Annotated in this window: 56 protein-coding genes and 3 pseudogenes (1 of these 59 running past the window's edge); 26 read left to right on the top strand and 33 right to left on the bottom strand. The window is 52.8% G+C overall.

Annotated features, from left to right (window positions below):
• From ADH66_RS11300 to lysS, 7 genes are all read left to right on the top strand, one after another.
• Positions 1 to 2,375: the 3' portion of a hypothetical protein gene (locus ADH66_RS11300; RefSeq protein ID WP_066540793.1), read on the top strand. It extends 214 nt beyond the left edge of the window; only the last 2,375 of its 2,589 coding nucleotides appear in the window; the start codon falls outside the window, past its left edge; its stop codon occupies positions 2,373 to 2,375.
• Positions 2,376 to 2,387: 12 nt separating this feature from the next.
• A complete protein-coding gene (locus ADH66_RS11295; protein ID WP_066540796.1) occupies positions 2,388 to 2,915 on the top strand; it encodes a hypothetical protein in 528 nt (175 codons plus the stop codon).
• 119 nt (positions 2,916 to 3,034) lie between these two features.
• Positions 3,035 to 5,290: a glycoside hydrolase family 3 C-terminal domain-containing protein gene (locus ADH66_RS11290; RefSeq protein WP_066540799.1), complete on the top strand. Its 2,256-nt coding sequence runs from the start codon at positions 3,035 to 3,037 to the stop codon at positions 5,288 to 5,290.
• A gap of 26 nt (positions 5,291 to 5,316) precedes the next feature.
• Positions 5,317 to 5,778, top strand: a complete 462-nt coding sequence (locus ADH66_RS11285) for an S-ribosylhomocysteine lyase (protein WP_066540802.1) — start codon at positions 5,317 to 5,319, stop codon at positions 5,776 to 5,778.
• 175 nt (positions 5,779 to 5,953) lie between these two features.
• A complete protein-coding gene (locus ADH66_RS11280; protein WP_066540809.1) occupies positions 5,954 to 6,652 on the top strand; it encodes a cell wall hydrolase in 699 nt (232 codons plus the stop codon).
• Positions 6,653 to 6,775: 123 nt separating this feature from the next.
• Entirely contained in the window at positions 6,776 to 7,258 is a 483-nt protein-coding gene (gene greA / locus ADH66_RS11275; protein ID WP_066540812.1) for a transcription elongation factor GreA, read from the top strand.
• Between the two features lie 43 nt (positions 7,259 to 7,301).
• Entirely contained in the window at positions 7,302 to 9,239 is a 1,938-nt protein-coding gene (lysS, locus tag ADH66_RS11270; RefSeq protein WP_066540814.1) for a lysine--tRNA ligase, read from the top strand.
• 275 nt (positions 9,240 to 9,514) lie between these two features.
• Here lysS and ADH66_RS11265 read toward each other — a convergent pair.
• Positions 9,515 to 10,111 (bottom strand): annotated as a pseudogene (locus ADH66_RS11265) (ParB/RepB/Spo0J family partition protein); the annotation flags it as partial.
• Here ADH66_RS11265 and ADH66_RS11260 point away from each other — a divergent pair.
• From ADH66_RS11260 to ADH66_RS11250, 4 genes are all read left to right on the top strand, one after another.
• Positions 10,023 to 11,183, top strand: a complete 1,161-nt coding sequence (locus tag ADH66_RS11260) for a recombinase family protein (protein ID WP_330397536.1) — start codon at positions 10,023 to 10,025, stop codon at positions 11,181 to 11,183. The pseudogene ADH66_RS11265 and the gene ADH66_RS11260 overlap by 89 nt on opposite strands.
• Entirely contained in the window at positions 11,158 to 11,319 is a 162-nt protein-coding gene (locus tag ADH66_RS20440; RefSeq protein ID WP_169714847.1) for a hypothetical protein, read from the top strand. Before ADH66_RS11260 ends, ADH66_RS20440 begins: the two co-directional genes overlap by 26 nt.
• 13 nt (positions 11,320 to 11,332) lie before the next feature.
• Entirely contained in the window at positions 11,333 to 11,704 is a 372-nt protein-coding gene (locus tag ADH66_RS11255) for a TnpV protein (RefSeq protein WP_066540816.1), read from the top strand.
• A gap of 251 nt (positions 11,705 to 11,955) precedes the next feature.
• Positions 11,956 to 12,771 (top strand): integrase DNA-binding domain-containing protein, encoded by an 816-nt coding sequence (locus tag ADH66_RS11250; RefSeq protein WP_066540818.1) that lies wholly within the window; start codon positions 11,956 to 11,958, stop codon positions 12,769 to 12,771.
• Here the strand turns inward: ADH66_RS11250 and ADH66_RS11245 are convergent.
• Complete coding sequence (locus tag ADH66_RS11245) at positions 12,672 to 13,601, bottom strand: ParB/RepB/Spo0J family partition protein (protein WP_066540820.1); 930 nt, start codon at positions 13,599 to 13,601, stop codon at positions 12,672 to 12,674. The genes ADH66_RS11250 and ADH66_RS11245 overlap by 100 nt on opposite strands.
• Before the next feature lie 68 nt (positions 13,602 to 13,669).
• Here ADH66_RS11245 and ADH66_RS21330 point away from each other — a divergent pair, with 68 nt between their 5' ends.
• Complete coding sequence (locus tag ADH66_RS21330; RefSeq protein ID WP_257789513.1) at positions 13,670 to 13,804, top strand: hypothetical protein; 135 nt, start codon at positions 13,670 to 13,672, stop codon at positions 13,802 to 13,804.
• Between the two features lie 153 nt (positions 13,805 to 13,957).
• Here the strand turns inward: ADH66_RS21330 and ADH66_RS11240 are convergent, their stop codons facing one another.
• From ADH66_RS11240 to ADH66_RS11210, 7 genes are all read right to left on the bottom strand, one after another.
• Positions 13,958 to 14,419, bottom strand: a complete 462-nt coding sequence (locus ADH66_RS11240) for an RNA polymerase sigma factor (RefSeq protein ID WP_066540823.1) — start codon at positions 14,417 to 14,419, stop codon at positions 13,958 to 13,960.
• Positions 14,420 to 14,721: 302 nt separating this feature from the next.
• Entirely contained in the window at positions 14,722 to 14,841 is a 120-nt protein-coding gene (locus tag ADH66_RS21795; RefSeq protein ID WP_084384525.1) for a cyclic lactone autoinducer peptide, read from the bottom strand.
• Entirely contained in the window at positions 14,834 to 15,424 is a 591-nt protein-coding gene (locus tag ADH66_RS21790) for an accessory gene regulator B family protein (RefSeq protein ID WP_066540825.1), read from the bottom strand. Before ADH66_RS21790 ends, ADH66_RS21795 begins: the two co-directional genes overlap by 8 nt.
• Positions 15,425 to 15,507: 83 nt before the next feature.
• Complete coding sequence (locus ADH66_RS11225; RefSeq protein WP_066540827.1) at positions 15,508 to 15,870, bottom strand: GHKL domain-containing protein; 363 nt, start codon at positions 15,868 to 15,870, stop codon at positions 15,508 to 15,510.
• Between the two features lie 141 nt (positions 15,871 to 16,011).
• The gene (locus ADH66_RS20665; RefSeq protein WP_207652983.1) at positions 16,012 to 16,227 is read right to left on the bottom strand and encodes a hypothetical protein; all 216 of its coding nucleotides are present in this window, start codon (positions 16,225 to 16,227) and stop codon (positions 16,012 to 16,014) included.
• A 620-nt stretch (positions 16,228 to 16,847) separates the two neighbouring features.
• Positions 16,848 to 17,567, bottom strand: a complete 720-nt coding sequence (locus tag ADH66_RS11215) for a LytR/AlgR family response regulator transcription factor (protein WP_066540832.1) — start codon at positions 17,565 to 17,567, stop codon at positions 16,848 to 16,850.
• Entirely contained in the window at positions 17,555 to 18,076 is a 522-nt protein-coding gene (locus ADH66_RS11210; RefSeq protein WP_066540834.1) for a hypothetical protein, read from the bottom strand. The genes ADH66_RS11215 and ADH66_RS11210 overlap by 13 nt, the downstream gene beginning before the upstream one ends.
• Before the next feature lie 136 nt (positions 18,077 to 18,212).
• On the opposite strand from ADH66_RS11210, the gene ADH66_RS11205 reads away from it, so the two are divergent.
• The 4 genes from ADH66_RS11205 to ADH66_RS21495 all read left to right on the top strand — a co-directional run bounded on the left by ADH66_RS11205 (position 18,213) and on the right by ADH66_RS21495 (position 21,875).
• On the top strand, positions 18,213 to 18,557 hold the full coding sequence (locus ADH66_RS11205; RefSeq protein ID WP_066540836.1) for a helix-turn-helix domain-containing protein: 345 nt from the start codon (positions 18,213 to 18,215) through the stop codon (positions 18,555 to 18,557).
• A gap of 409 nt (positions 18,558 to 18,966) precedes the next feature.
• A complete protein-coding gene (locus ADH66_RS11200) occupies positions 18,967 to 19,425 on the top strand; it encodes a hypothetical protein (RefSeq protein ID WP_066540838.1) in 459 nt (152 codons plus the stop codon).
• 275 nt (positions 19,426 to 19,700) lie between these two features.
• Complete coding sequence (locus ADH66_RS11195) at positions 19,701 to 20,702, top strand: FtsX-like permease family protein (RefSeq protein WP_207652982.1); 1,002 nt, start codon at positions 19,701 to 19,703, stop codon at positions 20,700 to 20,702.
• Positions 20,703 to 20,783: 81 nt separating this feature from the next.
• On the top strand, positions 20,784 to 21,875 hold the full coding sequence (locus ADH66_RS21495; RefSeq protein ID WP_330397534.1) for a hypothetical protein: 1,092 nt from the start codon (positions 20,784 to 20,786) through the stop codon (positions 21,873 to 21,875).
• 34 nt (positions 21,876 to 21,909) lie between these two features.
• Here ADH66_RS21495 and ADH66_RS11185 read toward each other — a convergent pair whose 3' ends face one another.
• Together ADH66_RS11185 and ADH66_RS11180 are read right to left on the bottom strand one after the other, a co-directional pair.
• Complete coding sequence (locus tag ADH66_RS11185; protein ID WP_066540844.1) at positions 21,910 to 22,287, bottom strand: type II toxin-antitoxin system HicB family antitoxin; 378 nt, start codon at positions 22,285 to 22,287, stop codon at positions 21,910 to 21,912.
• A gap of 26 nt (positions 22,288 to 22,313) precedes the next feature.
• Positions 22,314 to 22,490, bottom strand: coding sequence for a type II toxin-antitoxin system HicA family toxin (locus ADH66_RS11180; protein WP_066540846.1), 177 nt, complete (start codon positions 22,488 to 22,490; stop codon positions 22,314 to 22,316).
• A gap of 80 nt (positions 22,491 to 22,570) precedes the next feature.
• On the opposite strand from ADH66_RS11180, the gene ADH66_RS11175 reads away from it, so the two are divergent.
• Positions 22,571 to 23,824: a phage portal protein gene (locus tag ADH66_RS11175; protein ID WP_066540850.1), complete on the top strand. Its 1,254-nt coding sequence runs from the start codon at positions 22,571 to 22,573 to the stop codon at positions 23,822 to 23,824.
• Positions 23,825 to 24,149: 325 nt separating this feature from the next.
• Here the strand turns inward: ADH66_RS11175 and ADH66_RS11170 are convergent, their stop codons facing one another.
• The gene (locus tag ADH66_RS11170) at positions 24,150 to 25,280 is read right to left on the bottom strand and encodes a hypothetical protein (protein WP_066540852.1); all 1,131 of its coding nucleotides are present in this window, start codon (positions 25,278 to 25,280) and stop codon (positions 24,150 to 24,152) included.
• A gap of 278 nt (positions 25,281 to 25,558) precedes the next feature.
• On the opposite strand from ADH66_RS11170, the gene tnpB reads away from it, so the two are divergent.
• The 3 genes and pseudogenes from tnpB to ADH66_RS21780 all read left to right on the top strand — a co-directional run.
• Entirely contained in the window at positions 25,559 to 26,593 is a 1,035-nt protein-coding gene (gene tnpB, locus ADH66_RS11165) for an IS66 family insertion sequence element accessory protein TnpB (protein ID WP_084384527.1), read from the top strand.
• Positions 26,594 to 26,752: 159 nt separating this feature from the next.
• Positions 26,753 to 28,007 (top strand): annotated as a pseudogene (gene tnpC, locus ADH66_RS21785) (IS66 family transposase).
• Positions 28,008 to 28,025: 18 nt separating this feature from the next.
• Positions 28,026 to 28,241 (top strand): annotated as a pseudogene (locus ADH66_RS21780) (transposase domain-containing protein); the annotation flags it as partial.
• Positions 28,242 to 28,675: 434 nt separating this feature from the next.
• On the opposite strand, the gene ADH66_RS11145 reads toward ADH66_RS21780, so the two are convergent.
• The 6 genes from ADH66_RS11145 to ADH66_RS11120 form a co-directional block, all read right to left on the bottom strand.
• The gene (locus ADH66_RS11145; protein WP_084384528.1) at positions 28,676 to 28,939 is read right to left on the bottom strand and encodes a HepT-like ribonuclease domain-containing protein; all 264 of its coding nucleotides are present in this window, start codon (positions 28,937 to 28,939) and stop codon (positions 28,676 to 28,678) included.
• Positions 28,940 to 29,021: 82 nt separating this feature from the next.
• Positions 29,022 to 29,399 (bottom strand): nucleotidyltransferase family protein, encoded by a 378-nt coding sequence (locus ADH66_RS11140; protein WP_157130709.1) that lies wholly within the window; start codon positions 29,397 to 29,399, stop codon positions 29,022 to 29,024.
• 12 nt (positions 29,400 to 29,411) lie between these two features.
• A complete protein-coding gene (locus tag ADH66_RS11135) occupies positions 29,412 to 31,967 on the bottom strand; it encodes an ABC transporter permease (RefSeq protein ID WP_066540859.1) in 2,556 nt (851 codons plus the stop codon).
• A complete protein-coding gene (locus ADH66_RS11130; protein ID WP_066540861.1) occupies positions 31,964 to 32,650 on the bottom strand; it encodes an ABC transporter ATP-binding protein in 687 nt (228 codons plus the stop codon). Before ADH66_RS11130 ends, ADH66_RS11135 begins: the two co-directional genes overlap by 4 nt.
• Positions 32,651 to 32,734: 84 nt before the next feature.
• Positions 32,735 to 33,688 carry a sensor histidine kinase gene (locus ADH66_RS11125; protein WP_066540863.1) on the bottom strand — a complete coding sequence of 318 codons (954 nt, stop codon included), beginning with the start codon at positions 33,686 to 33,688 and terminating at the stop codon, positions 32,735 to 32,737.
• Positions 33,685 to 34,347, bottom strand: coding sequence for a response regulator transcription factor (locus tag ADH66_RS11120; RefSeq protein ID WP_066540865.1), 663 nt, complete (start codon positions 34,345 to 34,347; stop codon positions 33,685 to 33,687). Before ADH66_RS11120 ends, ADH66_RS11125 begins: the two co-directional genes overlap by 4 nt.
• Positions 34,348 to 34,995: 648 nt before the next feature.
• On the opposite strand from ADH66_RS11120, the gene ADH66_RS11110 reads away from it, so the two are divergent.
• The gene (locus tag ADH66_RS11110; RefSeq protein WP_066540867.1) at positions 34,996 to 35,550 is read left to right on the top strand and encodes a tyrosine-type recombinase/integrase; all 555 of its coding nucleotides are present in this window, start codon (positions 34,996 to 34,998) and stop codon (positions 35,548 to 35,550) included.
• Between the two features lie 44 nt (positions 35,551 to 35,594).
• Entirely contained in the window at positions 35,595 to 35,882 is a 288-nt protein-coding gene (locus ADH66_RS11105) for a tyrosine-type recombinase/integrase (RefSeq protein ID WP_066540869.1), read from the top strand.
• 408 nt (positions 35,883 to 36,290) lie between these two features.
• Here the strand turns inward: ADH66_RS11105 and ADH66_RS11100 are convergent, their stop codons facing one another.
• Both ADH66_RS11100 and ADH66_RS11095 read right to left on the bottom strand, forming a co-directional pair.
• Positions 36,291 to 38,609, bottom strand: a complete 2,319-nt coding sequence (locus ADH66_RS11100) for a M56 family metallopeptidase (RefSeq protein WP_066540871.1) — start codon at positions 38,607 to 38,609, stop codon at positions 36,291 to 36,293.
• Positions 38,606 to 38,971, bottom strand: a complete 366-nt coding sequence (locus ADH66_RS11095) for a BlaI/MecI/CopY family transcriptional regulator (RefSeq protein WP_066540874.1) — start codon at positions 38,969 to 38,971, stop codon at positions 38,606 to 38,608. The genes ADH66_RS11100 and ADH66_RS11095 overlap by 4 nt, the downstream gene beginning before the upstream one ends.
• Positions 38,972 to 39,294: 323 nt before the next feature.
• On the opposite strand from ADH66_RS11095, the gene ADH66_RS20040 reads away from it, so the two are divergent.
• Both ADH66_RS20040 and ADH66_RS11090 read left to right on the top strand, forming a co-directional pair.
• Positions 39,295 to 39,465 (top strand): hypothetical protein, encoded by a 171-nt coding sequence (locus ADH66_RS20040; protein WP_157130710.1) that lies wholly within the window; start codon positions 39,295 to 39,297, stop codon positions 39,463 to 39,465.
• A gap of 108 nt (positions 39,466 to 39,573) precedes the next feature.
• A complete protein-coding gene (locus ADH66_RS11090; protein ID WP_066540875.1) occupies positions 39,574 to 40,791 on the top strand; it encodes a tyrosine-type recombinase/integrase in 1,218 nt (405 codons plus the stop codon).
• A gap of 450 nt (positions 40,792 to 41,241) precedes the next feature.
• On the opposite strand, the gene ADH66_RS11080 is transcribed toward ADH66_RS11090, so the two are convergent.
• The 8 genes from ADH66_RS11080 to ADH66_RS11050 all read right to left on the bottom strand — a co-directional run bounded on the left by ADH66_RS11080 (position 41,242) and on the right by ADH66_RS11050 (position 48,224).
• Entirely contained in the window at positions 41,242 to 41,568 is a 327-nt protein-coding gene (locus tag ADH66_RS11080) for a HEPN domain-containing protein (protein ID WP_250644848.1), read from the bottom strand.
• Positions 41,510 to 41,650 carry a HEPN domain-containing protein gene (locus ADH66_RS21290; protein WP_250644847.1) on the bottom strand — a complete coding sequence of 47 codons (141 nt, stop codon included), beginning with the start codon at positions 41,648 to 41,650 and terminating at the stop codon, positions 41,510 to 41,512. Before ADH66_RS21290 ends, ADH66_RS11080 begins: the two co-directional genes overlap by 59 nt.
• Positions 41,643 to 41,984 carry a nucleotidyltransferase domain-containing protein gene (locus ADH66_RS11075; protein WP_066540879.1) on the bottom strand — a complete coding sequence of 114 codons (342 nt, stop codon included), beginning with the start codon at positions 41,982 to 41,984 and terminating at the stop codon, positions 41,643 to 41,645. Before ADH66_RS11075 ends, ADH66_RS21290 begins: the two co-directional genes overlap by 8 nt.
• Before the next feature lie 59 nt (positions 41,985 to 42,043).
• Positions 42,044 to 43,801: an ABC transporter ATP-binding protein gene (locus tag ADH66_RS11070; RefSeq protein ID WP_066540882.1), complete on the bottom strand. Its 1,758-nt coding sequence runs from the start codon at positions 43,799 to 43,801 to the stop codon at positions 42,044 to 42,046.
• Positions 43,798 to 45,528, bottom strand: a complete 1,731-nt coding sequence (locus tag ADH66_RS11065; RefSeq protein WP_066540885.1) for an ABC transporter ATP-binding protein — start codon at positions 45,526 to 45,528, stop codon at positions 43,798 to 43,800. The genes ADH66_RS11070 and ADH66_RS11065 overlap by 4 nt, the downstream gene beginning before the upstream one ends.
• Positions 45,529 to 45,530: 2 nt before the next feature.
• A complete protein-coding gene (locus tag ADH66_RS11060) occupies positions 45,531 to 46,409 on the bottom strand; it encodes a glycosyltransferase (protein ID WP_066540888.1) in 879 nt (292 codons plus the stop codon).
• A 136-nt stretch (positions 46,410 to 46,545) separates the two neighbouring features.
• Positions 46,546 to 47,499, bottom strand: a complete 954-nt coding sequence (locus tag ADH66_RS11055) for a sensor histidine kinase (RefSeq protein WP_066540889.1) — start codon at positions 47,497 to 47,499, stop codon at positions 46,546 to 46,548.
• Entirely contained in the window at positions 47,499 to 48,224 is a 726-nt protein-coding gene (locus ADH66_RS11050) for a LytR/AlgR family response regulator transcription factor (RefSeq protein ID WP_066540890.1), read from the bottom strand. Before ADH66_RS11050 ends, ADH66_RS11055 begins: the two co-directional genes overlap by 1 nt.
• A 725-nt stretch (positions 48,225 to 48,949) precedes the next feature.
• Here ADH66_RS11050 and ADH66_RS11045 point away from each other — a divergent pair.
• Complete coding sequence (locus tag ADH66_RS11045; protein WP_066540891.1) at positions 48,950 to 49,837, top strand: tyrosine-type recombinase/integrase; 888 nt, start codon at positions 48,950 to 48,952, stop codon at positions 49,835 to 49,837.
• A 576-nt stretch (positions 49,838 to 50,413) separates the two neighbouring features.
• Here the strand turns inward: ADH66_RS11045 and ADH66_RS11040 are convergent.
• The 5 genes from ADH66_RS11040 to ADH66_RS11020 form a co-directional block, all read right to left on the bottom strand.
• On the bottom strand, positions 50,414 to 51,007 hold the full coding sequence (locus tag ADH66_RS11040; RefSeq protein ID WP_066540893.1) for a GNAT family N-acetyltransferase: 594 nt from the start codon (positions 51,005 to 51,007) through the stop codon (positions 50,414 to 50,416).
• Positions 51,008 to 51,012: 5 nt separating this feature from the next.
• Positions 51,013 to 52,365 carry a sensor histidine kinase gene (locus ADH66_RS11035; RefSeq protein ID WP_084384531.1) on the bottom strand — a complete coding sequence of 451 codons (1,353 nt, stop codon included), beginning with the start codon at positions 52,363 to 52,365 and terminating at the stop codon, positions 51,013 to 51,015.
• Complete coding sequence (locus ADH66_RS11030; protein ID WP_066540895.1) at positions 52,349 to 53,080, bottom strand: response regulator transcription factor; 732 nt, start codon at positions 53,078 to 53,080, stop codon at positions 52,349 to 52,351. Before ADH66_RS11030 ends, ADH66_RS11035 begins: the two co-directional genes overlap by 17 nt.
• A gap of 237 nt (positions 53,081 to 53,317) precedes the next feature.
• A complete protein-coding gene (locus ADH66_RS11025) occupies positions 53,318 to 53,779 on the bottom strand; it encodes a hypothetical protein (protein ID WP_066540897.1) in 462 nt (153 codons plus the stop codon).
• A gap of 186 nt (positions 53,780 to 53,965) precedes the next feature.
• Positions 53,966 to 54,472, bottom strand: a complete 507-nt coding sequence (locus tag ADH66_RS11020) for a hypothetical protein (RefSeq protein WP_066540903.1) — start codon at positions 54,470 to 54,472, stop codon at positions 53,966 to 53,968.
• 799 nt (positions 54,473 to 55,271) lie between these two features.
• On the opposite strand from ADH66_RS11020, the gene ADH66_RS11015 reads away from it, so the two are divergent.
• Positions 55,272 to 56,489 (top strand): tyrosine-type recombinase/integrase, encoded by a 1,218-nt coding sequence (locus ADH66_RS11015; RefSeq protein ID WP_066540913.1) that lies wholly within the window; start codon positions 55,272 to 55,274, stop codon positions 56,487 to 56,489.
• Positions 56,490 to 56,668: the final 179 nt, after the last annotated feature.

Here is a 56,668-nt window from a genome sequence, read left to right as displayed (position 1 = left end):
TAAAGGACGGCGTTGACCGAATGGAGAGCCTGGCCCGAGAGGCCGCGGCGGAGGGCGCGCCGGACCGGGAGGTCCTGGGGGAGGAGCTGTCGAAACTCAGGCAGGAGCTCATGCGCCTCCTTGGCGGTACAGCGGGGCTGCCCCTTTCAGATAGCGCCGCCCAAAGCCCGATAAGCCAGCTGCCCGCATGGCTGCTGCTGGCCATGGCGGACTCCCCGGACCCGGACCAGCTGCTGGCGGCCCTGGGGCTGGACAAAAGCGCCGGCGGCAGCGAGATAATGGCGGCCCTTGCGAAGCTGCCCCTGGAGGACCCGGGGGCGGGGTATCTGGCGGCGGTGTACCTGGGCGCGGTGATAGCCGGAGGCGGCACGGATAAGCTGGATCCGGAGATGGCCGCCCAGGGGCTCCTGCGGCTGCTGGAGGCTATGCAGAACGGTCTGGCCCCGGACGAGGCGGTTTCGGAGCTTACCAACGGCCTTTTTGATAGCCTGGAGGATTTCCAGCAACAGTTTTTAGACGGCATGGCTCCGGGAATGGAGGCCTTCTTCTCGAACCTGCTGTTTTCCGGGGGCTTCTCCATGCCTGACCTTATGGACCTGCTCTCCGGCGGGGGCATGGGGGAGACGGACCTGCTCATGACCCTGTTGGCCGCGCTGGACGCGGCGGTGGGTATGCTCCCGGAGCTGGGCAGCAGCGGAGAAGCCACTGGGGAGACTCAAGATCCGGCTGCCCAGCAAGCCTCGCAGTCCCAGGATATGGGCGGATTTACGGCGGAGGGCCGGGAGCTTACCGGCGTGGCATATGACGCTGAGTCAAACGCTGTCACTGTGAGCGGAGACGAGAAGGTTATCCTTCGCGGCCATGGGGAGCAAACCTCGGCGCTGGAGCTTCGCGGGCAGGGCCAGGTAGAGATACGCAATGCAAACGCCGCCCGAGTAACGGTGGATAATGCCAAGACCCAGCTTTATACCAAGGGCGAAACAGAACTGCATGAGCTCAGCTTTAAGGAAAAGGCCACGCTCACTTTGGCGGGGAGCGGACTCACCCGCCTCGGGGACATAAAGGGCGGGCCTGATAATGTTCTGCGCCTAAAGGAGGGGGCGTTCATATTGGAGCGGCAGGCGGCGGAGCTGCCCGTCCGCGTGGTAATAGAGGGCGCGGTAATGCTCCAGGTCCCCAGGGAGAGCCATGTGTTCAACGCCCTTGGGGAGGAGCTTGAGCCCTACGACCTGATGTGGAAAAGTATGTTTCCTGGGTGGAGCTCCCTCGAGGGCATGACAATAGACGGCCGCCACGCGCAGATGATGCTTTTAAGGAGCGCGCAGCCGGACCTTGCCCGGCTATGGCTCCTAAAGGGCGATCCCTCCCAGGGCTACCCGGCCCACCTTATCGCACTTGAGGGCCGGGGAAGGTCCGAGGAACTGCAGACCCGGTACGTGTACCTACAGTGGAGCCGTATGCAGAGAAAATTTATACCCATCTCCATGTTCCCCAACCCCTTCACCGTCACCGGCGGAGAGGAGGACGTTGACTGGCGCTACGAGGAGGACAGCCGCACCCTGCGGGTGCTTACCGGCAAGGTCACCGGCCTTAAGGGGGGCGCCGGCACGGACGCGGTGGACCGGCCCTTCAGTGGGCGGCTGGCCCTTGCGGACGGCATAGGCGCGGTGGAGCTGACCCTTGACGGCGTGACCTGCCGTGTGCCCTCCGGCCGGGCGTGCAGCTTGGGGAGCGGCAACAGGGTGACCTTGCTCTTAAAACGCGGCACCGAGAGCCTGTTTGAGAGCGGCGCGGGCTGCGCCGGCATCTCCCTTGGGGACGGCACCTCTCTATATATAGACCAGACCCGGGCCACCGGCCAGCCGGACGGCGCCCTGACCGCCAGGGGCGGCGCGGCAAGCCCGGGCATAGGCCGGGACAGCGGCCACGGAAAGGGCCGGACCGCCTCTATAATGATAAGGGGCGGCCGGGTCACAGCGGTAGAGGGCAGGAGGGAGTCCGGCGGGGGAAAGCCCCCCAGGCGCACCCTGGCCGGGCTCAGTCTGGCGGCACGGGCGTTAAAGTTGGACGCTATGGACATATCCACAAAGGAGGCCGCCAGTGATGCGGTGCGGCAGCTTTCAGCCGGCCGGCGCTGGGTGAACCGTCTGCAGGAGGCCTATAGGGCTGTATACGGCAAGCTTGGCCAGAGTCTTTCAGACCCCGGGAGCATCAGCCGCTATGCCCAGGCGGTGCAAAACGGCGAGGAGGCCGGGGCTCTGATGTGGGAAATGCGCCGGGAAATGGAGAAGCCCTCCGCGGGCCCCTACAGCCGGTGGGAGACAGAGGACGTGGACCAGTTGCTGAAGGCCATGGAGGATATGATAAATCAGTAGGAGGTATGGGCTTTGAAAAGGTTTAAGGTTATCGGAAGTGTTGGAGCGGTAATGTTGGCCCTAAGTCTGGCGGCAAATGTTTTCCTTGGAACACAGTATGTCAAGTACATCGAAGCGTGCAGGCGTGACAGCTTTGAGACAATGCAGGTCGTGCGCTCATTTGAGGGCGTCTGCGAGAAGGTTGCCCGGATTGCGGAGGGCGGCAGCATTGACGAGGCAGACCTGAGGTGGCTTCAGGAATATGTGGCGCACACATGCTTTGAATTTCAGAATTACGCCGGCGAGCGCGGGCTTGAGCGCTGCGCGGAGGAGGACGATATATTTGCTAAGTTTATGGACCTGAAGGATATAGTGTTCAAGATAGAAGACGGAAGCAATATCCCAGACTATATTTTGGCGGCCATAGAGAGAGGCGGTCATGTGGAGTATCTGAAAAAGTTGTCGGATATCAGCAGGGACTTTCTTAAGGAGCGGGAGAATTCAGAAACAGCCCCAAACGATGGGGCGGAGTTCTGGAAATACTATTTAAGCAGGAGATAGAGAGTGGCCTTGGATAAGAAAAAACTCCCCGCGCCTCCAATATATTGTAGACATTTGCTGCCTTCTGTGGTAAAATAATATTGCCCGAAATATTTAACAGAAAGGGGTGCATTTTAGTAATGGACATCAAACAACTGATAACGCAAATGACTCTGGAGGAGAAGGCCAAATTCTGCTCCGGCGCGGACTTCTGGCACGTGGAGGGTCTCGAGCGCCTGGGGATCCCCTCGGTAATGGTTACAGACGGCCCCTGCGGCCTGCGCAAGCAGGCGGGGGAGACCGACCATCTGGGACTGAACGCCTCTGTCAAGGCCATAAGTTATCCCACCGGCTCCTGCGTGGCCTGCTCCTTTGACCGGGAGCTTCTTCGCGAGTCCGGCGAATACTTGGGCGACGAGTGCCAGGCCGAGGACGTGGCGGTGCTGCTGGGCCCGGCGGTGAACATCAAGCGCAGCCCCTTATGCGGGCGCAACTTCGAATATTTTTCCGAGGACCCGTATCTGGCCGGAGAGCTCTCCGCGGCCTATATAAGCGGCGTGCAGAGCAAGAACGTGGGCACAAGCCTAAAGCATTTCGCGGCAAACTCCCAGGAGCACCGCCGTATGACGAGCTCCAGCCAGGTGGACGAGCGCACCCTCCGGGAGATATACCTGCCCGCCTTTGAGAAGTCGGTGAAGCAGGCAAAGCCCTGGACTGTCATGTGCTCCTATAATAGGCTAAACGGTGAGTATGCGTCTGAGAGCCACAGGCTATTAACAGAGATACTCCGGGATGAGTGGGGATTTGAGGGCGCTGTGATGAGCGACTGGGGAGCCGTAAACGACCGGGTAAAGGGCGTGCCCGCAGGCATGGACCTGGAGATGCCCGGCCCCGGCAACGGAAACACCAAAAAGCTCATAGCGGCGGTAAAGGCCGGAGAGATGAAGGAAAGTGACCTGGACGCTGCCGTGGAGCGCATACTTGCCTTTGTGTTCAAGTACATAGAGAACCGCAAGCCTGATACGAAATTCGACTATGAGGGCCATCACGAGAAGGCCAGGCAGATGGCGGCAGAATCTATGGTACTGCTGAAGAACGACGGCATACTGCCACTGAAGAAAGAGGACAAGGTGGCGTTCATCGGCAAGTTTGCCAGTGAACCAAGGTTCCAGGGCGGCGGCAGCTCCCATGTGAACAGCTACAAGGTTTCCGGCTCCGTGGAAGCCGCAAAGGAGTACGGCGTTACCTACGCCCAGGGCTATGACACCAAGACCCAGGAGCCCGACGACGAGCTCATCTCCCAGGCTGTAAAGACCGCCCGGGAGGCCCAGGCGGCGGTTGTCTTTATCGGCATCACCGACGCCATGGAGAGCGAGGGCTTCGACCGGGCCGACATGAAGATACCCGCCTGCCAGGAGAAGCTGCTGCGGGAGGTGGTAAAGGCCCAGCCCAACACCGTTGTGGTGGTGGAGTGCGGCAGCGCCATCGAGATGCCCTGGATAGACGAGGTGCGCGGCGTGCTCTATGCCTATCTTGGCGGCGAGTCCGTGGGCCCCGCCGTGGTGGACCTGCTCTATGGCCGCGCCAACCCCTGCGGCAAGCTGGCCGAGACCTTCCCACTGAGGCTTGAAGACAACCCCTCGTACCTCTACTACCTGGGCGAGGGAGACCGCACCGAGTATAGAGAAGGCATCTTCGTGGGCTACCGCTACTATGACAAAAAAGATATGCCGGTGCTGTTCCCCTTCGGCCACGGCTTGAGCTACACCCAGTACGAGTACAGCGATCTGACCTTGGACAAGACCAGTATGAAGGACACCGACACCCTGACTGTCACTGTAAAGGTGAAGAACGTGGGGGACCGCGCCGGTAAGGAGATAGTACAGCTCTACGTATCCGATGACCAGAGCACAGCCATACGCCCCGTAAAGGAGCTCAAGGGCTTTGATAAGGTGGAGCTGGCCCCCGGCCAGGAGAAGACCGTCGCCTTCACCCTTGACAAGCGGGCCTTTGCCTACTATAACGTGGATATAAACGACTGGCATGTGGAGACTGGCAGCTTTACCGTCATGATAGGCAGGTCCAGCCGTGATATACAGCTTTGCGCCAAGGTGGAGGTGGAGAGTACCCAGCAGATAAAGAGGACCTATAGCTTCAACAGCACCATCGGCGACATCATGGCCGACCCCAAGGGCGCCCAGATGGTGGGCCAGATGATGCAGGCCATGAACCCCATGCAGGAGGCGGAGGAGTCTGACGCGAACCCCATGGGGGCGGAGGCCATGCAGGCAATGATGCAGTATATGCCGCTGCGCGGTATTATAATGTTCGCTGGCGGCGCGCCGGAGGTTGCGGCAGGTTTGCAGCAGCTTATCGACGCACTAAACGCTCAATAATCTTTTAGTATAGAAAGGCAGTAAGAATGAAAACTATAGCAAGCTTTACAGTAAACCACGACAAACTGGAGAAGGGAATGTACGTCTCCCGGGTCGACGGAGACGTTATCACCTATGATATCCGTATGAAGAAGCCCAATATGGGCGACTATCTGAATAACGGACAGCTGCACACCTTTGAGCACCTGTTTGCCACCTATGCCAGGAACACGGAGCTCTCGGACAGCGTTATATACGTAGGGCCCATGGGCTGCCGCACCGGCTTCTACCTGCTCCTTCGGGACAGCGTGAGTAAGGAGCAGGCAATAAAGCTGGTGCAGGAGTCCTTCAAATTCATCTCCACCTTCGACGGTGTTATACCCGGCAGCAAGCGGCAGGAGTGCGGCAATTATCTTGAGCACGACCTCCCGGGGGCCAGGGAAGTGGCTAAAGATATGCTGGAGGTGCTGAAAGACTGGGCCCCGAAAGATATGGAGTACGCAGAGTAATCGACATAATATCACGCTAGCCAGTGGTACAATATGAGCCATCGGCCTGGGATACTGGAAATTCTTAGTAAAGCTTTTGCATAAATTATCCTGCAAAGGCATAGAATGGGAATTGTAACCAGACCGAAATATATGGGGACGAGCCCTTGTCCCCTAACGAAAGGATTGTGCTCATATGAAGAAAAGACTTCTGGCGGCGGTGCTGGCGATTGCTCTGACGGTTTTACCCATAATGGGTACCGGCGTGTCGGCAAAAGGCTCGGGTCTCAATAGCTACATTGAGGTGACCGGCTATGATCCGAAGGCGGACTATATGACCCTGATGCTCCGGGCCCTGAAGAATGGCGGCACCTACGCCATGCAGGTGGGCGCTATTTACGAGCAGCAGCGCAACATGAAGATCGACGACAAAAAGCTGCCCTATCAGAAGACCAGCTACTTTACCGACTATACCACGGCAAAGGAAATTTTGGCGGCTATTGAGGCGGCCAAAAAGCCAAAGCCCAGCTACACCGAGGAGGACCTGGACCTGCTGGCCAGGATAATCAACGCCGAGGCGGGCTGCGACTGGATACCTGACTGGGTCCAGAGGATGGTGGGCAGCGTGGTGCTCAACCGGGTGAAAAGCAAGCATTTCCCCAACACCATCCGAGAGGTCATATACCAGCCCGGGCAGTATGGACCGGTGTATAACGGCATGATTCACTATACCCCGACGAAGAAATCCATAGAGAACGCCAGATACGTGCTGGAAAACGGCAGCACCTGCCCGGACAATGTCACCGGCCAGAACGGGGTGATATCCGGCAGCGGGGTTTATACCAGCTACTACGACAGCATATTGGGGACCACCATTTATTTCTGCTACACCTGATACTGAGATATGAGGGGAAAGGCCGGGCAATAAGCCCGGCCTTTTCCCTTGACAAAAGGGCTCACAGGGGGTATAATATATGGATGACAACGGCATAGCCGCTACGGAAAGGAAAATGTGAGCATGGCTGAGAAGCAGTTTTTTGTTACTAAAGAAGGATTAAAGGACCTGGAGAAAGAGCGCGACTATCTGATAATGGTGCGGCGCAAGGAGGTCTCTGAAAAGATAAAAGTAGCCCTGTCCTTCGGGGACCTGTCCGAGAACAGCGAATATGACGAAGCCAAAAACGACCAGGCCGTGGTGGAGGCCCGCATCGCGGACGTTGAGATGATGCTGAAAAACGCCGTGGTAATAGACGAGGAGGCCCTGGGTAACGAGACCGTGCATATCGGTTCCACCGTCGAGGTGAGCGTTACCTCCCCAAGCGGCAGGCAGAGCGAGCGCACCCTGCGCATAGTGGGCTCCAACGAGGCCGACCCCAGGAACGGAAAGATATCCGACGAATCCGCTGTGGGCCAAGCCCTTATCGGGGCCGTGGTGAATCAGACCGTAGTGGTAGAGGCCCCCGCGGGCATGGCGACATATGTGGTGAACTCTATCAGCTGACTATATGCAGAAAGATACTTTTAGATAAAAGGGAGAGGGAAGAATGGCGGAAAAGGCACAGCCCCAGGAGCTGAGTGAGATATTAAAGATACGCAGAGATAAGCTTGAAAATATGCAGAAACAGGGCAGCGACCCATATCTGCACACACGCTTTGACGTGGACATAAAGGCCCAGGAGATACTGGAGAGGTTCGAGGAGGTAGAGGGCAAGGAGGTGCGTGTCGCCGGGCGCATAATGAGCCGTAGGGGCATGGGCAAGGTGGCCTTTATGGACCTCCAGGACAGCTCCGGGCGTGTGCAGATATACGCAAAGATAGACGTGATGGGGGAGGAGAGCTATAAGGCCCTGCAGGCCTCTCTTGACATCGGAGACGTCGTGGGCGTCAAGGGTGAGGTTTTCCGCACCCAGCGGGGAGAGATATCGGTGAAAGCCCTTGAGCTTACCATACTCTCAAAGGCGCTGCTGCCCCTGCCGGAGAAGTACCACGGTCTGACAAACACCGATGCCAGGTACCGCCAGCGCTACCTGGACCTTATCATGAACCCGGAGGTGCGGGAGGTATTCGTAAAGCGCTCAAGGATAATCAGCGCCATCAGGGAATACCTGGACGGCCAGGATTTTCTTGAGGTGGAAACCCCTGTGCTGCACACCCAGGCGGGCGGCGCGGCGGCGCGGCCCTTCATCACACACCACAATACCCTGAACATGGAAATGTACCTGCGCATAGCCCTGGAGCTGCACCTGAAGCGGCTGATAGTGGGCGGCTTTGACCGGGTGTACGAGATGGACCGGGTATTCCGCAACGAGGGTATGGACACCTTTCACAACCCGGAGTACACCATGCTGGAGTTCTATCAGGCTTACACCGACATAAACGGCATGATGGACCAGACCGAGGGGCTTATCCGCTTTGTTGCCCACAAGGTGCTGGGCACCGGCAGGGTGGAGCGCGACGGCGTGGAGATTGACCTGGACAAGCCTTTCGCAAGAATAAGTATGTCAGAGGCCGTAAAGCAGTACGCCGGGGTGGACTTCACTAAGGTGGAGAGCCTCGAGGAGGCCCGGAAGCTTGCGGACCAGCACCATATAGAATACGAGCAGCGGCACAAGAAGGGCGAGATACTGAACCTCTTTTTCGAGAAATACTGCGAGGAAAAGCTGGTGCAGCCCACCTTCCTGACCGGTCACCCGGTGGACATCTCGCCCCTTGCCAAGAAAGACCCGGAGAACCCCGAGTACACCCAGCGCTTCGAGCTGTTCATCTGCGGCCGCGAGTACGCCAACGCCTTCAGCGAGCTAAATGACCCCATGGACCAGCGCCAGCGCTTTGAAGCCCAGGCCGCCCAGAAGGCCGCCGGCGACGACGAAGCCTGCGATGTAGATGAGGATTTCCTCACCGCCCTGGAGTATGGTCTGCCGCCCACGGGCGGCATGGGCATGGGCGTGGACAGGCTTGTAATGCTGCTTACGGGTGCGGCTTCTATTAGGGATGTGCTGTTGTTCCCGACAATGAAGACCTTAGATGGTGTAAATAAGAAAAATGATGTAAGCCACAAGGCTGTTCAGGCGGTTGCAAATGATGTAAACACAGAGCCGGAGAAGATTGATTTTTCTAAGGTAGAGATTGAGCCTCTATTCAAGGATTTCGTTGATTTTGAGACTTTCTCTAAATCGGATTTCAGAGTCGTAAAGGTGCTTGAATGTGAAGCCGTACCGAAGTCAAAGAAACTCTTAAAGTTTACATTAGACGATGGCACAGGCGAAAACAGGACGATTTTAAGCGGTATTCACGAGTATTACGAGCCGGAAGAATTGGTCGGCAAGACTTGTATCGCTATCACCAATCTTCCGCCAAGACCGATGATGGGTATTGATTCCTGCGGTATGCTGATAAGCGCTGTTCACAAGGAGGAAGGTGCAGAAAAACTCCATCTTCTGATGGTAGACAACCACATTCCGGCAGGCGCAAAGCTCTATTAAGATGTATCGTTTCCCCGGTAAAACGGGATGTACTTTAATGCCGGGATACGCCCCATCAGTACACATCTACATCAAATTTACATCATTTGGTGCAGGAAAGTGTGCAGAGGCTGAAAAATCGCATAATTTCTAAGATTAAGACCTTGAGAGGATAATACCTTTCAAGGTCTTTTTTGCGTTGTACGGTGTATCCGGTCGCAAACTACAAGTTTTCTTTGATTTCCAATACAATGTAATTGCAAAGGAGGTTGAGGTTTGATTATGAGTAACAGTTTAGCCTGTTCGCTGTCCATCGCGTCCAAAAGCTGTGTCTGTTCTTCTTTTTTGAGAAAGGACAGCTCATAGGCTGGGTTCAGGGCAATTTTCTTTTCGTCCACCATGTTCAGCAGTTCGGGGATTAACTCGGTCAGACGAATGTAGCGCGAAATCTGGTTCCGGCTTTGCCCAACCTGTTCCGCTAAAATTTCTCTGGATTACTTACCTTCAAAATTCCGCCCAAGTTGGGCGGAACTTTTAGAGGGCCGACCTGCCTGCCGTTTCATGGCATCCAATTTCATCTTGTAGGCAAAAGCCCTCTCGCTGGGGAGAAGGCTTTCCCTTTGCAAGTTGCTGTCAACCATGATAATCGTGGCAGCATCATCGTCCAAATCCCGGACAATGACTGGCATGGTTTCTTTCTCTGCCAGTTCGCTGGCCCTATGCCGCCTGTGTCCGGCTACCAGCTCATAGCCGCCGCTGGGGTCGGGTCTGGCAATCGCCGGGACCAGAACGCCATACTGCCGGATGCTGTCAGCGGTTTCCATCATGGCATCATCATGGATCGTGAAGCGGATATTCGAGTATGCCAATGCCGGTATGGGGCCGAACAAAATCGCCACGTTATTCCGTCAGGAGCAAGTGCCCTGTCCCTCCTGGTGGCTCCATCAACGAGGGGAGAAACAGTATCAGAAACGATTTGAAAGACCGGCCAACAAATATGAGTGGTCGCATACAGTTATCCGCAATATCATTAGCAATCCTCTTTATCTCGGACACACTGTGATGTGTAAAACAGAAATCGTGTTTAAGGTTGGAAAATTCAAAAAGGTTCCAGAAGCAGAGCAGATACGGGTAGAAAACACCCATGAGCCGTTAGTGTCACAAGAGGTATTTGATGGGGCCAACGCCAAAATTCTGAGCCGCAGGCGCGATACGACGGATAATTTTGTATCTATTTTTTCCGGGCTGGTGAAGTGCGGGACGTGCGGGAAGGCGCTGGGGCTGCGCTACTGGACGGGAAAGCGACACAGGGTTTACGTCTGTACCACCTATGCCCATAACACGAAAGCGTGTACCGACCACCGCATTTTCTATGATGATTTGTACGACGCGGTTTTGGCCGACATCCAGTACCACGCCCAGCTTGCCTATGAGGACAGGGACAAGGCCGTTGCCCTGGCAATCAGGATGAACGACAAAGCGGAGGGCAGCAGGGCGAAAAGCAGCGAGGGCAAGCTGAAGCAGGCCCGGAAACGCTATGATGAAGTGACCCGGATGTTTGACCGGCTGTATGAGGATTCCCTGTCCGGGCGTATCTCCAATGACAACTTTACCCGGCTGGTAGACAAGTATCAGGCAGAGCAGGCCCAGCTTCTGGAGCAGATCGACGCGCTGGAGCGGGCCATGCAGGAGGTCAGGGACACCCGGCAGAACGCGATACAGTGGGCTGACCTGATGGCGGAGTACGCCGGTATCCAGGAATTGACCGCCGAAAACCTCAATCTTTTGGTGGAGCGCATTGAGGTTTGTGACCGGGCGGCGACAGATGACGGAGTGGAGCAGACCATCCGTATCTGTTACCGCTTCGGCGGTTACATAGGGGAGCGGTGTTTCAGGGCAAGGGTGCTGAAACATCCCTCCCGAAAGAGGGGGGCGGACGATGAAAAAGCATTACTTGTATCTTGATGATGCGGAGTGGCGGCGGCTGGTGTTCTATTTGAATGAGTTCCGCAACAAACTGATTGCCCAGGGCCGCTACACCAACTGCGTGGATGAATTGCTGGTAAAGACAGTCAGCGCAAAGACCGTGAAAATACGATGATGGGGGTATCATGATGGAAAAATCTCTTTTTGAGCAAATGGGCGGTACATATGAAATGCGGGGCGATTACCGGTTCCCCTGCCTTGCTCTACCGGCTGAAGAAAAGCCGGTAGGGGTATGGGGCCAGCGGCACCTGCGGTACATCAGGCAGCACCGCAAGGCCCTTTACACGGCCCTCTGGATGGGCGGTGGGCTGCATGATTACCTTGCCGACATTGACCGGCAGGCCGAGGAAATGTTCTTTCAGTTGGTAAAAGATTACGCCCAGCGGCAGGGCATAACGGAGCGGTTAAAGGCTGAAAATCAAATGGAATGGGTAGGTCGGATGAATAGCTGCAAGGCTCAGGTGGAAGAAGTCATTATGGCGGAATTGATTTATACTTAGGGGGATTTGATGCTGGCACTTATTTCAGCATCAAAAAGGGAGATTGCAACTTCAAGTTGCGTAAAAGCACGAAAAAGTTGGTTGTGTATTGTAAGAAACCCGGCTATGATAAAGCCATAACTACAAAGGGAGGGATCAAAATTCAATCCACAATGCCCGTTTGTAATACCGCTGGGGAATCAGGTATTTATTGTCCGGGAGAAATTAGATACCTATATCAAGGGTAAAAAGCATATTTAGGAGGGTGACTTATGGCTAAGGAAAAGAGAAAGGATAAATCAAGAGTAGTTCTTCGTACCGGAGAATTACAAAGAAGCAACGGTACTTACCAATACTCGTGGATGGACGCAAACAAAAAGAGGCGTTATGTCTATGCGAGGAACTTAGACGATCTTCGTGCAAAGGAAGAACAGATTGCAAAAGATAAAAGCGATGGCATTAAGACCGAAGCCCGCTATACTACGGTAAATGAACTTTTTGATTTGTGGAAAGTTTTGAAACGAGGATTGAAAAACAATACCTTTGAAAATTATAAATATATGTATGAGACTTTTGTTCGTCCAAATATCGGAAAACAGCGTATTTCAACTCTGAAAAAATCTGATGTTAAGCGGTACTATAATTATCTTGCCGACAAAAGAGGATTAAAGGCTTCTACGATTGACAGTATCCATACCGTGCTTCATCAGATTTTGGATATGGCGGTTGATGATGATTACATTCGTAACAATCCGCCTGACAATGTATTGAGAGAGCTGAAAAAATCCCATGTTTTCAAGACGGAAAAACGCAGGGCATTAACACGACCTGAGCAGGATTTGTTTCTTGACTATCTGAAGAACACGCCAAAAGCACAAAACTGGTATCCGATATTTGCGGTAATGGTCGGTACGGGATTACGAGTTGGCGAAGTAACTGGACTAAGATGGTGTGATGTTGATTTGGAAGAAGGCGTTATTGATGTTAATCACACTTCTATGTCTTGCAAGAGCTTCTCAATCTCTGTGACAACTCCCGCAAAGCGTTTCTTGATGTACTCTAGCTGCTCCCGGTTCACCTGTGGATAGGCCACGGTACACATGGGCGTACTGTACCAGGAGAAATTGTGATGAAAGTCGTCGATGAAACCGTCCATGCCTGCCAGGAGAGTATCAGCAGTATACGTTGCGTCCTTGTTGGGGTTTTTGAGGTCGGCAACGGATTCCTCGAAAGTGGCGTAGCGTTTGCCGCCCAAGGAGTAGGGTTTTTTGTACTCGTCCACAGAACGGATTTCACCTGCCGCAAGCTGAGTGGCGGCTTCTTCCTGCTGGGGCGGCTCCAGGCGGGAGAGCTTGAGAGCGTCCGCTTTTGTAATGTCAGTTCCAGAGTTTCGGATGATATCTTTAGCCTCTGGCGTTAGATTTTTAGCAGTCTGGACTTGCCTGCGGACCGTACTTTCGTTTACGCCTAACTTTTCTGCGGTATCTTGAACAAATGATTTTGAGGTCACAGGCATTTTGCACGTGACCTCGTTGCCGTGCTGATTTCCACGGAAAGGCCCTCCTTCTTTTGTAGCCTTAGTTTCCGGGTGCAGTTCCTCATAAATCTCTTTGCGTCGGAGCAGCAGGTCGCCAAACTCAATGGGCGATAGGTTCACGCGCACAAAGTTCTCGTCGATCTCAGCCAACTCAGCTAATAGGCCGGATAAGTCACTGACGGTACATTCAATTTCCGTCCACCCCAGCACCTTTGCGGCTTCCAGCCGGTGGAGACCGGCAATCAGGGTATGGTCAGGAGCGACGGTTATGGGGTTGAGCAGTCCAATTTCTGAAATGCTCTTTGCAAGGTCATTTATCTCCTTGCTCTCAACCTCCCGTCTGCCGGGATTAACTTTAATTTTGTTAATGGATACAAGCATAGGCGCTCATCCTCTCTGTTATGTTCTCCCATGATATAGGGTGCAGCACGAAAACCATCGTTGGCACGATGCGCGATACATTTATATCCCCCTTTGACCCTGCGGTACGGGATTTGCGGGTGCTCCACTACGCTTCGGACAGTGCCGGGGCCGGTCAACAGCCAGGGGGCGCTCGTGCCTTTGAGGTTATCTTTTTGCGGTAACTGGATGTTACCGCAGGCAGTCTTGGCGGCTGGACTGTGGTGCAGTGGGGCGGTGTTTGGGTGCTGCTATGAATATTTCAAGGTCCAATAACGGAAAAGTGTTGATACCCCTCCATAGTCTTTAGGAACAAAGGCAGAGTTTTTTCAAAGAAATCATGAGTTTTTTTCGAGATATTCTTTCAGCTTCCTCAACACCTTTTTCTTGCGATAATAAATCGTGCCTACCGCAGTATGGAATAGCTGGGCCACTTCCCTTTCTGTTTTTTCCAGGTAAAACAGTTCTTGAACCAGCCGACGTTCTTCATCCGGCAGTTTGTCAAGTGCTTTATCCAGCAAAATGAGTAGTTCAATATCATCGACCTTATCATCAGGAGAAGGAGCTGATGTGTCAGGAAACTGAAGCCCACACTCTGTCAACCGCTCCAGAGAATCTTCTTTGCTGGGAGTGACTTGTACCGTTTCATTTTCCTGGTTGGCGACAAACTTCTCCTGCTTGAGCTTGCCCATAAAGTATTTCTCTTTCTCGGTATAGTGCCAATAGGCGCGGTAGACTTCCTCCGACACCTCAATTCTTTCATTGCCAACAGTTATGTACCATTTTTTCTGTTCGTTCATTTCTATTCCTCCAGGATTTGAATTTGTCGAAAATCAAATCCCGGAGGTGGTGAACGTGGGCCAAAGGGCCAATGAACTTGCTTAAAAGCATCAGTTGATACTCTTATGAGTCCAAATGGGCAAAAAAATAAAAGAGATATGAAAAAATCATATCTCTTTTCACGGCAAACTATTTTTGGGCATACCTCTATGCTGGCAGAAAAGATTTTTGCAGCGAAAGAGGCGGTGCTATAATACATATGGATTCATCTCAAAAGAAAAGCCAGTCAGGTGTGTCTCCTGACTGACCATTTCTGTTGAGCTTACTTCTGGAGCTCTTCGGGGACTTCGGGCTCATAGCCACACCCATTGGAAGTGAGCCCAGCACCCAAGTTCGCAAATGCCTCAATAATAGAGGCGATTGCTGCCCATACACTATTCATACTTATTTCTCCTTTCCTTTATTTTAGGGACTATCATCAATACGGCTACAGCCGTCATTGTGGTCGAGCCCATACAGACTATCTGTAGCATAAATGAGAAGAAGTAAGCCACCAATAAATATAGCCCCTCACACGTTGTGAATATCAAAGCGATATTTCTGTTTTTTTGATATGACGCATCAGATATCAGATGGTTATTATTCTTTATAGGAGCTAACGCAAAAACAACTACCATAGAAAGAAGTATCATGACTGGGCAAACAAAGGTAACCCCGAGTGTTTCAATCATATGCGCCGTGCCCAAACAAGCCAGGTACACTCCATTACTGAGAATGAAACAATGTCCATATGTTTTCGCGTGGTAGCCTCCAGAAAAAAGTCTGATACTGACAAATATAAGGCTAAAGGTGATGGAAGTATTCACCGCTCCGCATAAACACGACAAAATAAACACGGACCCCATTACTGCCAAGGACGAAAGAGACAGTTCAAATCCGTAAATGTAAACCGCCCCATGAGCCTGAGCTGTTGGAAACTTGGATAAAAGCCTGTCTGTTAATGCGGTAGCGCAAGCGTTTAGCATAACGAGCCCCTCCCTTTCATGCGATTATTATAGCAGAAAAGGAATTAAAAACGGATTTTTGTCTAAGAGGTATCGAAGTTTGTCTAAAAAGGGTTAAGGCACACGAAGGCAGTTGAAACAAAGTAGTGGTCTTGGTAAGAACTTCGGAGAGCGCCACCATATTTCTTTGCTGTATCTGCTATGTTTTGCAGGCCAAGTCCATGGAGCTCTTGGGAGTCCGCTTTGGTGGTTTGTAAATTGGGGTTAGATATGAGCGGGTCAGCATCCACATAGTTTTCTACTCGGAAAAAGAGGGTGCTGTCATTCTTGACCCATATCTTAACACTGACATTTCTTTTAGTGGTATCAGACAACTGCTGGCTGGCCTCGAAAGCGTTGTCAATTTGATTGGACAAAATTGCGCAAATATCAACTTGGTCAATTTCGATTGGATGGGGTAGCTCCACGGAATACTGGAAAGGAATTGACAGAGTCTCTGCTTCAGCAGCCTTGCAGTTTATAACCGCATCGATAATGTTGTTCCCGCTTATGCAGAAATGCTTTTCCGCATAAGATGTCTTTAGAAGAGAGTGGGTATATTGGGCGGTTTAATCCGCATGTTCCTGGCTGGCTAAAACTTCCAGGGCCTTGATGTGATGGTTGAAGTCGTGAATCCTCCGTGCGATTTCCTTTCTATTAGCGTATAGCTCCTGGTAGTTCAGCGCAATCAGCTGATTTGTGCTGCGTAGAAGCTCTGCCTTCTGTTTTTCTTCCTGGTAGTTGTCATTGATAAGCAGCAGAGCAATTACTGCAAATACACACAAACACGAAAAAAAGCAGGAAAACATGATGGCGTTCTGCATAGCCAGTATGGACTGGCTCATAATTAGTGCTATCAATATATTCAAGACGGCAAATACAGAAATACTTGTACAAAGAAGCACGACTCTTTGCTTGCGGTGGAGTTTTTGAAGTTCGGGCATAAAACGCCAGAAAAGCACTAATAGAAGTATACAAATCCCCTTATTTACAGCTAAGTATAGGCATCGCATTGGACTGGGATTTATCAGCGCCAGGAAAGAGTTTGTGTCAGTAATAGGGGATTCAGTTATCATGCAAAAGATAAATAAGCAAATATAATCAACTGCACTCACAACGAGAATGCTAATCACTGCCGCTGTAGAGCGAAGCAGTAGAGAGCCCTTTGAGGTGAAATAGGTTGATAGCACAATAAGTGTGACCGCAATACCAAGTGTAACAAACGAAAAAGTAGAGAGTAAGTTCAAGACTGTGATTACTACGGTATATATGAAAGCAAAAAGAAAAATTAGTAACTTGTGTCTTCGCCCTAAATATCGTTCACATGATATATGAGTAACAGTACACAGCATAATTACCCCTTCAATAGTAGTTGCTGCAATTTCAACAAGTCCGTATACTCTCGTCATGGCTTTTCACCCCATACTTGAAGGATAGTCGATTTTACCCCCGGCAGCATTTTCCGGCTAATTGGGAGATTTTCATCGGAGTCCATTTTTATGAAAGATTCCGAAAGCTGCTGAACATGATCCAGATTGACAAAACAGCTACGGCTTATAAATACGAACCGTTCATCACTTACTTTCTCGAAAACCTCTTTTATCCCGCGTCCGGTATTGATTATTCCCTGGCGGGAGGTGTGAATTTCCAGATAGCGCATAGCTCTTTGAACGTATAAAATTTCATCATATGGAACTCGGACGATATCATGGTAGTATGTAACGGTAAGATACTTTTTTTCTGATTTTTCAGTCTCGTCCAATGCCGCATCCAGAGCCTCTGTCAGTTCATCCTTCAGACTGAGCTTCGACACATATCTCAGAGCATCGACTTTGTACCCTTCTCTTGACATTTCAACATGAGAGGTCAGGAACAAAATCGGGGCGAGGGGTTGAGAGCCCTTGATTCGCTTGGCAAGGGAAAAACCGTCTATGCCCGGCATTTCCACGTCCAGTAAGTAGATGTCAAAAACTGAACCGTCCGTGATTTCGTCCTGCAATGAGGAGGGGTCCGTAAAAGTATGGAACTGAAAAATCAGTTTTTTCCTTTTGGCGTACTGTTGTAGAAGCTCGCTGATTTTGTCAATAAATACAATCTCGTCGTCACAAATTGCTACATGATACATTTGCAATTTCCTCCTTGGTCTGATTTGGAATCTGTGTATGTGTACTTGAATGAACGCCTGCGGTTGATGTCCAGAAAGACGCTCTGTTCTTTGGAGATCAGCAGCATATATGGGTAATCAGGAGATTTTGGGTTCCGGGGGTTCAGATTGCTATGATATACATGTACCCCAATAAGGTGGGAAAGAATCTTTGCCCTAATATCCTCCAGGACTTCCTGTATAGGGGCTGTGTGGTACTTAGTCGCGGTCCATCGGGGAATCATCGCATGTATCGAGTTCAGGGATAGATCATGTAATGGCTGTGAGGGCGGAACAACAGAAAGAAGTGCCGCCAAATCGTCTTGCGTATATTCTTTGATTCGTGAGAAGTGATAAAGTGTTTCATACAAATCGTAATCGCAAGATAGTAACAATCGGAGCAGCTCTGACGTTCCTATTGGCAGGGCGCTGCTATTTCTGAGAGCTATACATTTGGTTACAAATTCGGTTAAATTGCTTTTCATTGTCATTTATGCAAATTCCTCCTTATTTAGGCAGATAACACTATTATAGAAGAAACTTGCGCATTTGTAAAGTGAATAGGCGTTTGTACAATGGAGTTTTTGGCTCCTTTTTGGTAGAATAGTACTGAAAGGAGGGCAGCATATGGATTCAATAGGCAGAAAGATTCGCGAATTGAGAAAAATAAGGAACCTTACGCAGGAGCAGCTTGCGGAGCGGTGCGGGGTATCTCTATCTTGCATTTCTAGATGGGAAAATGATGTACTGCATCCTACTGCTAAGAATATCGAATCTTTATCCAAAGCACTGAGCGCAAATATAACGGAATTATTCCCTTCATATGCTGTTCAACCCTCAGAAAGCTTGATTGTGCGGGAGATAGTCTCGATTGTGGAGCGAATGACGGAACCCGAGCAGAAGTTCGTACTTGAAACCTTGATTCACTACCAGGAGGTTCGAAATTCTCTTACTAAAGACAGTATAACATAGTTTTTCTTTTTTCACCATATATGTCTAAATGGTGGGAAAGTTTATCGAAATGAAATCTTTTCAGGAGCAGAGTGCTGCTCCTGATTTTTTAGACAAACTTTGATACGGCTTGGACAGATTTTTGTTTTAATTAGAAAGATATGCTAAAATAGCAATAATGAATCCCATTACAAAACTCCAATTTGGGCTTTTGTCGTATTGATAGGGATTTAGGATGTGTAAAATATCTGCTCATGAATGCACGGCAAGCATTTATGATACGATTGGTGGATTGCCGACGCCAATCAAGTTCAAACCTGCGGATAGGTAGATTGATCGACTACGTTTCCATCTCCAGAGAGTTTGCAGGTAGCGGTTACTGCAGTAGGTGAAAAACCGGAGACATCAATATAATCAAGGAGGATTCAAAATGAAGAAGGCTAAGAGGTTTTTATCTATTTTGCTGGCAGCGATTATGGTTCTCTCTGTGTTTGCCATGTCTGCTTCGGCCTATGACAGCACCAACACTTTTAAGCGTGACCTCAGTAAGCCATACTCCATTTCTGGTACGCATCAGGATATGGAGTACCAATTTGACTATGGCGTGAACAAGATTTGGTCACAAACCAAAATTCAGGCAGGTATGGGTCCTGCTGAAGGCAAGGCTTATACGGCGTTCGTACCTAGGCAATGGTTCGGACTCAGCGGTAAACAGCACCAGAAGGCATCGTATAACAAGGACTCCAAAGGTTATATTACGGTAAAAGCAGTGTCTGGCGAAAGCGGTGATCCAAATGGAAAAGCCGACGGAGAGGCTAATACTGTGATGCATTCTGGCTACACAAATGTGACCATTGACTGGCGTGTCGATAGGAAGTATGAGCGCTAATATTTTGCGCAATCTGCCAAAAGGTATTTTTACAGACAGAAACTATACCGCCTGTAGGAAACCTGCAGATATATATTTCCTTATGTGTTTACAAAATTAACGATTTAGAGGTGTGCAGGGGAAAACCACTTGCTAGAGTGCTTTCCCCTCACATTGTTGCTGAGAGTGTTATAATAACTGAACTATTTAAAGGGAGATGTATGTGTATCAATATAATGCGGTTGTCTCTTTATGAATTGAGAAAAAATATAACAAAAAATCCGCTTTTATGCTTCTTGTTTATTATCGGATCCGTACTTTCCTGCTTAATTTTCATTTATTACTATGGAAATAATTTTTCACAAAAACTCGGCGGCCATGCGTTAAACGAAGCATACAGAGGATTTGAATTACAATTGAAAAGAAAAGAAGATATTTCTGCATCCGACCTTACTGTTCTTGATAATTTCAAAATTGAGGAAGTTGAAGTGTCAACTGGCCTGGACCTCCCCCCTGAGTACAGGGAAAACCTCCCGGATCAAGTACTGCCAAGGATATGTGCTTATCGTGACAATTTCGAGAATGTCTCTTCCGGCAGTCCCATATTTGAGGAGAACAGTTTATCGGATAACCTGATAATTGTTCCAAAAGAACTTTCAAATCTTACAAGCATCCGGTTTAATGGTATTGAGTTTAGTGTGGCAGGGTATTCTTCATCCCCAGAGGTTTTCGTGGTGCCCATAGATGCTTACACTGATAATTTTCAGGCAGATACAATTTCATATCTATGCTTCGATCCTCTTTCGGACAAAGAGGTCAAAGAAGCGGAGTCCATTTTGAAGAATCGATTTCCTGCCGCGGCTGTTTTGTCCCCAAACAATGCAAAGGACATGGACAAAAAGGAAGACTCTGTTGCTTTTATTAAGGTGAGCATGCTCTATGTTACCTCGCTGTTCTCATTTCTGTTTTTGTTCAGATGTATGATAGACCAGAGTCAGCACGAGCTCACTATATATGCTCTGTTGGGAGCGAAAAAAATCACTATTATGAAGCTTCTCCTTTGGGAGGTGATTGTTTTGTCAGTGTCTGCTTTCCTGATAGCTCTTGCAATTCATATGATTTTTTACCAGTCATTCTTCTCTCAGATAAACATTATGGATAACATTGAGTATTCAGTAGGGGATTACGCATTTGTACTGCTTACAACATTGCTGCTGTCTGTATGTGCAGCTGTTCCATTTGCGTATACTTGCTGCCGTTCAACTGTCGCTCAGATGAAGCGCAATTATAATACATAGGAGAATGGAATGAAGAGATTACATCTTATATTTCAATTTTACAGGCATAACCCTATTTCGGTTCTTTTCCTCTTCTGCTTTATGACCTACTCAATTTTTAATATGGTGGATTTCATGGGGTGCTATGCTTTCGATATGTACTCTTTCCGACGCGCCGAACAGATGGGGCTAACGCAAGATGGCATCTATTATATGCCGACACACAAAGAGCAGAATAAAGATACAGTAAATTATGACGATTTGCTGGCCCAGGATTTTCCCGCCGTAGAGAGGATTATCAATCCCTTGGGATCATATACGGTGTTCCAGGACAGTGCAGTAAATGTTACTATATGCGAGCTCGCAACCCGCCAGTTTTTGCGTTGCGAAGATGAGGGGCGGTGGCTGCCCGATGAAGATATCCAAAACCCGGACGGCTCCGAAAATGTCGTCGTCAGTGGGTACCTTTTTCAGGATGTCCACGTTGGAGACAAAATAGAGTTGGAAGTCCGCAATTTGCGTGACAGGCCGGTAAAGTCCATAACGGCAGTGGTCATTGGCAAAGACACCGAGCCGTCATATAGTCTCGGACTCGGTTCCGGCGTGACCTCCGGCAATGAGGGTATCTCTTGGTTTGACTTATTCGATTCAGGAAGTCATAATGGTATATACCTCTCCGAGGGGGCTTTTCAGCGGATGTATGACTTTACGGAAATCTCAAAGGTTTCACACCGTATGCCCAATTCTCTGATTATCTTTGCTGACGGCTCCGGCAGTCAAGAAAGGCAGCAGGTGATGGAGTATGCCAGACAGAATGGGCATTACATCACATTTGAAGATATCACGTCCTATTCAAAAGCCGCGGCAAAACGTATTCTCTTGTCCGACCTCCCTTTTCCGCTTTTCCTTCTGTGCATATCCACTTTTTCAATGTTAGCTGTCGCCACATTCCTCACGGAAGTCCAGTTAAAGGAATACAAAATATACTATTTATGTGGCTGCAGCCGCATAAGCAGCTTTTTCAATTCCCTTATCCTGGTAGGCGGGCAGAGCTACAAGCTTGGGAGCCGCAGCCTGACCCGGGCTGACCTGGGGCTCCTGCGGCAGATGCGCAATGAACTGCTGGCCCAGGAGAACACCGGGGACGGGGGCTTGCTGCCGGGGACGGTGGCTGCTTTTTTTGAAGGAAGATAGAAAGCCGGACAGCTTGTAGCTGCCCGGCTCTTGCTTACGCCTGAATTTTTGTGATAAGGGCTTCCTGTAGAGCTTGGGAGAAATTGACCCCCATCGCCGTGGCCCGGTCGTTGAGCCAGGAGGGAATGGTGAGAGTCTTCTTCACGGCCCGAGTGTCCTTGTACTGGTCGATGGTGCAGGCCACTAGGGAGGTAAATCCATCCTCCGGGGTGATAGCTCCTATGTCGGAAGGTTGTGCAAGCGGTTTGCCCTGCTCCAGCAGAGTGAGCACATAAGCGGCTAACGCTTCCTGGGCCTCAGCCATCGTCTCGGGGAGGGTGTCGCCGAAGCTCTGGCAGCCGGGCAGGTCGGGGAACTCCACCCAATAGGCGTTATCTTCTTGATGAAAAACAGCGGGATAGACAAACATCATACAAGATACCTCCTTAAAGGATGGGACTATTTGAGCCCCGTGTCCTTTAGAATTTTGTTTAGCAAGCCTGTGGGAACATCTTTGCCGTGGAGGGGGAGCACGGTGGTGTCCTCCCCCTTTTGAAGAACATGGTGGCTTCCGTGTATCCTGACCACTTCCCAGCCGTTTTTCTTCAGAAGTTTCAGCAGGTCTTTGTCTTTCATGTTCTTCCCTCCTTGCAAGATTATTATAACACGTGCAACACGTATTGTCAATACTTTTCAGAAATAAAGTTGGTGATAAAATGAACATAATCGACCAAGTTGTAAGCTGGTTCAGCCCCCAGCGGGGCTTTGCCCGGCAGGCATGGCGAGACGCGCTACGCCACTACGACACCGGGGACGATTCCCGGCTCAACGCGAACTGGCGGGCTATCAACACCAGCGCGGAACAGACCGACCGCTACATCCGGGATACGGTACGCGCCAGAGCCCGCGACCTGGAGCGCAACTCAGATATGCTCAATGGGGTGATGGGAGCCTTCGTCCGCAATGTGGTGGGCGGGGGCTTTACTTTGCAGGCGGAGACCGGCAAGCCGGAGCTAAACCATGAGATAGAGAAGCTCTGGGCCCAGTGGTGTAAAAAGCGCAACTGCGACGTCACCGGCACCCAAAGCCTCAGTCAGATGCTGCGTATGGCCGTCCGCCGGAAAAAGGTGGACGGCGGTATGCTTTTCGTCAAGAGGTACACCGGGGACGGCCTTCTACTCTTCAAGCTCCAGGCGATGGAGGTGGACGAACTGGACGGCAGCACCATCGTGGCAAAGCACAAGGGCAACCGCGTGTGCGGGGGTATTGAGTATACCCCCTACAATAAGCCGGTGGGCTACTGGTTCCGGCAGTATTCCATCGATGGCATCACGTCCCCGGAGCCGGTGTATGTGGAGGCGAAGGAGGTTATTTTCTACTTCAGCAAGCGCAGGCCTTCCCAGTTGAGGGAAATGAGCGACATGGCTCCCACGCTGCCCCGGGTGCGGGACGCCAACGAATTTATCGTGGCAGAAAACGTCAAGCAGCGGATTTTTGCCTCCGTGGCGCTGTTCATCAAGAGGCTGAACCCCACCGGCCTGGGCCGCGCCGCAGGCGGGCAGACGGGAAAGACTTACTCCCGGCAGATGTTTACTCCTGGCATGGTCAACGAACTGAACGCGGGGGATGAGGTGGACATGATCAACCCCCAGGGTCAGGCTACCGATGCCGCTACCTACGTTAAACTGCTGCAAAGGCTTGTGTCCTCTGGTCAGGGGTTAAGCTATGAGGCCGTGGCCCGTGACATGAGCGGCAGCACCTATAGCTCCACCCGGCAGAATCTCATCGAGGACGGCATGACCTTTGCCGACGAGGTGGAACTGCTGGTGGAGGTGATCGACGAGATATCCGCTGCCAATCTCGATATACTCGTCATACTCACCATCGTCAAGCTGGCCCACCAATGGACAGTAGAACGTCAGCTTGACCGGCCCGGCGGCCTGGGTCATGGCCTTGATATCGTCGAATAACATTTCTTTGCTGAGATACTGGTTGTGGACGATATTCTGTTCCAAGTCTGTGAGAATTTCCTCTCTGGCGGTGCTGACAGCGAAGGCCACAGTGTTGGCGTCGGCCAGGGTGTCGTTCTTGCCGAACACCCGCAGCAGGCGGCTACCGATCTCGCTGTCGGAGGACAGCTTTACCTCTACATCCTTATCGTCATGGAGCAGAATGTTTTTCGGAGGCTTACTAATACCCGCCTCCCGCATATCGTGGTAGAGCTGATGAATGTCGGTGGGCAGTTCCCGCGCAAGGGCTGCCCCGGTTTTGTTGGTAATTTTGACTTTTATCATGCTAAATCCCCCTCATCGCAAGGTCCAGGTCATCATCTAAAATCATTTCCAGCGAACAGCCGCTGTCCATGCAGACGAAGCCTCCTTCCACAAACTGCCCCTCTCGATCCTCACTGATCTGATTGCCCAGGGCGTCAAAGTCGATATAGTCTGCCAACTCCGGCGAAGCGCGATACTCGCTGTCAAAACTGACAAAGTGATGGCCTACATCTTCGTCTGTTTCCGCGTCTTTGATGAACACAAAATCCTCCAGATGCCGGGCTATTCTCATGACCTCTCCGCTACTGGAAACGTCGGCATACTCCACGACCGCCGCCAGCTTTTCAAAGCCCTCTGTGGTTCTCGGAAATGCGTCAGCCAGTTCGTTTGCCACCCCGAGGCCATGCTCACACAGCATGGTTTCCAGATGCTGTATCCAGGTTGGAGCGTCCAGCATAAAATCCGTGAACGCCACCCGGCACATATCCGGGGACGGCGCTCCCATCCGCCGGGCGGCCTTGATGATGGCGAGTTCATCTTCCGGCAAGTACAGGTACTCGGTTTTGGGGCCGTACTCCATCTTTGCAACGGCGATAATGTCCCGGCGAGGTTCGCAGTAGGGAAAAGTTGCGCCGTGGTAGACTTCGCGGTACGGTACGTCCTCATTCGTGAAGAGCAGGCCGTAGGTGGTGGGAGTTCCATCTCCGCTGGTCAGCAGTTCGCGGCCTGCCTGCTCGAAGTCGAGGTTGTCAATTTCGGAAGCGGGCAGAGTCCCCATCTTATTGAGCAGATACTTCTTTCCCACAGCGGCCAGGTCGGTGACGTTTTGCACCAACGTGTACCTCTCCATATTAAAGGCGAGGTTAATAAGCGCTTTGAGGTCTGACGGTTGCTCCATCTGTACAATCGCCCAAAACTGGTCCTGCTCGTATGGGGTGAACCGATCCAGGCTTTTGGCGAGGAAGTTCAGTTCGTCCAGATCGATCTCCTTCCCATTCAGCATGGCCAGCGCCTCTGGAGACATATCGTCGGCGGTGACCTTGAAGGGCGCAGTGTGGAACGCCTTGACGAGCGCCTTTTGAATCTCTGCTTCGCGCAGGGGGAGGGTCAGCGTGGCCCGCATGGGGCCGTGCCAGATTTTTAGGGTTATCATAGGTTCAGCTCCTTCCTGAAATAAAAAAAGCCGGTCGCTTGTTTTCAGGGAAAGTTTCCAAGCGACCGGCTATGTATTTTTACGGCGAGAGGGCCGACGGATTATCTCCGCTGACCCTCTCGTTTTTCCTTATTCTGTTGTTGTGAGGGTTCGGTTCCTGCCGCAAAGCCAAAAGGCCAAATTTTCATCTGTAAGCGAAAAATAGATACGAACCTACGCAAGAAAAGAAGAAGGCGGTATAATGAAGGAGGGATGAAGAAAAACGAAGGATATAAGGAATGGGAACAGAGCACAAATGCCAGCGGTGTGGGAAAGAGTTTGAGCCGACCTGCCACAAGAGCCGCCAGAAGTTCTGTAGCGCGGAGTGCAGAATAAAATACCATAACGCCAAGAGGTATTATGGGGGCAAAGTGGACGTCTGTCCGGAATGCGGAGCCCCCGTGGAGCAGAGCGGAGAGCGCGGCCGTTGGAGGCGTTTTTGCAGCGACCGCTGCCGCCAGGAGTACCATAGAAAGCAGAGGCAGGAAAAGCAGCATGAGCAGGGACGAGGGAAACAGGTCTGCCCCAATTGCGGGGTAGAATTTGAACTGGACTGGAACTGCAAGACCCGGCGTTTTTGCAGCGACGAGTGCCGGAAAGAGTGGTGGAAGGAATATCGCAAGGCAAACCCGTCCAGGGAGCCGGGAATGCGCAGATGCGCGTTTTGCGGAAAAGAGTTCACCAGCGAAAGGTGGCATGGCGGGGAGTACTGCAGCCGGGAGTGTTATTTGCAGGCCATGGCACAGACGAGGGAGGATAGGGTCTGCGGCTGGTGCGGAGAGGGATTCAGCACGTTTGTCAAGTCAGAGCAGAAATACTGCAGCCGGGAATGCGCGGCAGCAGCCCGGCATGACCCTGGCCACAAACGGGGCATGAGGCGCATCCGGTACACCAACGCGGAGGATTGGAAGGAACAGCTGCATGAGGCCAGCAAAAAATCCCCACCCCCAAGACGGGGGAAAAGGGTATGGCTGGTGTGCGGGGAAACCAGCATGTATACGGGGCTGGACGGGCTGCTGGGGATCATCCGGTATCAACTGAACCACAGCCCCTATGACGGAAATCTGTACGTTTTTCGTGATTTGAGTGGCACCATGATAAAATATTTAGAGTGGGACGGGGCGGGTTTCTGCCTGAGCAAGCGCCGTGCCCAGAGCGGGAGCTACCCTTGGCCGCCAGCTGAAGCAGGAAAGGTATTGGAAATAACGGAGAAAGAATTTGAGTATTTAAAAAGCCGGTCAATTGTGCCATGCAAGGAGAAAAAGCCCAGGTAAAATGGGCTTTTTCTATTGCAGTTTTTCTTGTTTTTGGTATAATTAAGTTATGGAAAACACAGGGAAAAGCGCCGCGCAGTGGCAGGAAATCGTCAGCGAGAAGGACAAAGAAATAGCGGAGTTGCGCAAGCAGGTGGATTGGTTCAAAGGGCAGTTCAAGTGACTTGGGACGACAGGCCCAACGTCATTTGCAGCTCCAAACAATTTGGGCCGTCCAGCGAAAAGAGCGTAGAACTGGAGGAACAGACCTCGCTGTTCAATGAGCCGGAAACGCTGGCAGATCCTAAGGCAGCAGAGCCTGATTTAGAGCAGATCGTATACAAGAGGAAAAAGCAGGCTGGGAAACGGGAACTGGACTTTTCTAAGCTGCCAACAGAGCAAATTGTTCACGAGCTGCCAGAGGGAGAACAGGTTTGTCCGGTATGCGGCGGGGAGATGCATGCCTGCGGCCACGAGGTTGTTCGGAGGGAACTGCGGTATGTCCCGGCGCAGTACAAGGTAGTGGAGCACGTCCAGACGGCCTACAGCTGCCGGAATTGCGAGAAAAACGCGTTAGCCACGCCCATGAAAAAGAGCGAAGTCCCAGCGGGGCTCCTCCCTGGCAGCGGGATCGTTTCGCCCAGCCTGCTTGCGCACATTTTGAACAACAAATATGCGCTGGCATTGCCGTTGTACCGGCAGGAACAGGAATTTCAGCGGATCGGTGTGCCGGCAGACAATGGCAAACTGGGTGATCGCCACCCATGAGAGGTGGTTTGAGGATTTCTTCCAGCGTTTGCGCAGTGAACTGCTCTCTAACGAGATACTCCACGCGGACGAGACCACACTGACCGTGCTGCGGGAAGATGGCAGGAAAGCTACACAAAAAAGCTATGTGTGGGTCTACCGGACCTCTGGGGACAGTGAAAGGCCGGTGGTTCTGTATGACTACCAGCCCAGCCGGGCCGGGGAGCACGCCAAGGCTTTCTTGACGGGTTTCTCAGGATTCCTCCACACCGATGGGTATGAGGCCTACCATTGTAAGCTGCCGCCGGACATAACCGCGGTTGGGTGTTGGGCCCACATGAGGAGAAAATTCACAGATACTCTCAAAACTCTGCCCAAAGACGCGAGGGAAAAGCATCCGGCACAGACTGGATTGCGTTACTGCAACAAATTGTTTGAGCTGGAAGCTGGATACACGGAGAAAAGGCTCTCTTTCCAGGAGCGGTTCCAGGCAAGGAAAGAGTATTCTTTCCCCATAGCAGAGGAATTCTTTGCCTGGGCCAAAAATGAATATGACCGCAACCCCGTGCCAAAGTCTGCCTATGGCGCGGCGCTGACTTATGCCGTAAAGCAAAAAGAGTGGTTGATGCACGTGTTCCTGGATGGGCGCTTGGAACTGTCCAACAACCGTGCGGAGCGGGCTGAATAGTAACCTTGCGGTTACTATCGGCCCTTTGCCGTGGGCCGGAAGAACTGGCTGTTTTCCAACACGCCCAGAGGAGCCAGCGCCAGTGCAGTCGCTTATTCTATTGTGGAGACTGCTAAAGCCAACGGCCTGCGGCCTTTCCGGTACTTCCAGTTCTTATTGGAACGGCTGCCGGTAGGAACCTCTGCTGACGATTGCGCGCCTTGGAATGATGCGGCACAAGACTTGTGCCGATAACCAGTTGGCCAATTTAATGCATTAATTATTTCAAAGAGCGGCTCCTTATGGGAACCGCTCTTGCTTTTTTCCTTTTTTACGAGGGTTCGTATCTATTTTTCGCTTACTTACATCCACGTTTTCGCACTTTTGAAATCCAGGCTTTCGAGATGCAAAAAACCGCGTTAGTCACGCGGTTTTTTGCCCAAATATCTTTTTGGTTTTCTTAGGATGGCAGGGGCAGAAGGATTCGAACCCTCGGCACGCGGTTTTGGAGTGGATGTGGAAAAGACATGAGCGGACATATAACAGCCAGTTTTCCGCACGGTTGAGCCGTTTGTGTTTCCAAAACTCGCGTCCCGATAAGTTTTGATGATTTATTGATGATACCCCAAAATCTCGACCCCGAAAGATCGACGCTCAGCTCAAAATTTGTGCCGCTAAACAAAGAAAACTCAGAAAGGTTCATCCTTCAACTGCGCTTCACAAAAGGCCTCCAACTCTGGCACATCCTCCATAACAGTCACCCAGACCCGTTCCATATCCATAGCTCCGTAATCATGGGCAAACATATTCCGCATATTTTTGATTGCTCGCCAGTTAACGCCTTGTTCTTTTGACCGTGCCACAAAATCCTCTGAAAATCGGCCGGCCAATTCGCCAATTTGCAGCAGGTTCATACCGACAGAATCCGCATAATCCGAATCATCCGCAAACACCTAAAATGAATCTCCAAAGCGCTCCACGGTACGGTCGATTTTGTGGCAATACTGCAAGATATGCTCCAAAATCTGCCGGTCTTTACTGGGCAAGCTCATAAATCAGCACCTGATCCTTTCGCAGATTTTCCGTGAATACAATATTCGTTTCCTTGCCTAAAGTATTGGCGGTGACCATGTCTAGTCCTTTCCCAAGGGCCTCTTCAAAGTCGGCATATAGCGCGCCCAGAGCAAATAGCCCACGCAGGGCAGGAGCGTCCACGCAGAGGTCAACATCACTGGAGGGAGTGGCTTCGCCCCGGGCATAAGAGCCAAATAGATACACCTTGTTTACGCCATGCTTTTTTGCAGTTGGCGCAACGATACCTTTGATTTCATTGATTGTGTAAACCTTTCGCGTCATGGAGAATCCCCCCTTTGTGATTTCAGTATAGCATAAAAAAACGATAGCTTCAAGCACGATCCTTCCCCATCATTCCTCCCACTTCACCCGCTCGGTCAATGAAGCTTTAGTCGCCGCTCGGAAGGATAGTTCCGCTGTGACCCACCCGACAACAAACAGCAGGACCAGTATCCCCGCCGCGGGCAAGGATATCGCGGAAACTTTCACGTCGAATATCTGCGCCAGCAGCGCATAAGAGAGAGCCGACCCAACCGTAAACGCCACCAGGCCGAACAACCCGCCCACGCTGTTTTCATACAGCAGCATCCGGCGAAGTTGTGCGTGGGTCATGCCTACAGTCTCCAGCATGGCGAACTCCCGCCGCCGCAGTACCGTAGATGTAAGGGCGCTGTTCACCATGTTCAAAAGCCCAATTAGGAAGATGATTCCGCAAAGGCTGTAGCCGGTAAGCTGGATGGCCCCCAGCCGTTCCTGCAATGCTTTCATGTTGGTGAGCTTGCCGCCCACAAGATACTCGAAACTTGTGTCGCCGGAGCCCACGCCGCGCCCCTCAATCAGAGCCTGCACCTCTTCCAGAAGCGCGTCCGACCGGCCCTCTTTCGCGTTTACAAGTACCGTGAACGCCGGCGCGTTTGGGAACTCCCTCTCAAACACGCTCTCGGGCAGCAGGAAAAACATTTCCTCCACGCCGGCGGAGTTCGCCGTGAGTCTTCCGCAAATCTTTCCCAGCGCCGTCCAGAGACCGGAGGGCAGCTCCAGGTGAATAACCCGATAATCCTTGCTAAGGTTGTCTGAGGAGAGCGCGTCTCCGGAGGAAAGGCGCAGATTCAGATAGGCCGTCAGCCCATCGCTTTCCGTGGAAACACAGAATACGTGCCGGCCGTCGTACAGTTCCTCTCCGTCATAGTAAGCTGGATTGAGCCTGTCCTCCTGGGACACGATGATCTCCCGGCAGAGCTCGTCAGGGAGGGAGAGAACTGCGGCTTTTACACTGCCGGTGTCAAGAATATGCTGGTATTCCTTCCGCACAAAGTCGTATTCCGACCCCGTCATAAAGTCCCTGATTTCCTCCGCCAGCCCGGGGGTGATGTCCGCGTCAATCTGTTGGAAGCGCAGGAGCCGCGTTTCCTCCACGTTGTCAGAGCTGGCAAGGCTATCGAGGATATCCGGCTCCACCGCCACGAATTTTGAGATTTTTGTCAGCTCCTCGGGGATAAGGCCATTGCGGCCCCCGTCCCACAGCCCCAGCTCCACGTCAAACATCCCCAACTGTTTTCCGCCAATCATCGTGTCAATTTCCGTGAACGCACCCACTAATATAAACAGCAGCACGGACACCACCGCCGAGAGGGAAGTGACCAGCATCCGGCCACGGCTTCGACGCAGCCCCGCCATAGCCAGGCTTCTGGGGGAGGCGGGGGCTTCCCTGCGCTTTTCCTTTTTGGGAGCTTTGCTTTCCAGTTCAGCCGAAACCGACTGTATGGGCGTCATTTTCTTGATACGCGCCAGGGGCCGGAGCGCCGAGAAGAACAGCGTAAACAGCGTAAGCCCCCCGCTGAGCAGGACAATAATCGGGCTGAACCGATAGGGCAGCACCTCTCCGCTCATGCTCATAAACACAGGGGCGAGCAGCCGGAACCCAATGAAATATCCCAGCAGAAGCCCCACGGGCAGCGCCCCGCAGGCAATAAGCCCGGTCTGCATAAGGGTCAGCTTTTTCATCTGCCTATGGGTCATTCCGATGACCTTCAAGAGTCCGAAGGCGCGCATGTCCTGGGTCAGGGCGATGGAATAGACATTGTAGATGAGCAAAAACGCCGCAAAGAACAGCACCCCTATCACCAGGAGCATCATCAGGACAATATCCGGCTGGAGGAGGTTGCCCAAATCCGCACCCACATAGGCTCCGTTGATTTGGGTGCGCTGCTCCTCTCCCGGGACCTCCCATTGGGAAAGCCGCTCTGTCACCGCCTCCAGCCGCTGCTCTATCCCGAAGCTGCTGTGAAAGTTCATCATGACGCTCAGCTCCAATTCCTCCGCCACATGCTCCCCATACAGCGCTACCGCCGGGGGCGGCACGTCCGCGTCGCTGTGGTAGAAGCCGGAAACGATGTAGGTCCTCTCCAGCGGCTCCGCACTTATACTCATAATGGAAAATCGGACCTGATCGCCAATGGAATGCGTGGGGAACGCCTCCCGGCAGAGCAATATCTCCTCTCCTGTGCGGGGGAACCGGCCCGCGGTCAGCGTCATGAAGAAGTGTGGGAGAGCTTTCTCCATGTCCACAAAAACCACGCCAATTCCTTGCTTAACGTTATTGGTCTCTGCCGGCTCCTCCCAATGCACAGGGGCAGACGATACCAGAAAGGTTTCCGAAACCTCGGGGGCGCTTTGAATTTCCTCCCGCAAGGCTTCTCCGGAGATAGAATATCCCATATCAAAAATGGACGCGTGAAAATCGGAGCCAGATGCCAACATTTTGGAGAGCTGTACGGAATCCAAAGCGCAGTAGGCGAAGCTGATAACTGTCATGTACAGCACCGCCGTGAGCACCACCGCCACGGCAACGAACCCGGTGCGCAGCCGGTGAGATTTAATCTGCAAACGCGCAAGCCGGAAAATCATTTTGAGCCCTCCCCGCTGTCGGAAATAATGCGCCCATCCTCGATGCGGATGCGCCGGGCGGTCATCTGTGCCAGCTCCTCGCTGTGGGTTATCATGACAATGGTCTGGGACAGCTCCCGGTTGAGCTTTTCCAAAAGGAGCATGACCTCAAGGCTGGTCTTGCTGTCAAGGTTCCCTGTGGGCTCGTCGGCCAGGACGATGTGGGGCTTTGTGGCAAGGGCTCGGGCGATGGCCACTCGTTGCTGTTGCCCGCCGGAGAGTTGGGAGGGCAGGGCATACCTTTTTTCGTAAATGCCAAGGGTGGAGAGAAGCTGTTCGGTTTCCTCCGGGTCGGCTTTCAGCTTGTCCAACCCCAGGGGCAGGACAATGTTTTCCCAGACATTCAGCCCGGGGATCAGGTTGTAGCTTTGGAACACAAAGCCGATGTAGCGCCGTCGGAACACGGTGAGCTCGTCGGGCCTGAGGGAGTAGAGATCCGTGCCGTCGATGGTGACTGTGCCTTCTGTGGGACAGTCAATGCCCCCCACCAGGTGCAAAAGCGTACTCTTGCCGCTGCCGCTGGAGCCTACCACCGCCACAAATTCCCCCCGCTCTATGGACAGGGTAACGCTGTCCAGGGCCCGCAAGGTGTTGTCGCCGTTCCCATAAATCTTTGTCAGTCGATCCGTTTGTATCAGCATAATTTGTACCCTTTCTTTGATTTTTGCCTATTATAACAAACGAATCTTTCGAGACGGTAACGAAATCTTTCAGTTTTGAAAGATTCTCTATTCAGCGGGCAGAAAAATGCTGAATCGGCACCCGCCGCCCTCCAGGTTCTGGCAGAGTACCCGGCCCCCCTGTGCCTGCACGATCATCCGGCAGAGGGTAAGGCCAATCCCCACGCCGGAAGCGCCCCGGGTCATCTTGCCGCGATAAAACCTTTTCCAAATTTCCGGCAGCTCTTCCTCCGGTATACCGGGGCCCTCGTCGAGGACGTCTAGCCGGATGTATGTCTCATACCGTTGAGCCGCAACGGTAATTTTCGAGTTTTCCGGCGCGTATTTGACACTGTTATCCAGGAGCGCCCCCAATGCCTCTGCCGTCCAGCGCATATCAAGCAAAGCGGTCAATCCTTCGGGAATTTCTACGGACAGGACGATGCTTTTCCTCTCAGCTCCCGGCACAACGGCTGATAATGCCTGGGCTACCAATGTTTCCACCGATTCTTTCGTGGGATGCACATTCTCTTCAATAAGCCCACCCTCACAACGAGAGAGTTTCACTAAAGCGTCCAGGAGAAACTGTAGCTTGCTGGCCTGCTGGGCGATTGCCGCCGATTCAGCGGAAGGTGGTAATAATTCGGCGTACATCCGTGTAGCCGTCAACGGCGTTTTGCACTGGTGTGCAATGTCGGAGACCAGCGCGGCCAGGTTGCGGTAGCTCTGGGTAACACGCCGGTCCCGGGCCTCCTCCTGGCCGCGTTTCAGCCGGAGCTGCCGGGCCAGCGGGGCAAGGCCGCTTTCCCGGGCGGCAAAATCATCTTTCCCATCCAGCGCCTTCTGTACATCGTCCAGCAGCCTTTGCCTCCGCGTTTTCTCATACATCGCAAAGCCCACGGTGACAAGGCCGGAAAGTGCCGCATAGCAAACCGTGGGCCAGATGCTGCCCACATAAAGACTGTTCACGAGGCAGAACACCACTGTCAGAATGAGCCAAACAACGAGGAAAAGCAACGTCATGTTTTGTCACCTACCCACATATAGCCCAGTCCGTAAATGGTACTGATGCTTTTCTCACCTAACCGGCCCCGCAAGCGGCTGACTGTAACGGACAGGGCGTTTTCGTTCAGTTCCTCGCCGCCCTCCCAGAGAGCGTCGGTCAGGGCCGCCCGGGACAGCACATGGCCGGCGTTCTTCACCAGCACCGCCAGCAGCTTGCACTCTGTGGCGCCCAGATACACCCTCTCGCCGTCCACGGAAAAGTCCATCGCTCCGAAGTCGAACCGATACCGCCGGTCCACATACAGGTCGCTCCGCTTCTCCCTGCGTTCCAGCAGGGCGGCGATCCGCTCCCGCAGCACCATCAGGGAGAAGGGCTTTTTCACGTAGTCGCAAGCCCCGGCGCGGAAGGCGGCCACCTCATCGATCTCTGAGTCGCGGACGGTGAGGAAAATTACCGGGATCGACATTTTGCTCATGAGCTCGCGGCAGAAGTCGATGCCGTTGCCGTCGGGGAGGTTGCAGTCAAGGAGCAGCAGGTCAAACTGCTGAGCGTTCATACGCTGGGCGGCAGAGGCGAGGTCCTCCGCGCCCACCGCCTCCATCGTATCAGAGGCCAAAGACCGGCATAATCCAGCGCGAATCGCCTCGTCGTCCTCAATAATCAAAATTCGCTTCATGCGCGTATCCTCCCAGCTCCAGCGCAGCCTGTGTGTAATCCTGCAAAAGCATATATTTAAATTATAATCGTTTGGGTGAATAAAAGCAACGGTCGGTGGGGAATTCTGTGGGTTATTCTTTTAGCTGGCAGGCATGAGTTTACAACGAAAAGCCATTTAGAGCCAAATAAAAATAGCGTAATATGACCCAATTACCGTAAACTGTTGCCAGGCCAGATAAAGAGCAGGTATGCAGGACTATGAAAGATTATCCAGCATTAAAGGGTGCAGAAAACAGTCAGAAAGACAAGCAGGTTAAAGCGCGGGGCGCTGGTCCCCAGTGGGGACCGTCAAGCGCCGACCGAACCGACAGGTGAGACCTACCGCGCGGGTAACATCGGACGGCAGAGCCGACCGTTGGGGCAAATTGAGAGATTCTTCTTTCTGAAAATCAGGGTCGGTCAAGAAGACACAATTATGCGAGAGGAAGTGCAAGTATATGCGCGAGAAACCCTATCCATGGGGCAGGGCAAGCAGAGCACTCGTCCTACGTTGTCGGACGGCACATGAACCGGGCAGTAGCCCGGACCCACTTTTACAGGCGAGCGCGCGGCTCAAAATTTGCACCGCTAAACAAAGAATACGGGTTTTCCTCTGCTGGGAGATAAGGTGGTAGGTGACATCACCGCAGCTGACCTCAAAGAAGTGCTGAACCACTGGATGAATGAGGACTACGCCTACACCACGGTGAAGAAAGTTTACATCGTCCTCAAAGAATATTTCCGCTACCTGACCCAGCAAGAAATTCTCTCCAAGAACCCTATGAATAGTGTACCCATGATAAAGAAGTCCAATTACATGACAGCGCAGAACAAAGAGGATTTACCTACCCAGGAAACCGTAACAATATTCACGCCGGAGGAAATAGAAAAATTCAAAACTGAGGCATTCAGCCGATTCAGCAATGGAAAGCCTAAGTACCAACAGCCAGCAGCCTACATTCTCATGCTGAACACAGGGCTTAGGACAGGTGAACTGCTGTGCCTTCTCAACAGCGATATCAATCTTGAGGGCAGATACCTGGAAGTGCGCCAGAACGTAAAAGAGGTGTGCAGGCGTGAGGGGACGGGATACGTTCCGGGGCGGGAAGTGAAAGTAGGCAAGGCCAAAACAGCCACCAGTAAGCACCGTGTGCCCCTGAATGGGGCAGCTATACCACGATAGAGGAGTTACGCCAGGAATGCGATTTCGGCCCCACAGCGCCCCTTGTGAGCAACGAGAATGGCGACTACACCAGGCCGGTCAATTTCCGCGAGAGGTACTACAGAATTTTGAAAGCCGCAAGGATAGAGCAGAAGGGCTTCCACAGCCTCAGACACCATTTTGCCACACAGCTTATAAATGGCGTGAAACAGCCAGATGGCACGATTCTCGCCTTATCACCTCGCCAGGTAGCCGACTTGTTGGGCCACAGCACCTCGCAGATAACCGAGATGTACTACGTCAAAAAAGACACGACCCGCCTGCAAGGAATCACAGACGGGTTCAATTTTTAGCGAGAGCAAGGCGGCACAAGGGAGAGCGCCCCGGATTTTTGATGATTTATTGATGCTGTGCCAGACGGAAGGGTTAGAAACGGATACGACCAGATGCGAAAAAGCAACAAGATATACGCAAAAGAGAGCAGCACGCCAGACCGCACCCCACCACCCCAAAACACGAGAAAAGCCCGGAATTCCAAGGGATTCCGGGCCAAGTGAGACTTGCCGCCAGACAAGTCTTTGGCAGGGGCAGAAGGATTCGCCCCACCGACACGCGGTTTTGGAGTGGATGTGGGAAAAGCCATTTGTTTTATAATGGTAACATGGAAATCAAGCTGTATCAAGCAGCAATTCCTCCCTCAAAATCTGCGCAGCAAAACAAAGAAAGCATTTCCAAATCATACCATTTACTTCTCCAAAATCTTAAAAACGATACGACAGCATAGCTTTAACTCCCTTTAGCTTCCCATCCCCATCATAAACCGTAACCAGAGCGATCTCCCCGCCATCCGTAGACTTAACAGAGAACACACCACCTCCCGGCCTCATGTCCGTAAAGCTGTCTACAGCCTTGCCTTCATACCGTATGCTCCTCTTGCCGCCCTTCTCCTGATAGCTCACCCCATAGGGCGCATACTTCTCCATACGCTCCGCAATGGTCTCCCCGGAGTTGTCGCCAGTACCTTCAGTAGCTGTGGCGTCAGCGTTTATGACCGTCCCGCTCTCCACGAAACTTTTATCCTCCGCGCTTTCCCGCAGGCCGGTGAGCTCGCCATTCTCATAGACGGCCTCCAGGTCCAGGCCCTTCGTACCCAGGCTGTTGCACACCCACAGCTGGCGTTCCGGGTCGAACAGGCTGCGCACCGGCTGGCCGTTCCAGCTCATGGAGAGGCTGCCTGTTGGGCTGTTGGCATTCGAATCAAAGGTCAGTCCAAACTTTTCGTACCGCTTCAGCTCCTGGGCAGTGCGCTCAGCCTCGTACTGGAATTCAGCACCCACATACCGCTGGCCCTCCAGGGCATCCAAAAACATCTGCTCAGGCTCAAACTCCTCCAGCCGCACCAGGGGCCCCATCAGGTTGTAGCTGCCGTCGCCGTTATCCACCCGCTCCCGGACGGTCCGAACATCAATACTGCCCTCCGGGTCGTAATGCTCATACTGAGAAACCCATCCGCCCTCATGCTCCGCGCCGTCCACAAAGATGCGCACCCGCTGGCCGTTCCAGTACAGGTTGCCGTCGCTGTTCTGGAAGGTAAGCCCGCAGCTCTTGTAGTCGTCGAAAAGGCTCGTGTAGTCGAAAGTATCATCGTAAAAATCGGACTGCTCTTTTGCCTCTATGGCGTTCTCCCAGTCCGCGCTGCCAACCACCCGGTCAAGGGGATTCATTACCAGCATGGTGTTCTCATCTCCGTCAACGGTCTTGGAGACAAGATAGCCGCTCTCAATCATGTTCAGAATTTCCTCGTACTCGGCTATTGTCTCGTCCACCATCTCCTGGGTCCAAGTGAACCAGCCGGTGCTTTGTGTCCAACCTTTTGAGCCGATCATATCCTGCAAATCCCTTTTCTCGTTCTCTAACCATGCGGCGTATTCTGCGGCAGTCCACCACTCGACCTCCGGCTCGGGGTATGCTGCGGCGAACTCCTCGTCGGTCATGGCGGTCCAGGTCTCGCCGTCATCGAAGCTGTAGTAGGTGGTGCCGTTTTCATCGGTATAGGAAACCAGGGCGGCATCTTTGTTTTCCACCACATAGCTGGTTTGGGATGCATCATTATTGTTGTTATCCGCGCTGGCGGAGGTGGCAAAAACTGTCGCTGTACCGCCTATTAGGCAGATGGATAGAGCCAGCGCAATCATAGATTTCCGTTTAATAGTCATAATTGATTTTATCCTTTCTTCAATAGGAGCTTTGCTGAAATAATTTCCTATCAGGGGCGGCCCGCCTCTGCGCTCCTCCATGCGGATAAGCGCCATGGCGTACCCGGACCTCATGTCCTGTCCCAGTTGCTGGAGTACCGCTTCATCGCAGGCCAACTCGATGTCCAGGTTGGCAAAGAACAGCATGACCCAGACCAGCGGGTTGAACCAGTGGACGCAGAACGCGGCAGCCAGCGCCAGCTTCAAAAGTCCGTCAAACCGCCAGATATGCGCCCACTCGTGGGCCAGCACGCAGCCTAAAGTTTCCCTGTCGTCCCAGTCCGTTGACTTGGGCAGGAGTATCACCGGGCGCAGGATACCGTAGGTCAGCGGTGCGGCTATTCTGTCCGACTGCCGGACGGTGACCGGGCGGCGAAGCCTATGCTCCTTGAGCCACACACTCACATAGTCGTTGTGAACAGGCAGTGCCTCCCGGAACTCCCGACGGCATTTTACATAGACTGCCATAAAGTACCAGGAGCATACCAAGAATCCTGCCAGCCAGAGCGCGACCCAGGGGTCAACGCTTGCGGCAGCGCCGCCCACAGCAGTAGGCGTTCCGGTGGCTTCGCCCGCCCAAGCGGAAGGGGAGAGGGGCGCTATTACTGGCCCGGGCTGGTGTACCGCAACCGGCACGGGGCGGCTCAAAAGCGAGTACACACTGCACGGCGCGGGCAGGGAAAATGGTACCAGCAGGCGGATCAGCACCAGCCACCACAGCGCCGGGAATAGCCGCTTGGGTAGCCGTTGTAGAGCCAGCGTTCGGACCAGCAGGATCGCCAAAATCATGGCCGCGCCGGACAGGCTCATTTGCAGGAGGCTCATTTCTCCACCTCGCCCTCAACCATCTGTTTCAGCCGGTTAATTTGCTCCGCCGAGAGCTTTTTGCGCCCCAGCAGCGCGGCGAACAGCTTATCCACCGAGCCGTCGTACAGCTTGCCTATGAGCTCGTCGGTCTCGGCCTCCTGCACGGATTCCTTTGGAATGAGGGCGTGACAGAGAAAGCCAGGCTCACTGCGCTCGATAGCCCCCTTGGCGATACACTTTTTGATGACGGTATAGGTGGTGTTCATGTTCCAGTTGGTCTCGGCCTTAAGGATGTCGGAAATTTCCTTGGCGGTGTGGTCGCCGCCGCGCCAGAGGACGTTCATGACTTTCAGTTCGGAGTCGAATAGCTTGATTGGCATTTTTATCGGTCCTTTCTTTGAAACTATTGCAATAGTTTGTGCTATTATACTATCACAATAGTGCGAGAGCTGTCAAGACTATTGTAGTAGTGCGAATGTAAAGAATTTGTGAATAGAACGATTATCAGGATATACAAAAAGCAGATATGCAGGACTATGAAAGATTATCCAGCCTCAAAAGGCGCAGGAAACGGTCAAAAAGACAAGCAGGTTAAAGCGCGGGGTATACCGCGCAGGTGACATCGGGCGGCAGAGCCGACCGTTAGGACAAACTAAGAGATTTTTCTTTCTGAAAATCAGGGGTCGGTCAAGAAGACGCAGTTATGCGAGAGGAAGTGCAAGTATATGCACGAGAAAGCCTGCCCATGGGGCAGGGCAAGCATAGCGTCCGGCTATACGCCGTCCGCATGAGCCGGGAGTTCCCGGCTCTCCCCCTGCCCCCTAAAGGGGAGTTGGAATGGCTTTGCTCGGCGCTCAAAATTTGCGCCGCATAAACAAAGAAAGAGCTTTTTCGGGAGGGCAGAAAAAGTAAGAAAAATGTTAGTAGACTTTCGCGGCAAGGTGTGGTATGTTGTGTTGTTGACGAAAGGAGGCTGACAAGCATGGCACAAAAGAAACTGCTCACAAATGGAAAGGCCTTTAAGCGAACGGATGACCGTTGGGGTGGTACAGTTTGGTACATGGATGAGCGAGGAGAGCGCAAGCGCAAATCCTTCTCCGGGACCACCAAGGTGGAAGTCACTAAGAAGATGACCGACTACGTTGCGGCCTTTAACGAAGAATTGCAGGAGTCCGATGAATCCCACAAGACACTCAAGGAGAGCATGACCCACTGGCTCCAAGTGTTCAAATTTCCCTCAGTGGAGCGCACGACCTACGACCGTTGCGAATGTACAGTGGAGCATCAGATTTTCCCTCTGCTCGGAGAAAAGGTGGTAGGCGACATCACCGCAGCCGACCTCAAGGAAGTTTTGAACCACTGGATGGGCGAGGGCTACGCCTACACCACAGTCAAAAAAGTGTACATCGTCCTCAACGAGTATTTCCGCTACCTGGCTCAGCAAGAAATCCTGCAAAAGAACCCTATGAACAGCGTACCCATGATAAAGAAGTCAAACTTCATGGCTGCGCAGAACAAAGAAGACCTGCCCACACAGGAAACGGTCACAGTGTTCACGCCAGAGGAAATAGAGAAATTCAAGGCTGAGGCGTTCAGTAAATTCAGTAACGGCAAGCCGAAATACCAGCAGCCAGCGGCCTACATCCTCATGCTGAACACCGGCCTGCGTACCGGGGAACTGCTTGGCCTGCTCAACAGCGACATTGACCTGGAGCATAAATATCTTGAGGTGCACCAAAACGTAAAGGAAGTTTGTAGGCGCGATGGAACAGACTACGTCCCGGGCCGGGAAGTGAAGGTGGGCAAAACAAAGACCGCCACCAGCAAACGCCGTGTGCCCCTGAATCAGGCCGCAGTGCAGGCGGTAAGGGAGTTGCGCCAAGAACGCGACTTCGGCCCCACAGCCCCCCTCGTGAGCGACGAGAAGGGCGGCTACACCAGGCCGGTGAACTTCCGCAAGAGGTACTACCGGATTTTGAAAGCAGCGGGCATAGATCAGAAAGGATTGCACAGTTTAAGACATCATTTTGCGACCCAACTGATAAACGGCGTGAAACAGCCCGACGGCACCATCAAAGCACTCTCGCCCCGGCAGGTGGCCGACCTCCTGGGCCACAGCACCTCGCAAATCACCGAGATGTACTACGTCAAAAAAGACACCACCCGCCTACAAGGAATAACAGACGGATTCAATTTTTAGCAGGAGCAAGCCAGCCCAGGGGAGAGACCACCCCTAATTTTTGATGATTTATTGATGCTGTGCCAAACGGAAAAGTTAGAAACGGATGCGACCAGATGCGAAAAAAGCGCAAAATACACGCCATAGAGAGCGGCTCGACAGACCGCAGCCCACCGCCCCAAAACACGAGAAAAGCCCGGAATTCCAAGGAATTCCGGGCCATATCTGTGGCAGGGGCAGAAGGATTCGAACCCTCGGCACGCGGTTTTGGAGTGGATGTGGAAAAGACATCAGCGAACATATGGCAGTCAGTTTTCCGCGCGGTTGAGCCGTTTGTGTTTCTTCGATTTTCGTTCCGAGAAGTTTTGATGCTTTATTGATGATATCCGAAAATCTCAAGCCCCAAGGAATGAGTTCCACAGCCAAAATTTGCACCGCTAAACATAGAAAAGCGGAAATTAGAATAAAGTGCTATAATTGGTTTTCCCCGGTCTGCAAATAATTAGATACGGCCGCATAGAACTCGGCTGCAACAAGCAACTGTTTTTCAGCATCCTCAGCCGACACGAGAAAGAAATCCTCATAATCGCTTTGATTGCGAATCAAAGCCGCTTGCCCGATAATGGCGGATAATTCTTTCGAGAATATACCCGGTTTAACATAATTTTCTCTGAAATGGGCAATCACGCCAGAATGCTTTTTATAGTCAACACCTTCCAGCGCGAGAACCGCCCGCATACTATGGAAATATCGTGTAATAGGAGCGATTGACGCTATCTTTGTATCGCGCATTTTCATAAAGAAGTCTGGCGGTTTCCAGCGTTTCTTTCGCCGTTTCAATTCTGTAATCGGAAAGCTCTCTCCATTTAACGTCAGGCATATAACTGCACCCCCTCGTTGCGAATATTGCGGTAGTAAGGTAATGCATCCTGATAGTTCTGAAAATCCGCAAATGGGATAGCAGTTGGCGAAACGGTGATCCCATAGGCCAGACTTAACTCCGAAGAAATCTCACCTAACTGTTCAAACGCTCTTTGGAGCGTTTCCCGTGGACAGTCCACAAGAGCAGCCACATCTACATCCGATTCTTCGTTAAAATCACCCCGGGCATAGGAACCGTATAAAATGACTTGCCGCAGAGAGTTTCCAAATAAGCTGGAATATTTATTAACCAGATCGGCTTTCAATACATTCAACTGCTCGGCAGTACACATATACGATCCCCCCTTATTGTTTGTGTTTCCAGTATATCATAAATAAGCCTGATTTGCAACTATCTCTCTAAATACCCCATTATTTCCTCCTCTCTCATCTGCCCCTCATAGATCTCCCAGAACCTCCCCCTCATATCCATAAGCCCTGCAAAGTCCCCCTCCTCCACGATCCTGCCCCCCTCCAGCACCAGGATGCGGTCGGCGTTCTCCACCGTGCTCAGCCTGTGGGCCACGGTCACGGTGGTCATACCTCGGGACACCCGCTCGATGCAGGCCTGTACCTCCCGCTCTACCTCAGAGTCCAGCGAGGCGGTGGCCTCGTCCAGCAGGAGTATGGGCGAGCCCTTGAGGAGCGCCCGGGCGATGGCTGCCCGCTGGCGCTGGCCGCCGGAGAGCCTGCCGCCGCCCTCGCCCGCCAGGGTGTTGTAGCCGTTGGGGAGGGAGAGTATGGTCTCATGGATATCCGCCGCCTTAGCGGCAGATTCCACCTCCTCCTGCGATGCGTCCGGCCGGCATAGGGCGATGTTCTCGCCGATGGCCCCGTCGAAAAGGCCGCACTCCTGGGGCACATAGCCAAAGAGGCTTCGTATGGCCCGAAGGGACAGGCCGGTCTGCCCGAACCAGGCTATCTCCCCGCTGTCCGGGGCGTAGAAGCCCTCAAGGAGCTTTATAAGGGTGGACTTCCCGCCGCCGGAGCCGCCCACCACAGCCAGATGTTCCCCCCGCCGGAGGGTGAGGGAGAGGTGGTCGATGGCGTTGCTTTTGCCGTCGTAGGAGAAGCACACGTCCCGAAGCTCCACCGCCGTTTCACCCTCGGTGCTGACACTATCCGAGCCCCTGTCCAGATCCTCAAGGGGCTCGGATAACAGCGATTCCACCCGCTCTATGGACACAAGGTTCCGCTGGGCCAGCAGGAGGAAGGTGCTCAGGCGGTAGAAGGCGTCGCCCATCATGCCCATCAGAGTGGCGTTGAACACCGCCTGGCCAAGGCTCCCCCTGCCCAGGGACAGCAGCACCCCCAGTATGAACCCCACCGCCTGGGCCGACTGGGCGAAGAAGTCCACCACCCCGTAGGTAAGCCCTATCCAGTCCTGGTACCTTATGCGCTTCTCCCGCACCCGGCCGCAGATCTCCCTGTACCGCTCCCCAAGGGCTTTCTGCATGACAAATACCCTTATGACCGGTATATTCCGCATTGCCTCAACGAGAAATGACGCGGAGCTGTCTATCTCCTCCTTTGCCACAGCCTCCTGGCCCTTGGCCTTGGGGTTCAGGTACATGGAAAGAGCGATATTCACCCCGCCATAGGCAAGGCTGATAAGGGCGATTCTCCAGTCATTTATGAGCAGTAATATGAGCGTCGCCGGGAATACGGCTATGAACCGCAAAAGCTGCACCACCGAGAAGCCCCCCAGCATGTTCCCGCACCGGCCCGCGTCGTCCGAGAGGCGGGTGATATAGTCCCCGGTGCGGTACCTTACCTGAGCACCGTGGGGCATACGGCAGATATGGCCGAAAATCCGCTTCTGCACCCGGGCCACGCTCCGCTGGGAGCATTTTGCCCGAAGGAACGCGCCGTACACCACCGGCGGCACCAGAAGCAGGAACAGCCCCAGCATCAGGAGCATGGTCAGCATGATGTTTCCACTTCGCGCCCCGGTCACCATGTCTATGAGCGCCTGGTTCACATACGGCAGGGCGAATAGCAGGGCAAACTCACAGCAGCTCATAAGCACCCCCAAAACGTACAGCCCCTTGTCCGGCCCCAGATACGAGAAGGCCCTTATATATAGCTTCAATGCAGGTGTTTTCTTCATGCTTCACCCTCCACAAGTCCCTGCAGGCGGCACATCTCCCAGTACCTGCCCTTTTTACTCAGCAACTCCTCCGGAGTGCCCTCCTCGGCCACCCGGCCGCGCTCCACCACATAGGTATAGTCCGCGTCCATGACCGACGAGAGCCTGTGGGCTATCACAACCACAGTCCGGCCCCGGAGCAGGGGTATGAGCGCCGACTGCACCTCTCGCTCGGTCTCAAGGTCTAAGGCTGAGGTGGCCTCATCCAGCAGAACCAGGGATGCGTCCTTCACCAGCGCCCTCGCAATGCACAGCCGCTGGCGCTGGCCCCCGGAGAGGCTCATACCTCCTTCCCCGATGGGATGGTCGATGCCGTCGGGGAAGGAACTCACCAGCTCCCAGAGCCGCACTTCCCGAAGAGCACCCTCGCACTCCTCCCGGCTGAGCCCGGGTTTACCCAGCTTCAGGTTCTCATAGAAGCTCCCGCCAAACAATAGGGAGTCCTGGGTGACTATGGCCATCTGTCCCCGCAGAGCGTCCGGCTCCCACTGGTCGGACTCCCCGCCGAAGAGCTTAAGGCTCCCCACATCCGGGCAGTAGAACCGGCATAAAAGCTTCAACAGCGTGGATTTCCCACCGCCGCTTGGTCCCACCACGGCGATCTTCCTGCCCTTGGGGACGCGCAGATTCAGGCCGTTTACGGCCCGCACCCCAGAGGGGTAGGTGAAGCCCATATTCTCCGCGCTGGCGGGCATGGGGGAGAGGGGACTCTGCACCGTGCCCGGGCGCTCGCCGGGAATGTCTATTATCTCGTAGTACCGCTGGGCGCAGGCGGAGGCGCTCCTGGCGGTCTTTATCATGTAGTCCGACTGGCCGAAGGCGTCGCTGATATAGGCGCTGAGAGTCACAAAGCTCACAAAGGCCCCGACGCTCAGCCGCCCCACCGAGACCAGCCATGAGCCTATGAGGAAAAGGCACATGGTCTGGAGCACGTTTGAGATGTACTTCACACCGGTCATCTTCATTGATAGCCGCTCCGAGGCTATCTTCTGGGCGCAGGACCCGTCCACAGCCTCAGAGAAGCGCTTATCCATATGCCTCTCCGCCCCGAAAGCCTTTACCGTCAGGCCGTTCTTTATGCACTCGGCGGCAAGGCTCATGGCCGAGCCGGAGATGTCCATGGACTGCTTTAGGCGGGCTTGTATGGGCCGGCTGATGGCCCCCACCAGCCATAGGGACACGGGCAGTATTATCATATACGCAAGGGCCAGCTCCCAGGAGATGAAGATGCAGGTGGCAAGGCCGAAAAGCCCGGAGAAGACCTGCCGGGAGAAGTTGCTGATATGCCCAGCGGAGAAGGTGCTGAGGAAGTCTATGTCGCCGTTCAGGCGCACGGCGGCGTCTCCTGTACGGCAGTGCTCCTCTAAGATGGCCGGGTCGGCGTGGGTGAGGCTCTGGAAAGCTCGGGCCCGCACTTCCAGGAACATATCCTCGGTGATGCGGCCTATGAGCCTGTAGTGCAGGGCCGTTCGGGCACAGTCCAGGAGGATAAAAAGGGCCATAAGCCCCGCCGCCGTGAGCATTTCCTCTATGAGCCCTGCGACCCCCAGATCCACCGCCCGGCCCCAGTATGTAGCCGAGAGGGTCTTGAGTACGCCGGAGACCAGGGACAGCGCCACGATGATCACCAGCCCCGGCAGGTGCCGCCGGTTGTCGTAGTAGAACCTGATAAGAGGGATGCCGTCCATAGTCAGCCCTCCTCTAAAAGGGGCAGCTGCTTCACGGCAAGGCCGCCCTCGTTCATCCAGAGCTGTACCAGCGGGTCGTCCCTATGCTTTTCCTTCAGATACTCCTTATTTCTGAGCCAGCCCGCCCGGAAGTCCGGGTCGTTATGGAGCCTGTCATAGCTTCGGACCTTCGCCGGGTAGTGCATGGCCCTGGCGCCCCTTGCCAGGACGAACTTCCCTCCGGCCCTGTGGAGCCTTATGCCGAAGTCGTTGTCCTCACAGCCCCAGGTGCAGAAGAACTCGTCGAAGTAGATGTGGTTCTCCCGCATGAACCTTGTGGGCACGGCAAAGTGCAGGCTCCAGAGAACTATCCAGGGAGCGGGCCAGAGCCAGAGCTTGTCCCCGCACATGGTGTAGTCCCGCTCCCGGCCGTCCAGCATACCCCGCCCGGCCATTATCTCCATGGCCCGCCCGGGCGGGTTGGCGTCGATAATGTCCCGCATTTCGTCAAGGTCGGAGATGAGGTCGTTGCCGTAGATATAGCCGATGGTCACAAGGCGCTCCCCATGCTCCTGATAGACCCGCCAGTGCTCTTTAAGGCAGTCCGGGGCCAGCACCACGCCGCTGTCGAGGAACAGGCAGAGCTCGCCCTCGGCGGCGCGTATGCCCATGTTCCTGGCCTGCCCCGGACGAAAGCCCCTGTCCTCCTGCCAGAAGTGCCGGACGGTGAGAGCCTCCGAGAACTCCTCTGCTACAGGCCCCATGTCCGGCAGGGAGCCGTCGTCACAGACCAGCGCCTCCACCTGCTTCAGGGGGAAGTCCGAGCTGGATATGGAGCTAAGGGTCAGCCGCAGCTCCTTCGGGTTTTTGTAGGCCGGTATGATTATAGAAATCTGCTTCATGGATATCCGCTCCTTTCTTTACCACGATGATAGCAAAATCCTGGGACAAATGCAATGGGTTTTACATGAACGGTCAAAAAAGGGGCATTTTTGGTATGCGGAGCGCGAAAAAGCGGCGGGATTCCCGCCGCATAACCTATGTTTCCAGCACTATCACCGTATGGAACCGCCCGGTATCCTCCCGGTAATACTGCCGCATGGCCCCGCCGTACTGGTCCACGGCCATGCGCACGCTCCGAAGCCCAGCCCCGTGCTCAGGCCCGGGCTTCCCCGAGAGGAAACCGCCCTTACCATCGGGAGCGGGTGGACTTATGCAGGTGTTCACAAGGCTCACCGACACCGCGCCTCCCGGGCGAAGGTCCACCGTAAGGTCAATCCGGGGGTCATTGGAGCCCGTGGCCGCAGCCACGGCGTTCTCTAAGAGGTTGCCGAAGATGGCTGTCAGGTCGGCGGGGGCAAGGGCGTCCACGGACTTGCTCCGCACGTCTACGGTGAAGCGGATGTCCTTCCTGCGGCATATCTCCGCATATCGGGCCAGCACCACGTCCAGGGTGTGGTTGCCGCACAGGCGCACCCGGTTCTGCAGGGCCGGGGAGGCCTCCAGCTGCCGGATATACTCGGCCACGGCCCCATGGTCGCCCTCGTCGGCCAGGTCGCGCACGGCGGCAAGGTGCTTCCTGATGTCGTGTATCAGCACCCTCTGCCGGTCGTATTGCTCCTCCAGGGCCTTATAGTAGCTGAGCTCCGACTCCCGCCTTTGAAGGGCGAGCTGCCGGGTCAGCTCCCGCTGGTCGAGCTGGCGGCTGAAGCGATAGCCAAGATATATGAGCACATTGTCAAACAGAAGTATCATAAGCCCGCCCAGGAGCATTGACCCCACTGTCAGGCGCATATCGATTATGACAGCGGCATAGGCCATGATGAACAGCAGGAATAAAGTGGCAAGGGAGAAGCCGGTGAGCATTAAAGCGGCGGGCTTCGGGTCCCACCGGGACACCCGCCGAAGCAGCGCGGCATAGCCCCGATACATCAGGCGGGCCGAGAGGGCCAAAAGCAGAAACCCTCCCAAAAGCGCGGCGGTCTCCATCATCAGTGTACCACCTCCACATACGTTAAATAGGCGTTTTTGAAGTCCTTATAGCGCCGCCGGGCCATATATGCCCTGCACACCCGCCCGGACGGGGAGCCAAGGTCTATTGTGGACTGGTCGAACCGGCTGACGTACTTCATATTCACAAGAAAGCTCCTGTGGGTCATATAAAAGCTGGGCAGAGCCAGCGCCCGCTCCCAGTGGGAAATCTTCCGCGGGGAGGGATAGGTATTGTCCACCGTGTGCACAAGGGTCAGACGGCCATCGGCTTCCACCATCATTATCTCGTCGGCAAAACGGGTGACGGCGCCATCGCCGGTTTCGATGACGATGGGCCGGGTGTCCATGCTCAGCTGAGTCAGGGCGTCGCGCATATTCCGAAAGAGCCGCTCTCTGTCTATGGGCTTTGAGAGATAGCGGAACACGTGAAAGCGCATGGCATCATCCAGATAGTCGGCATAGGAGGTGACTATAAAAATCTTGAGGTAGGGGTTCCGCTCCATGAGCCGCTGGCCCACATCAATGCCGCTGAGACCTGGCATCTCCACGTCCAGAAAGGCGATGTCCGCCCGGGGGTCCCCCGGTAAGAGCTCGGACTGAAGGAGCGTTTCGCCTTCATTATACAGCGCAAGCTCCGGCGGGGAAAGCCTGGCTTCGCTGAAAAAGTCCAGCAGCAGGGAGGAAAGCCCTTGTAAGAGCCCGCTGTCGTCGTCACATATAAGCACGCGCGTTTTGACCGCCCCCTTTGGTGGTGTGAGTGCATTACATAGTTTAGCATATGGGGCGGGGGAAAGTCAACGGGGGAGGAGATATCCAGGACCGCGCCAAAAGCTGTGACTATCGAACTTTTACTGAATTTGAATTTTTGGCGCAGAGGAAAAGTGAACAGTGGGCTGTTGAGCCGTGTGAAGGCGCTGTTAGGCGATTTGAGGCAGTGGTAGGGAGTTGACCGACAACGAACAAAAGCACCGTGTTGGGACATTTGTGGCGGTTTGTGAGGGGACAGCTACCAGGCCAGATAAAGAGCAGGTATGCAGGTCTATGAAAGATTATCCAGCCTCAAAGGGTGCAGAAAACAGTCAGAAAGACAAGCAGGTTAAAGCGCGGGGCGCTGGTCCCCAGTGGGGACCGTCAAGCGCCGACCGAACCGACAGGTGAGACCTACCGCGCGGGTAACATCGGACGGCAGAGCCGACCGTGGGGGCAAAATAAGGTATTTTACTTTCTGAAAATCAGGGTCGGTCAAGAAGACACAATTATGCGAGAGGAAGTGCAAGTATATGCGCGAGAAACCCTATCCATGGGGCAGGGCAAGCAGAGCACTCGTCCTACGTTGTCGGACGGCACATGAACCGGGCAGTAGCCCGGACCCACTTTTACAGGCGAGCGCGCGGCTCAAAATTTGCACCGCTAAACAAAGAATACGGGTTTTCCTCTGCTGGGAGATAAGGTGGTAGGTGACATCACCGCAGCTGACCTCAAAGAAGTGCTGAACCACTGGATGAATGAGGACTACGCCTACACCACGGTGAAGAAAGTTTACATCGTCCTCAAAGAATATTTCCGCTACCTGACCCAGCAAGAAATTCTCTCCAAGAACCCTATGAATAGTGTACCCATGATAAAGAAGTCCAATTACATGGCAGCGCAGAACAAAGAGGATTTACCTACCCAGGAAACCGTAACAATATTCACGCCGGAGGAAATAGAAAAATTCAAAACTGAGGCATTCAGCCGATTCAGCAATGGAAAGCCTAAGTACCAACAGCCAGCAGCCTACATTCTCATGCTGAACACAGGGCTTAGGACAGGTGAACTGCTGTGCCTTCTCAACAGCGATATCAACCTGGAAGGCAAATACCTGGAGGTACGCCAGAACGTGAAAGAGGTGTGTAGGCGTGAGGGGACGGGATACGTTCCGGGGCGGGAAGTGAAAGTAGGCAAGGCCAAAACAGCCACCAGTAAGCACCGTGTGCCCCTGAATGGGGCAGCTATAGCCACGATAGAGGAGTTACGCCAGGAATGCGATTTCGGCCCCACAGCGCCCCTTGTGAGCAACGAGAATGGCGACTACACCAGGCCGGTCAATTTCCGCGAGAGGTACTACAGAATTTTGAAAGCCGCAAGGATAGAGCAGAAGGGCCTCCACAGCCTCAGACACCATTTTGCCACACAGCTTATAAATGGCGTGAAACAGCCAGATGGCACGATTCTCGCCTTATCACCTCGCCAGGTAGCCGACTTGTTGGGCCACAGCACCTCGCAGATAACCGAGATGTACTACGTCAAAAAAGACACGACCCGCCTGCAAGGAATCACAGACGGGTTCAATTTTTAGCGAGAGCAAGGCGGCACAAGGGAGAGCGCCCCGGATTTTTGATGATTTATTGATGCTGTGCCAGACGGAAGGGTTAGAAACGGATACGACCAGATGCGAAAAAGCAACAAGATATACGCAAAAGAGAGCAGCACGCCAGACCGCACCCCACCACCCCAAAACACGAGAAAAGCCCGGAATTCCAAGGGATTCCGGGCCAAGTGAGACTTGCCGCCAGACAAGTCTTTGGCAGGGGCAGAAGGATTCGCCCCACCGACACGCGGTTTTGGAGTGGATGTGGAAAAAGCATGGGCGGGCATATAGCAGCCAGTTTTCCGCACGGTTGAGCCGTTTGTGTTTCTAAGCCGCACACTCCAAAAAGTTTTGATGATTTATTGATGCTATTCGAAATTTTAAGCCCAGAAATTAGAGAATTTTCACACCATCAGGGAAAGAGATTATAAAAAAGGCCTCCAACGTTGCAATAGTAACATAGAAATAAAACTTTGTCAGGTCAGAATTCTCCTCAAATTTTTCGCCGCTGAACTAAAGAAAAGCACTCTGCAAAACATTTGCATCCTGTCTCTTCCAATACTCCTACCAATCAGCATCGATATCCTCGCAGTCAAAAGCCCGTTCAAACCACTCCTTTCTCAAAATGGCATACTGAACCGTATTCTCATAATGCGGTGTCCCGTCAGGATTGTTGACAAAAGATATGAATTCCTTAAAAACGCCCTCCCGGCGCATACAGAGCTTTTCGCATAACCGCTGGCTGGAAATATTGTAATCCTCTGTATAAGCATAAATACGCCGCGCGCCTTTCTCTTTGAACAAATAATCGAAGAAGGCATAAGCCGCTTCATAGGCATACCCTTTTCCGTGGTAGTCTTTGTTCAGCATCCAGCATGGGCTGAATGTATCCAGCACCGCCCCCGGGCTATGGGAGTCTGTCGGTTCCGGACAAGCGTTAATTTCCCCAATGACTTTATTGACTTCCCTCAGAACTATGGCAAAGTAGTATTCGGTTTCGCCTGACCTTTTCTGAACCCCAACCCTCGCTTCTTCCAGAGAGTTTAGTTTCATATCCGCAAAACAATTTACCATCGGTTCTTTCAGATATTCATATACATCTTCCGCATCATCTATAGAAAAAGGGCGCAGAATCAGCCTTTCTGTTTCAATAGTCATCGCATTCATCCTCCCGGTTCTGTACTTTCTTCTTTAAGTTTTTCAACCTCTACTTTTGGAAAATCCAGCGCGATTCTGTACTTACCATCTGTATTCTCTATCTGACAGGAGCCGCCCATTTTCTCCATAAGGCTGCCAATGCTTTTTACGCCTATCTGCGTGCCGCTGCTTCCAGAGCTAACGTCTGCAACGGTGTTTTCAAAAATAAGTCTTGCTGTAAGCTCGCTTTCCAGCGGCCAAATTCGTACCGGCTGTTTTTTATCGGCGTATTTCTGTATATTGGAAAGGATATTGTCCATAATTCTGCGGATATACTGGCCCCGGACAGCGATAAGCATCGGCTCCCCGAAGGGCTCCACATCGCACATGAATCCGTGCCGCGAAAGCTCCGTTATCATCTCTGATAAGGGTTCTTCAAATACCATTTCTATCGGCGCGGGAGTTTCCAGCTCCGGTACGGTTTCCTTTGATTGCAGCGAATACTCTAAAATGTTTTCCGAAAGCTGCTTGATTTGCTGCGCCTTGCTGTCTATTTTGTCAAGGTATTCCAAAAGCTGTTCCTGATTCTCATATTTTCCATATCGCAACACTTCGGTATAGATTAGCAGCGAGGTCAGCGGCGTGCGCAGGTCATGAGACATCTCTGAAATCAAAGCCTGGTTCGCCGCGAAGAATTGGGCCTCCCGCTCCTGCTGGGCACGAAAAGCCTGCCGCATGGAATCCAGCCCTTGGGCTAAGGTACTCAGTTCATTGCTGCCTTTGACAGTAATGGCATTGTCCAGGTCGCCGCTCTCCATGGCCAGAATCTCCTTGCTGATAAGCTGAATATAGCGCACGATTTTTTGACAGCCGTGCAGAAAAATCCCCAAAAACAGTAAAGTGCATAGCATCAGCTCAAAAATAGTGGCAATGGTAGAATAGCGATAGCCATCATCGCTGTACAGCAGGACATCGGCATTCCCGTCGGCAAACTCCACCACATAATAGGACATCCACTCGTAATAAGGGGCCTCGGTATCATTGGCAAGCACCGCCTGGTTTTCCGGCGCGGAGGAGGTGAAAATCAATACATTGGAGCGGTATATTTCCATCAAAAGCAGAGGGTTTTTCCTGACCCATTGAGCAAGTTCGGCGCCGTCAGAAGTGGAAAGCTGGTTTACCGTCACATATGTTTGAAACTCTGTAATGCGTTTTTCCGTCGCTTGCTCCTGGAACTCCGGGCTGTTGATTTGCTGGAACAGAAACTCTTCTATGCTCAGGTGCATGACCGCGAAAAAAATCCCGCACAGTATTCCGGACATGACCAGCAAACCCCCGAACTGCCAGGCCAACCCCCGGCGTTTAGTGAACCATTTCATTGTGAGTCTCCCAACCGAACCGATACCCTTTTCCCCAAACGGTTTTAATGCGCGTGGGGTTTTGGGGATCGGCCTCTATTTTTACCCGCAGCTTACGGATATGCACCATCACCGTACCGTTAGAAATATGAAAATACGGCTCATTCCAGACGGTTTCATAAATCATCTGGGCAGAAAAAATCTGCTGCGGATGCTGCATAAGGATACGCAGAATGTTATATTCTATCTCTGTCAGTTCTATCTCCTTTTCGTCTACCCAGGCTTGGTTGTGGTCTAAAGCGATTTCCACTCCTCCACAGGAGAGGGTGTTGCCCTCATAGGTGGTCCCAGGCTGGTTCTTTCCCTGATAGACGCAGTACCGGCGCAGCAGGGCCTTGACCCGGGCAATGAGCTCGGCGTAGGAAAAAGGCTTGGTCAGATAATCGTCGCCCCCGGCAGTAAGGCCAATAAGCTTGTCCGATTCCTGGGCCTTTGCAGTAAGAAACAGCACAGGGACAGTATAGCTTTTCCGAAGCTCCTCACATACCCGCAGCCCGGACATGCCAGGCATCATTACATCCAGGATGACCAGGTCAATGGTATCGTTCATGCGCTGTAGGGCCTGTTCCCCATTTTCAGCCTCAATAATTGTATAATTTTCACCAGCCAATAAAATACGGATGCCTTCCCGGATATCCGTTTCGTCCTCTACCACCAAAATTGACTGTGTTTCCATACCTCTTCCCTCACTTTCCACATGGCTCACATACAAAAAGCTCTCAGTATATTCCGGAGAGCTTTCTGCATGTGTTTTATATAAAAGGACGAAACCTTGTACGCAATTTGTGTCTGAGGCGGAACCCTACAACCGCCAAATTATATGTCAGCCTTTTACGGCGCCGGCCTTTTTACCCGCGCCGGCCTTGCTGGAAGAGCTGCCCTTTGTATCCTTTTTATCAGATTTAGAGCCGCCCTACTTGTCAGCTTTGCTATCCGTGGAATTGCCGGTATCTTTCTTGCCGATGGTACTGGAATTGCCCTTTTTGTCCTGCTTACTAGTGGAGGCGTTGTCTTTGTTGATGGAGGAGGAATTGCCCTTCTTGTCCTTACCGGTCAGGTTGGAAGAAACGGACGAATTATCCTTGCCTTTCTTGTCGCTCAAGCCGGACGAAACAGAGGAATTATCGTCCCCCCTATCGCTGGACACCTGTGAGGAGCTTGGGGTGTCCTTTTTGGTGTCCTTCTTCTTTGTGGCGGTCTGTTTCTTGTTGTTCTTGCCGCCCTGGATTTGGCTCTGGGTCTGTTTGGGCTTGCTGTTCTGAACGCTTGCTTTCTTTTTTCCACCGCAGCCGGTAAGCATCGCCATCGTCATAAGTCCTGCCAAGGCCAAAGTGCCAACCTTCTGCCATCTTGCTTTTTTGTTACTGTTTGTCATAATAAACACTTCCTTTCAATTTTAGCCTCTGGGGTTTTCTCCCTCGGCAATTATGATTCTATCAGGAAGTTCTTAAAAGATTATGCCTTCACTTCTTAACAAATCTTAAGATGGTCCATTTCCAGGTTGCACCACACCATGTTATATGTAATTATACTATATGCCCATTGGCAGCGTCAAGAAAAATCATTGCTTAGCGGCTTTCATGTCTCGTTTCACCAGGTCCAGCTTTTTCTTCAGCTCCTGCTTACTGTCCGGGTCAGGAGCCTGCCGAATTTGCTGCTCCAACTTTTTTTGCTTATTTTTCAGCCCCATCAGCTTCAGCTTACCTGACGAAAGGCTGAAACTATCTGTTTGGCTCTTAGGCGTTCCCCCTGCCTCTTTTTGAGGTTCAGCGCCTTTGGGTGTGCCAAAGGTGGCGGGAACAGAATCGGATGCATCCGTGGGGGCGCGGAATTGAATCGTTTTATTGCCGTTTTCATCCTTTACCGGCTGATAATGTCCAAAGGATTCGGTTTGTCCCCCTTTAGAGGGAATGTACTGGTCAATACGGATGACACGGGACTGATGGGATTGGCTTTTTTCCTCTGCCTTCACGGTGTTACCAACTTGGTTCGCTTCCTTCGCCTGCCGGACTTCTTTAGAAGAAGCCAAACCCTCCTGCTGAATACGTTCCTGGATTTTCGTGTTCATTCAAAAGACCTCCTAGAATAATAGTATCGCGGGATATTTGCACCCGCCATGTCTTTACCATTATAACTGAAAAGCTGAAATGGTGGGCTTTAAAAATTCTAAACCTGTCTTAAAGATTCTTAAGATTACGAGAAAGGAAAATGCAGGAAGTACACATACACGGCAATTGAGCTATGTGAGGGCGGTGTTGGCGGTTTTGTGACAGGAGTAAAGAACACCCAGGACAGAGCGAGATAAACGCCTTTGTGGGGCATTTGTGACGATTTATAAGGGCGGGAATATTCAGGGGAATGTTGCGGCGTATCTGACCTGGATTTTGAGACTGGCTTTAAGGGATTATACACCGTAAAGGCACTGACGTATTGCACAATTCGCATAGATTCCAGAGTGTCGATTTTCAAGCAGGTTAAAGCGCGGGGTCTACCGCGCGGGTGACATCGGACGGCAGAGCCGACCGTTAGGGCAAAATCAGAGATAAGAACATTCAGAAATCAGGGGTCGGTGGATGAGAAGCAGCTTTGAGCAAGAATATGCAAAGAAAAGCCTGCTTTTAAGCAGGGCAGGGCAAGCATAGCATCCGGCTATACGCCGGACGCAGGAGCCGGGAAACCCGGCTCTCCCCCTGCCCCTGAAGGGGAGATAGAGGGACATCATAGTGCGCTCAAAATTTGCGCCGCATAACAAAGAATACGGCCTTTAGAAATTCTGAAATCACAACGCAAAAAGTAAGAAAAATGTCAGTGGACTTTCGTGGTAAGCTGTGGTATGTTGTGTTGTTGACGAAGGGAGGCTGACAGATATGGCTCAGAAAAAGTTGTTGACAAACGGAAAAGCCTTTAAGAGAACCGATGACCGCTGGGACGGCACAGTCTGGTACATGGACGAGAGAGGGGAACGTAAGCGTAAATCATTCTCCGGCACCACCAAGGCAGAAGTTACCAAGAAAATGACCGATTACGTTGCGGTCTTTAACGATGCTTTGCAGGAGTCAGATGAATCCCGCAAAACTTTGAAAGAGAGCATGACCCACTGGCTCCAAGTATTCAAGTTTCCCTCGGTTGAGCGCACCACCTACGACCGCTGTGAATGTACAGTGGAGCACCAAATTTTTCCTCTGCTCGGTGAAAAAGTAGTAGGTGACATTACCGCCGCAGACCTCAAGGAATTGCTAAACCACTGGATGGGTGAGGGCTATGCCTACACCACAGTCAAGAAGGTGTATATCGTCCTCAACGAGTATTTCCGTTGCCTAACCCAGCAGGAAATCCTAGCGAAGAATCCCATGAACAGTGTCCCAACGATAAAGAAGTCAAACTTTATGGCGGCGCAAAACAAAGAGGACTTGCCCACGCAGGAAACCGTCACAGTTTTCACGCCAGAAGAAATTGAGAAATTCAAGTCTGAGGCGTTCAGCACCTACTCCAACGGCAAACCCAAGTACCAGCAGCCCGCAGCGTACATCCTCATGCTAAACACAGGCCTGCGCACCGGGGAGCTGCTTGGCCTCCTCAACAGCGACATCAATCTGGAGGGCAGGTACTTGGAAGTACGTCAAAACGTGAAAGAGGTGTGTAGGCGGGAGGGAACAGACTACGTCCCGGGTCGGGAAGTGAAGGTGGGCAAAACCAAGACCGCCACCAGCAAACGCCGTGTGCCGCTGAATGAGGCCGCGGAGCAGGCGGTAAGGAAGTTACGCCAGGAGCGCGATTTCGGCCCCACAACGCCCCTCGTGAGCGACGAGAAGGGCGACTATACCCGCCCGGTGAACTTCTGCAAACGGTACTATCGGATTCTCAAAGCCGCTGGGATAGAGCAGAAGGGCCTCCACAGTTTCAGACACACCTTCGGGTCTTCGCTGGTCAACGGCATCCGCCAGCCGGACGGAACGCTGATGGCTCTCTCACCCCGCCAAGTAGCTGACCTCCTGGGCCACAGCACCTCACAAATCACGGAAATGTACTATGTCAAGAAAGACACAACCCGCCTACAGGGGATCACAGACGGGTTCAATTTTTAACGAGAGCAAGGCAGTACAGGAGAGCGCCCAAGATTTTTGATGATTTGCCAGACGGAAAGGTTAGAAACGGATGGCACCGGATACGAAAAAAGCGCAAAATACACGCCATAGAGAACAGCACCATAGACCGCATTCCACCACCCCAAAACACGAAAAAAGCCCGGAATTCCAAAGAATTC

The sequence above is a fragment of the Acutalibacter muris genome (assembly GCF_002201475.1).
Lineage (GTDB): Bacteria > Bacillota > Clostridia > Oscillospirales > Acutalibacteraceae > Acutalibacter > Acutalibacter muris.
This window is presented reverse-complemented; position numbering and strand designations above follow the sequence as displayed.

Bases quoted from the DNA above. Each gene is read 5' to 3' on its own strand.
- ADH66_RS11075 (WP_066540879.1), bottom strand. From the start codon at position 41,984: ATGTGTACTGCCGAGCAGTTGAATGTATTGAAAGCCGATCTGGTTAAT.
- ADH66_RS11120 (WP_066540865.1), bottom strand. From the start codon at position 34,347: ATGAAGCGAATTTTGATTATTGAGGACGACGAGGCGATTCGCGCTGGA.
- ADH66_RS21290 (WP_250644847.1), bottom strand. From the start codon at position 41,650: ATGCCTGACGTTAAATGGAGAGAGCTTTCCGATTACAGAATTGAAACG.
- ADH66_RS21790 (WP_066540825.1), bottom strand. From the start codon at position 15,424: ATGCTAAACGCTTGCGCTACCGCATTAACAGACAGGCTTTTATCCAAG.
- ADH66_RS11020 (WP_066540903.1), bottom strand. From the start codon at position 54,472: ATGAACACGAAAATCCAGGAACGTATTCAGCAGGAGGGTTTGGCTTCT.
- ADH66_RS11175 (WP_066540850.1), top strand. From the start codon at position 22,571: ATGAACATAATCGACCAAGTTGTAAGCTGGTTCAGCCCCCAGCGGGGC.
- ADH66_RS11170 (WP_066540852.1), bottom strand. From the start codon at position 25,280: ATGATAACCCTAAAAATCTGGCACGGCCCCATGCGGGCCACGCTGACC.
- lysS (WP_066540814.1), top strand. From the start codon at position 7,302: ATGGCGGAAAAGGCACAGCCCCAGGAGCTGAGTGAGATATTAAAGATA.
- ADH66_RS11025 (WP_066540897.1), bottom strand. From the start codon at position 53,779: ATGACAAACAGTAACAAAAAAGCAAGATGGCAGAAGGTTGGCACTTTG.
- ADH66_RS11200 (WP_066540838.1), top strand. From the start codon at position 18,967: ATGAAGAAGGCTAAGAGGTTTTTATCTATTTTGCTGGCAGCGATTATG.
- ADH66_RS11260 (WP_330397536.1), top strand. From the start codon at position 10,023: ATGCTGTCAGCGGTTTCCATCATGGCATCATCATGGATCGTGAAGCGG.
- ADH66_RS11055 (WP_066540889.1), bottom strand. From the start codon at position 47,499: ATGATGGAGACCGCCGCGCTTTTGGGAGGGTTTCTGCTTTTGGCCCTC.
- ADH66_RS21330 (WP_257789513.1), top strand. From the start codon at position 13,670: ATGCGCGATACATTTATATCCCCCTTTGACCCTGCGGTACGGGATTTG.
- ADH66_RS21795 (WP_084384525.1), bottom strand. From the start codon at position 14,841: ATGAATAGTGTATGGGCAGCAATCGCCTCTATTATTGAGGCATTTGCG.
- greA (WP_066540812.1), top strand. From the start codon at position 6,776: ATGGCTGAGAAGCAGTTTTTTGTTACTAAAGAAGGATTAAAGGACCTG.
- tnpB (WP_084384527.1), top strand. From the start codon at position 25,559: ATGGGAACAGAGCACAAATGCCAGCGGTGTGGGAAAGAGTTTGAGCCG.
- ADH66_RS11210 (WP_066540834.1), bottom strand. From the start codon at position 18,076: ATGACAATGAAAAGCAATTTAACCGAATTTGTAACCAAATGTATAGCT.
- ADH66_RS11030 (WP_066540895.1), bottom strand. From the start codon at position 53,080: ATGGAAACACAGTCAATTTTGGTGGTAGAGGACGAAACGGATATCCGG.
- ADH66_RS11185 (WP_066540844.1), bottom strand. From the start codon at position 22,287: ATGATGTTTGTCTATCCCGCTGTTTTTCATCAAGAAGATAACGCCTAT.
- ADH66_RS11125 (WP_066540863.1), bottom strand. From the start codon at position 33,688: ATGACGTTGCTTTTCCTCGTTGTTTGGCTCATTCTGACAGTGGTGTTC.
- ADH66_RS11100 (WP_066540871.1), bottom strand. From the start codon at position 38,609: ATGAGCCTCCTGCAAATGAGCCTGTCCGGCGCGGCCATGATTTTGGCG.
- ADH66_RS21495 (WP_330397534.1), top strand. From the start codon at position 20,784: ATGACCTACTCAATTTTTAATATGGTGGATTTCATGGGGTGCTATGCT.
- ADH66_RS11280 (WP_066540809.1), top strand. From the start codon at position 5,954: ATGAAGAAAAGACTTCTGGCGGCGGTGCTGGCGATTGCTCTGACGGTT.
- ADH66_RS11250 (WP_066540818.1), top strand. From the start codon at position 11,956: ATGGCTAAGGAAAAGAGAAAGGATAAATCAAGAGTAGTTCTTCGTACC.
- ADH66_RS11205 (WP_066540836.1), top strand. From the start codon at position 18,213: ATGGATTCAATAGGCAGAAAGATTCGCGAATTGAGAAAAATAAGGAAC.
- ADH66_RS11040 (WP_066540893.1), bottom strand. From the start codon at position 51,007: ATGACTATTGAAACAGAAAGGCTGATTCTGCGCCCTTTTTCTATAGAT.
- ADH66_RS11080 (WP_250644848.1), bottom strand. From the start codon at position 41,568: ATGAAAATGCGCGATACAAAGATAGCGTCAATCGCTCCTATTACACGA.
- ADH66_RS20040 (WP_157130710.1), top strand. From the start codon at position 39,295: ATGCGAGAGGAAGTGCAAGTATATGCACGAGAAAGCCTGCCCATGGGG.
- ADH66_RS11240 (WP_066540823.1), bottom strand. From the start codon at position 14,419: ATGAACGAACAGAAAAAATGGTACATAACTGTTGGCAATGAAAGAATT.
- ADH66_RS11245 (WP_066540820.1), bottom strand. From the start codon at position 13,601: ATGCTTGTATCCATTAACAAAATTAAAGTTAATCCCGGCAGACGGGAG.
- ADH66_RS11070 (WP_066540882.1), bottom strand. From the start codon at position 43,801: ATGAAGAAAACACCTGCATTGAAGCTATATATAAGGGCCTTCTCGTAT.
- ADH66_RS11135 (WP_066540859.1), bottom strand. From the start codon at position 31,967: ATGATTTTCCGGCTTGCGCGTTTGCAGATTAAATCTCACCGGCTGCGC.
- ADH66_RS11290 (WP_066540799.1), top strand. From the start codon at position 3,035: ATGGACATCAAACAACTGATAACGCAAATGACTCTGGAGGAGAAGGCC.
- ADH66_RS11090 (WP_066540875.1), top strand. From the start codon at position 39,574: ATGGCACAAAAGAAACTGCTCACAAATGGAAAGGCCTTTAAGCGAACG.
- ADH66_RS11285 (WP_066540802.1), top strand. From the start codon at position 5,317: ATGAAAACTATAGCAAGCTTTACAGTAAACCACGACAAACTGGAGAAG.
- ADH66_RS11095 (WP_066540874.1), bottom strand. From the start codon at position 38,971: ATGCCAATCAAGCTATTCGACTCCGAACTGAAAGTCATGAACGTCCTC.
- ADH66_RS11255 (WP_066540816.1), top strand. From the start codon at position 11,333: ATGGAAAAATCTCTTTTTGAGCAAATGGGCGGTACATATGAAATGCGG.
- ADH66_RS11215 (WP_066540832.1), bottom strand. From the start codon at position 17,567: ATGTATCATGTAGCAATTTGTGACGACGAGATTGTATTTATTGACAAA.
- ADH66_RS11180 (WP_066540846.1), bottom strand. From the start codon at position 22,490: ATGAAAGACAAAGACCTGCTGAAACTTCTGAAGAAAAACGGCTGGGAA.
- ADH66_RS11035 (WP_084384531.1), bottom strand. From the start codon at position 52,365: ATGAAATGGTTCACTAAACGCCGGGGGTTGGCCTGGCAGTTCGGGGGT.
- ADH66_RS20440 (WP_169714847.1), top strand. From the start codon at position 11,158: ATGAAAAAGCATTACTTGTATCTTGATGATGCGGAGTGGCGGCGGCTG.
- ADH66_RS11060 (WP_066540888.1), bottom strand. From the start codon at position 46,409: ATGAAGCAGATTTCTATAATCATACCGGCCTACAAAAACCCGAAGGAG.
- ADH66_RS11015 (WP_066540913.1), top strand. From the start codon at position 55,272: ATGGCTCAGAAAAAGTTGTTGACAAACGGAAAAGCCTTTAAGAGAACC.
- ADH66_RS11065 (WP_066540885.1), bottom strand. From the start codon at position 45,528: ATGGACGGCATCCCTCTTATCAGGTTCTACTACGACAACCGGCGGCAC.